The following is a 57,671-nucleotide window of genomic DNA, read 5'->3' as shown; positions in this document are numbered from 1 at the left end:
CGACTACCGTCAGCACCACGCCCAGGAAAACAAGTATCTTAGCCATACTTGCCCGCAAAGCCCTGGACAGCACCTGCCCCTCATTTATAAAACGTGTAAGCTTAAAGATACGGGCCACCCGCAGCAAACGCAGTACCCTGACCACCAACAGATACTGCGACCCAAGTATAAACAGGCTCATGTACGTCGGGATAATCGACAGCAAGTCTACGAGGCCAAAAAAAGAGAAAATGTACCGTGCAGGCTTCGGCGAGCTATACACACGCAGGATGTATTCTATGGTAAATAAAATTGTGAAGATCCATTCTAGCGTTATAAATATTTGCAGGAATTGCCTTCTTAAACTAACAACGCTTTCGAGGGTCACAATCATCACGCTGGCCAGTATAAGCACCAACAAGATCACGTCAAAAAACTTACCGTACTTCGTTTCTGCCTCGAAAATAATCAGGTAAATCTTTTTCCGCAGACTTGCCTCTTTCATTAAAGCCATTCTTAATTAGCCCTCCTACAAGTTAATAACACCTGCAATATAATTAAATCTGCCCAGGGATATTTACACTCAGGAGCGGCAATGGCCGTGGCAGCACCTGCATGCTGTTCAGCACCTGCAGCTGCTCATTAATCTTTTCACGATCACCAGCGTTGTTTACCTCCCCATCTACATCGTTCACCAGCAATAAAGCTTCGTTGTACAGGCATGGTTTCAGGTGCGGGTGTTCGCTTACTTTTACCAACATGCTCCTAAACAAAAACAGTAGGCGAATGATGACCACGTTAGTTCCTTTGCCATATAACCTGATAGGGCTCAGGCTAAGCGTAAGTACATTTTCGAAAGTCTCATGCTTAAACAATACACGCCCTTCTCCCGATTCATCGTACAGTACCTTCTCGTCAGGCAACTGCATCCGAAGTATAAACAGCGCCGTAAGGTAATCAATGGCCTTGATACAGGTGCCGGGGTCGTTTAAGCTTGGGCTAAGTGCTCTTACTGCGCTTTCTGTGATATGCTTAAATCCGAAAAGGTAATTCACATCCGGCCTTTCTTCCCTGTAAAAGTTAAGATGCACAAACAGCTGCTCCGTAAAATCATCTATGGCTTCGATGGGTTTGTTTACCTGCGCAAACGGAATATCCTCTACAAAAAAGCTTCCCAGGGGCTGCTCAAAACAAAGGACTACATCATGTTTACGACACAGCTTCACTACCTCTTCCTCCTCCATACTTTGCAGGTAACCGGTTTTAGGGCTTTTTAAGTCAATCCACACGCCACCCTCAACAGCACTACTTTTACCGCCTTTCTCTTTTGCCTCTTCTATCTCGGCTTTTAATTTCTTTCGGGTTACTTCAAAAATGCTCTCCAGTATACTTTCTATTTGTATAGACAGCGAAATAGAATGAATGAAGTACACAAAGAAGCCCAGGCAAACAATGGTGAAGCACATGGCCAGGAAAATGGAAAAACCGGGCAGCGGAACACTATAATACGATGAATGCACATTCACCATGATGATCAAGGTGTAGATAAGCGTGCCCAGGTACAGGCCCATAACACGTTGATTTGATTTGTAGGAAATAAGCCCAGGAATAACACGAGGCGTGAAATTAGAGCCGGCCTGGTTTAACACCAGCATAACCATTGTGAAACTGAAAACGGTAAGCGAGATTATACCGGTTGTGATGGAGCTTAATATGAGGCGGGCTGTCTCGCTATTGCTTATGATCACAAAAGGGAGATCATCCTTTAACACCTTACTAATGCCAAGCACTTCCAGATATAGCATAACAAGCGCCAGCAATGCAAAAGTCATGGATATAAGCGTGGGATAAAACCCAATGCTGTTAACGATGTAATAGTAGATGAACTTTGCTTTACTGTAGATCTTATTCATAAGCCGGGAGTTGATGTATTTGTATACAAAGCGGCACTCATTAATCGGGCTTCAACCTGACCGGCGCCTGATGTGTGGCTACAGGCGCAATCAGGTGCCGGAGACGACATTATCGACAGCCTATACAATTAACCAGACCCATGGCCCTGCCTGGGCCTCAGCGAGAGCCAATTAAATAAATACTTGTACTTATACAGCGCCCTGTAAGTTTAGCAGCACCAACTATACTATTGCTCAGCTCCTGTCCTAAAGGTTTTGCTTACTAGGGTTTATAAGCCGTGAACGTTTTATCTGTATAAAAGACTACGATCTGCTCGATGGCTTTATCCTGATGTGTGCTGGCAGCTGCTGCTGAATCAGGTATACTTTTATTTTGTACTTTATCATTATCAACGGGTTTGGCAGGTGCTGTAGGTTGTTTATCTGACGGCAGCAACGGCTCTTTTAAAACGTCAGAAACAGGTGCAACTGGCGGCGCTAAGGCTTTTAGCATTTCGCCTTCCCCCAGCAGCATCCAGTTTACACTTACTTCCGGAAAAGCAGCAACTATTTTAGTTATCACTTCTAAGCTAGGTTTGTTTCTTCCGCTGAGGATGTGGCTGATAACTGCCCGTGGCACCTCAACAGTATCTGCAAACTGAGTTGAAGTCAAGCCTTTATATTCCATCAAAACCTTAATTCGCTCAACCATAATTCAGAATACAAGCTATTTACAAATGTATATACAAATGTAAACTTTAAATTGACTATTTAAAATAAGCTGTGTATAAGCAATCTAGGCATACCTGAACTTATACTTCATAATAAAATGCTAAATCACTTATTTCTAGCTATATATTTAAGTATTAAAATTAATTATTTAAACAGTTTACAATTGTATATACATTTGTAAACTGTTTGATATTATACGCATTCACTACTACTGTAAAATCTATAAGCACTTATAATCAATCACTTAAATATAAATATAGCGATAGATCTTTTTTTAACATACTGACAGCATGGCATATAGGTAAAGAAGGGGTTGTGGATAAACTGAGTTATCCACAACCCCTTAATTTGCTGTTCTATAAGCTATTACCTATACTTACTTCTATGGCTTTAGATGCAGAGAATTAGCGTACGATTTAGTACATCAAAATGAATACAAGAGAACGTAGTTGTGGGAGCAAGTTGGGGTTGCTTTGAAATTGCACTATGGCAGGGCTCTGGCACTAAGCTTAATGGCAGAAAGGTATTTTTATGCCTGAGGTTTATACTTGCACATAAAGGATCATGAGCTGCTACTTTACAAGCAGCACTCCATTCATTCGCTCCCAATGGCCGGGGTAGGTGCAAACGTAGCTGTAATATCCAGTTGTTGTGGGGGCATTAAATTCTACTTCAACAGTTTGGCCGGGCAAAGCCAAAGGAGAAGCTGCTATTACAATATCGCTTTCCGGCACATAATTGCCAGGAGCTCCTATCTTCGCTCCTGCCAGGGCAACCAGTTTATACTTATCCGGTTGGGTAATCACTACATTGTGAATCATTGACTGTTCAGAGCCTTCGTTTATGAAGGTTAGTTTTACAAGTGTGCCGGCACTTACTTCAAGTGTATCTAAATCATACTTCATTTCCTCCAGGCTATTGCCCACGGCCTTCAAGGTAACTTCTTCGACAGGATGCAGGGTTGTATCTGCTTCTTCTGCCACTAAAGCACCCGCTGTATCCAACAACGTAGTATCGGCTTGTTCCACGTCAGCTTCTGAATCAGGGGAACATGCCAGTAGCCAGCCACTACAGCTTAAGAGCAATATATAAGATATGTTTTTCATGTCAGGTTAAGGTTCTGTGCATATTTGGCGGCAGACGGCTTTCTGTTTTTTCAAGGCTGGCATCTAAACTTAACAAAGTCCGGATGCCAGCCTTGGGTATAAATTTTAATTATTATGTGTTTATACTTAGGGCTTAACCAAAATACTCCTGCTCCAGTTTTTTATCATGCCCGTAGATATCTTCCCTAAAGTGCACATTGCCGTTTTCGTCGGCCCAGCTGGTAAAGTATACAATATACACCTGCACGCGCTTAGGTAGCGTTATCCACTCTTCTTCGCCGCCGTTTATGGTTTCGCGTATGCGGTTCTCGTTCCACTCCGGCATACCGGCCAGCAAATATTTGGCAAGCTCTACCGGTTTCTCTAACCTCACGCAACCGTGGCTGAAGCTACGCTGGTTCTGGCTGAAAAGAGCGTCTGCCGGTGTATCGTGCAGGTACACATTATACTCGTTCGGAAAAAGAAACTTAAGTGAACCAAGTGAGTTTTTTGGCCCCGGGCGCTGCCTTACCATGTACGGAAAGTTCTTCTCTGTTACGCTGGCCCAGTCAATAGACGAAGGATCAATCTGCTTCGGGTTTTTCTCTTTTGTAACTACCTCCATATTCTGTGAGGCCAGGTAACCGGAGTTACGAAGTATGGATGGCTTTATCTCACGCTCTACAATACTGTTGGGTACATTCCAGTACGGCGCCAGCACCACATATTCAAGTTTATCGCTGAAAATCGGTGTAGAGTGCATGGTTTTACCCACGATCACACGCATGTCCATCACCTGCTTATACTTTCGTTCTGCCTCAGGGTCGTTTTCCGGGTCTTCGTAGATGTACATTTTATACTCCGGGATATTTACCCATATATACTTTTGGTCCAGGCTTTTCGGCACCATGCGCTTTGGGATCCAGCGCCAGCGCTCCATGTTAATCATTATCTGCTCGATGCGGTCCTCAACCGGCACATTTAGCTGCTTAAGGGTGTTTCCTCCTACTTTGCCATCTTCAGCCAAGCCATGCAGCATCTGGAATTTTTTCACCTGGTTTTCCAGGTTCGCATCAAACAAGCGCATGTTCTTATCCGCCTCGTTCAGGGGCTGCTCCGGGTTTAGGCGCTTGCGCAATGCCAGCACAGCGGCAGCCGTGTCTCCTTTTGCAAGCGATTTTTTATTGCCCAGGTCAATTTTGGCCCATCCTCCCTTTGCCTCTAGCTCTCTGTACTTGGCAAGGGCGCTTCTGAGGTTTGCATACCCTGCGTGTAAGGCTTCAAATTCGTAATAAGGGTAAGTGCTGTCTCTCTCCTTTAAAATGGTTTGCAGGGCCTTATGCAGCTTTATTTTATTTTTTTTGACATCCCACTTCACGTTGTTTACAGACTGAGGGTCGATGCGCCCGCGGTAGAAGTCTGAAGCATAGTTAAAGTATGAGGCTGTAAGCCCCAGGTCAATTTTGCGCTGCAACTCCAGCCTGGTCGAGTCCTGCCCGTCTTTTGCCTCATAGGCCTTGAAGAGCGCGTCAAAATCAACTAGTTTGTAGTTTTTGGGCTGCAGGCCTTCCGTAGATGCCTGGTCTATTACCGTTAGAAACTTTTCGGCTTCCGGCACCAGCTCATTATCCCTGAACCAGGCAAGTTTATAGTCCCGTTCACCGTAAAAGAGGTACATCAGGTCTTCATGCTTCTTAAAGGTTGGCTGGTTTTCAAGATAACTTGCCACATACAAGCTGTCGGCTGTAGCCTGGGGTAACTCTTTTTTACTAAATAAGCCTCCCCCTTTAGAGCCGGACTCGCCTTCCGAGTTGTTACAAGCGGTAAAAGAGAAAGCCAGAACTGCTATGAGCAGCACAAGCAGGTTTTGTTTTATTTTACAAGGGTACATAGTATCAATTTTTTTCCTGAGTCGGTAACGCATGCGCAGCGGCTATCTCTTAATCAAAGCACAATACGTTTATTGGTTTTATACAATTACAGAGCCAATATTATCTTTATATAGCTAATCAAGCTATATGTACTTTAAAACAGTACAAAATGTTATGAAAGTAAACTAAAGACGCCGTGCCATACTTACACCTCTTGTTATACGCATAAACCTGCTTTCAAAGCCGAAGACAACAAAGTTACATGTGCTTTACAGGGCCCAAAACTAGGCAGGCAAACACAGGCTCATTTTCAGAATAGCTTAATTTATACCTATCTTAGTACATCAAGACATCCTAAATAACCTATGAGACCATACCAACGTTGCTTACTTGGCTTAAGCATGGCAGGCGCTTTGCAGCTTGCCTCTTGTACATCACAACAGACTACAGACGGCGAAACTATGACTACAGAACAATCAGCTACTGAGAAAATGCCGGCAGATGTTCACAGCTATGCGCAACCCGCAGAGGCTGTGGCAAAACACCTGAACCTGGATATTGAAGTTAATTTTGACCAGAAGATCATCAGCGGCACAGCCTCCTACCTGATCGAAAACCTTACCGGTACTGACAAGATCGTTTTCGACAGCAGAAACCTGCAAATCGAGAAAGTATTTTTGGGTGATGAGATGGCAGAAACAACTTTCCAGCTTGGCGAAGTAAACTCGTTTATGGGCCAGCCACTTACCATCAACATCAAACCAGACACCAAAAAAGTAACTATAAAGTATAAAACCGCCCCAGATGCGGCAGCCCTGCAATGGCTAAACCCACAGCAAACCGCTGGCAAAAAACACCCGTTCCTGTTCACGCAGTCGCAGGCTATACTTGCCCGCACCTGGATTCCGATTCAGGACAGCCCCGGCATACGCATTACCTATAGCGCAAAAGTAAAAGTGCCTCAGGAGTTAATGGCTGTGATGAGCGCTGAAAACCCGATGCAGAAAAACAATACTGGCGTTTATACTTTTGAGATGAAGCAGCCAATCCCTTCTTACCTCATGGCCCTGTCGGTAGGCGACATGGTATTTGAGAAAGTTGGTCCGCAGACAGGTATTTACGCTGAGCCTGCTACCATAAAAGCAGCCGCTTACGAGTTTGCAGAAATGGATAAAATGTTAGTGGCAGCCGAAAAGATCTACGGCAAGTACAGATGGGACCGTTACGACCTGCTGGTGCTGCCTCCGTCTTTCCCTTTTGGTGGCATGGAGAACCCGCGCTTAACTTTTGTTACGCCAACCGTACTGGCCAAAGACAGATCGCTTACCAGCCTGATAGCCCATGAGCTGGCCCATAGCTGGAGCGGAAACCTGGTAACGAATGCCACCTGGAATGACTTCTGGCTGAACGAGGGCTTTACCGTATACTTTGAGCGCCGCATTATGGAAGAGCTGTACGGTAAGGACTACGCCGATATGCTGAACGTGCTCGGTTACCAGGACTTGCAAAACACCATAAACGAACTTGGTGCAGAAAGCGAAGACACACACCTGAAACTTGACCTGGAGGGTCGCGACCCGGATGAAGGCTTAACGGATATTGCCTACGAGAAAGGCAACTTCTTTTTGCGAAACATCGAATCTGCCGTTGGCCGTGAGCGCTTTGACGCTTTTGTGAACAGCTATTTTAACACATTTGCCTTCCAGAGCACCAACACCGACAAGTTCCTGGACTTTTTGCGCAAAGAACTCATAAAAGACGACGATGCCCTGGCAGAGAAAATAAACATTGAAGGCTGGGTATACGGTGCCGGTTTGCCAGAAGGCTTTGTTGCCCCAACCTCTACCCGCTTTACGAAAGTAGAAGATGCCTTTAATGCCTGGAAGGGCGGCAAAGCAGCAGCACAGTTAAACACAAAAGAATGGTCGAGCCACGAGTGGCTGCACTTTATACGCATGCTGCCAGCCAACATGAGCCAGCAACAGATGGCAGAGTTGGACAAAGCCTTTAACTTCACCAAATCAGGTAACTCAGAAGTACTGGCCGCCTGGTTTATACATGCTATCAACAACAAGTATACTACAGCAGACAAAGCCCTGGAAACGTTCCTGACGAACGTAGGCCGACGCAAGTTTTTGGTGCCCATTTACAAAGCCTTGAACGCCACACCAGAAGGAAAGAAAAAAGCGTTGGCAATATATGCGAAGGCAAGACCCAACTACCATGCTGTATCTACAGTTACCCTGGATGAAATGCTGAAATAAGCACCTCATACTGTACAAAGTATAAAGCCCGGCCTATCAAGGTCGGGCTTTATACTTTGCTTTAAAAGCGAAAACTCTGTCACTTTCCTTACCTGCTTGGGTAAGCCAGGCGAAAGTACAGAGTTTTTTCAGTATCGCTTTGAGTGCTTAAAAAGCACTTAGATTATCTTTCGGCTTTAATGTTTACAGCTTGTTCTGCAATTTGGGTAAGAAGCGCATCTGTCTGCTTTTCTTCTTCAAGCGTCATTTCCAGTTGCTTTACCACATCCTGCATTCCTAACTGGTTGGCATAGGTCCGTACTGTACCGTAGGCGGCAATTTCATAATGCTCCACTCTTTGTGCACAAGCTATCAGAGCGGCATCCATCACGCTTTTATCAGCACGCTCGCTCATCATAGACTCGCACTCCTTAATGATACCTTCCATTGCCTTACATTTTTCGCCAGTTGCCTTCTCTCCTACCATCTCAAAAACATTTTCAAGGCGCTGAATCTGCTGTTCCGTTACCTGCAAGTGGTCCTGGAAAGCCATTCTCAACTTATCAGAAGAACAGGCCTCCATCATCTTCGGAAGCGCTTTCGTGATCTGCTGTTCAGCGTTGTAGATATCTTTAAGTTCGTGGATTAATAGGTCTTTTAAATTGTTTAGTTTCATAGCTTGGAAAGGTTACGCGTTAAAAAGTATTCGAAGATTACTTGTGGCTATCTATACGGCCGCATATGGCCGGGGTTATCATAAATGTCATTTTTATTAGGCAACATGGCTTTTATGGAGGTAAAACAGCTTACCTATATAATATTAACAATACACTATAAACAAGCACAGCAATATTTACCGTTTACTGCACCTTCTTAAATCAACGGCTGCATTTAATTTTGAAACGAATTTCGCTGAAAGCTGTACTCTTATCAGAAGCTAGGATGGCACTACAACCAGGTAATTATACTTGTGGTATTGTGTTTAGCAGCATTTAACAGCATATAACCGTGAATACACCTAAAGGAAAACTTATTGCAGTTGGAGGTAACGAAGACAAAGGAAGTTACCCTAATCCTAAGTCTAAGAAAAAATATTATCTCGATTTTTTTGAACTGGGCATCCTGAAGCGCTTTTTAAAAGAAATACCTGTTAGAAAACCCCATATAGCAGTAATTACAACAGCATCCATGATTCCGGAGGAAGTAGGTGACCGCTACAGGAGCGCCTTTGGCATATTAGGATGTGAGAATGTACGATTACTTCACATCAGGAATGAGGAGGATGCCCATTTGCCGGAATACATCCAATGCATCCGGGATTGCGACGGGGTAATGTTCAGCGGCGGCGACCAGTCCAGAATATTGAGGATGTTTGACGGCACCGAGATAGTTGAGATTTTGAAAGAACGCTACCAAAATGAGGAATTTGTGATAGCAGGAACCAGCGCCGGGGCTATGGCCATGTCTAAAGTAATGATAAAAGGCGGCAGCGCACCCGAATCGCTTTTAAAGGGCTCGGTTAAAATTGGTCATGGACTCAATTTAATCGATGATGTGATAATTGATACGCACTTTGTTACACGCGGCCGCTTTGGAAGGCTAATGGAGGCCGTTGTAACGCACCCAAAAACTGTTGGCATCGGATTAGGCGAAGACACCGGGGTGCTGATCACAGAAGGCCACATGATTGAGACAATAGGCTCTAACCTGGTGGTGATTGTGGATAGCCACGATGTGAAGTACACTAACATCAATGAAATAGCAGAAGGCAGGCCTGTATCCATCTCTAACCTGGTAACGCATGTGCTGGCAAAGGGTAATGTATATGACATTAAATCGCGTGAGTTTTTTAAAGATGCCGACGACCTTAAGCCAGCTAAACTTCAGGTAGAAAGAACGTAATACCTCGCATACTTCGCCACAAAAAGCGGGCCTTACCTTATCTTTTAAGGTAGGGCCCGCTTTTTGTAATTACCAGCGCAAAGGCCTAATGCTCTTTATATATTGCGGTAAAGGTTTCTTCATCGTTTACCTTACTTGCCCGGTACATTCCATCGGAGTTAAAAGATAGCACTACCTCGCCGTCCGTATTCACGGCTATCAGGCCACCGTCGCCCCCAATATCCTGCAGCTTCGTTAAAACCACTTCATCGCAGGCTTGTTGTAACGTATAGCCTTTGTACTCCATTAAGCAAGATACATCATAGGCTGCAACAGCGCGTATAAAAAACTCGCCATGGCCGGTGCAGGACACAGCGCAGGTTTTATTATTGGCGTATGTTCCGGCTCCTATTAGTGGTGTGTCGCCTACTCTGCTGTACTTTTTGTTTGTCATGCCGCCGGTAGAGGTTGCCGCTGCCACGTTTCCGTTTACATCCAGGGCAACGGCCCCAACTGTACCAAACTTTTGCTTCTTTTTCTCTGAGTGGTCCAGGGATACTTCCCCGGACTCGCGCGCATCCAGTAGCTGCTGGTAGCGGTAGTCGTCAAAAAAGTATTCGGCGGATGCCAGCTCAATATGCTGGCTTAATGCAAACTCTACTGCCCCCTGCCCTGCCAAGAGCACATACTCCGATTCCTCCTTTACTTTGCGGGCTAGCTTTATAGGGTTTTTAATATGGCGCACACCTGCCACGGCACCGGCTTCCAGTGTTTTGCCGCACATAATGGCTGCATCCATTTCATGTTTCCCATCATTCGTAAATACAGACCCTTTTCCGGCATTAAACAAAGGGGAGTTTTCGAGTTGCATCACAGCCATTTCTGCGGCATCTAAAGCAGAACCACCCTGCTGGAGCACACCGTGCCCGGCCATAATAGCCTGTTCTAGTGCATCTTTAAAGGCTTTTTCCTTTTCCGGTGTAAGCGATGATTTGCTTATTGTGCCCGCACCACCATGAATCGCAATTGCATATTTACCCATAAAATAGTTCCTAAATATTGTACAGGTATAGCTTACGCCACAGAGGGTTTGGCAGTTAAGCAATTAGGGTGCACAGCTACAAAATCGTATGAAATACTCATAAAAAAAGAACCTTTTTAAGCTCAAAATAAGTTATCTTTGTTCTATTGAAATAACCTATTTTAAAAGATTTATTATGTCGTTTGATATCCAAGGTAAACTTTACGAAGCTTTTGAAGAGCAGCAGGTAAGTGATAAATTCAAAAAGCGTGAATTCGTGCTGGAGGTTCCCGATGGCTCTTACACGCAGTATGTAAAGTTTCAGCTAACACAAGATAAGTGCAGCCTGCTAGACCAGTTTAAAAACGGAGATGAAGTAAAAGTTACTTTTAACCTTACAGGTAAGCCTTTCAACAAAAACGGCCAGACTTTATACTTCACCAACCTGCAGGCATGGAGAATGGAACCAGCGGCAAATAACTTCGGTGCTCCGGCAGGCGCAGCTCCGCAGCAGGAGGCCCCTTCTTTCTACAGCAGCGATGCCGACAACGATTTGCCATTCTAATCATAACGAATAGCTTAATTATACTTAAAGCGAGCCCTGTGCTCGCTTTTTTTATGGCCCTACGTATAACAAAAGCCTCCTTTTTGGTTTATTGAAGTATAAAATTGCCACCCAGCATACCGTATACTATTCAAACTCTTAGGTTTATACTATGTTCAGCACACCCTACAACCCTTTAGAAGAGCTTAGGCGAATGATTCTGAGGGGCGAAAATGATACTGTGGATTTTAAGCAGCGCATTACACAACCCGAAAAAATTGCCCGCACGCTTGTATCCTTTGCCAATACCAGGGGTGGCTTTATACTTGTAGGCGTAAAAGACAATGGCTACATATGCGGAGTAGACCCCGACGAAGAACTGCACACGCTGCGCCTGGCCTCGGAATTTTACTGCGACCCGCCTGTTGCCCTGGAGTACGAGGAAATTGAAAGCGAGCACCGCACCGTTCTAAAAGTCACCATACCGGAAAGTAAGCAAAAACCGCACTTTGCAAAGGTTAAGGAAGATGACTGGCGGGGCTATGTGCGGGTAAAAGATACCAGCGTGCAAACAAGCAAAATGGTAAACAAAACCCTGCAGCAGGAGCAACCGGAGACACAATTTGAGCAACTGCCTTTAGAGCGGCACGAAAACACCGTACTGGAATACCTGCAGGCCAACCCGCGCATTACCCTGAAACAGTACATGAAACTGGCAAACCTGTCGCAGCGCAGGGCCTACCGCACCCTGGTAAAGCTGGTTATACATGGCTACCTGCGCCTCCACGATAAAGAGAAGGAAGCGTTTTATACTTTAGCCTGAACATCTTTTCCTGCGCCACAATTAAAGTATGCAGGTTTGTTTTAACGCTTGTATTTTTATCAACAGGCACAGCTGCATACTCAGGTTTTACCGCTTCCCGATCAGGTTTACCTGCTCATAAATTTCTATGTGGCTGAAGTTGCCGTTTACATCATACACTTCCCAATCGCCAGACCAGTAATATTTATCCAGGGTGCTGGTTTGCACAAAGCGGGCTGTGCCTTTGCGTGCCAGCCTACCGTTTTCGTGGTATTTTTCTACTTGTATCTCATTGCTGTTGCGGCTATACTTCTCTTTCATGTAGCGGGTGCCGTTCGGATAATAATACTTCCAGGTGCCTACTTCCCTCCCATGCCTGAACCGGCCGTTCCGAATCACAGTATTGTCAGCCCCAAAGTATACTTTCCAGCGGCCGTGGTATTTCCCGTTTTTATCTGTCCGGTTAATCTTGAAAAAAAGGAAACCTTTACCCGGCTTAGGTGTGGCTTGCACAGGTAGAGAGGCAAAAAAGAAGACTGCGAAAAAGAAGTATAAAATCCGCTCCATACTTGATTTATTGTTTGAAACAAAACATGCAACTGCTAAAGTATAAAAGCTTAAGCAATTCAACTAAATTTTTAGTTATACTTTTTTAAAAGTATAAAGTTTTATAAACCAAGCAGGTACTTGTTCCAACCCAGCGTTTCTCCAAAAAAAGATACTTACAGCGCAAGTATAAGTCAGCCGGCGCGGGCAAATATTCGTAAACAACTATAAACAAGCACCTGTACGTCAGGAGCTGCCCCAGACCAAAAGCACCTTTTTTATATACGGTTTCACCCTAAAACCCATGCCTATGCCCACGCTAAGCAAACCAAAAAAGGCTACCTCCGATGCCGACGCATCGCCGATCAATGGTAGTAAAAAACCAAAGACCACCTCAAAAAAGAATACTGACCCCGACGTTAAGAAAATCTTCGTTTTAGACACCTCCGTTATACTTTACGACCACAGCGCCATCAAAAACTTTCAGGAGCACGATGTGGCCATCCCTATTACGGTACTCGAAGAGCTGGATAATTTTAAAAAAGGCAACGACATCAAAAACTTCGAAGCCCGTGAATTTATCCGGTTTATAGACAAGCTGTCTGCCGAACACAAACTGCAGGAGTGGCTGCCCCTGAACGGTAAAAACAAAGGCAAGTTCAGGGTGCTGATGAACCAAAGCGCCTCGCTGGATGCCGTGGACATTTTCGGAGATAAAAACGACCACCGCATCCTTAACTCTGCCCTGCAGCTGCAGCAGGAAATGCCGGAGCAGAAAGTAGTGCTGGTAACCAAAGACATTAACCTGCGCCTGAAAGCACGTGCCCTTAACCTGATAGCCGAAGATTATGAAACAGGCAAGATACAGGACGTTGCAGGCCTTTACACAGGCAATGATGTTGTGGAGGATGTGCAGGAAAACGTGGTAAACGAGCTGTATGAAAAGGGCGAGTGTGCAGTAGCTAAAGTTTTCACCCAGGCCCCCTCTGATAACCATTTTTACATACTTAAAAGCTTTAAAAGCTCAGTACTGGCCTTCTACAATGCTACAGACAATAAACTTGAGCGCGTAGATAAGTTGAACGCTTTTGGTGTGAAGCCACGCAATGCCGAACAGGCTTTTGCCCTGCACGCATTGTTAAACCCTCAGGTAAAACTGGTGTCGGTGCAAGGTGTGGCAGGAACCGGTAAAACGCTATTGGCACTTGCTTCTGCCATAGAGCAACGCCGCGAGTATAAGCAGATTTACCTGGCGCGCCCTATCGTGCCACTAAGCAACAAGGACATTGGTTACTTGCCCGGCGACATCAAATCAAAACTAAACCCCTACATGGAGCCACTTTGGGATAACCTGAAGTACATCCAGAACCAGTTTGCCGAAACCAGCAAGGAGTACCAGAAGATCAAGGACATGCTGGAACTTGAAAAGCTGGTAATCACCCCGCTTGCTTACATACGTGGCCGCAGTTTGTCTAATATTATCTTTATTGTGGATGAGGCACAGAACCTGACGCCCCACGAGGTAAAAACCATTATATCCAGGGCAGGCGAGAACACGAAGATTATCTTTACAGGTGATATTTACCAGATAGACACACCATACCTGGATTCGCAAAGCAACGGCTTGTCTTACCTGATTGACCGCGCTAAAAACCACCCGCTTTATGCGCACATCACGCTGCAGAAAGGAGAACGCTCTGAACTGGCAAACCTGGCAAACGAATTACTTTAGTCCTATTTGGCTTTAAACAGGAGCGCTCCCCCGGTGTAACGAAACCCGGCGGAGCGTTCCTGTTTTCTGGCAATACCTACAGCTACTTAGCTGAGGCCACTTTCCTTTTAGAAGCCGGCCCGGTAGTATTCTCTTCAAATAAAGATTTCAGCCTGATTAAGCCTCCATCAAGCTCAGCCTGTTTTTTATACTTCTTCCAATACCCCATTAAGCGGGCAACAGGCTCGTCTTTAACTGGTGCAGCATGCTTCCAGCGTATTAGCGTGTTGCCGCCTGTTGCAGGCTCCAGGCTGATGCTGCCCTCTGATACGGTATCCAGGTAACTGTCGGTTTGGGTATAGCTTAACACCTGCGGATTTATACTTTCTGTAAACACTACCTCGCCTGTACCCACCTTGTCGCCGCTCCATTGCATGCGGGCACCTGCACCGGCCAAAGGGCCTCCGTACATCCTGATCATGGTTGGGTCTGCGGCTGTGTTCAGGGCACTCCATTTTTCCCATTGCATCGGGTTTTCGAGGTATTTATAAACCTGCTCCGGTTTGGCCGGAAGCACGATGCTCTGCTCTACCTCTAGCTGCAATGGCATTTGATAAGCTGCAGCAAAAAGCGCAATGGCCAGTAGCACCAGGGCCAGAAATACATTTTTTAGCAGTCTCATGATTTAAATTAAAAAGTGAACAGCGGTTGCACTATCTGTAGTATTTACTGCACCAATTTAAAGGAGTATTTTGGTAGTAAGCAACAGCTGCCACATAAATATTTATCTTTTTTTTATACTTTAGATTTATTGCTGCTTATTTAAACATAGCTTAAAAATTACTGTTATCGTATTGGTTAATATAGAGACTAAAATATATTAGATTTTATGATAAGTGATTGGATTCAAAAAGGGCTTCAATTCTCTCAGAACCCTCTTTTTAAGAAGTTTTTGGGTAAAGCCGGAGTATTGATAGCAAAGCCTGCCAAACTGGCTTTCCTGCTGAGTACTGCTTATACAAAGCTGCTGAACGCCGAAAGCAAAGAAAGTGGCTTTGAGCAGATAAAGGAGCTGATGCAGACTTTTATCAGGCTGGTGAAGGCATACATAAGTGGAGAGTACAGAAATGTAGCTACAAAATCGTTGGTGATCGGGGTGGCCGTTCTGCTTTACCTGGTTACGCCCATCGATATCATACCTGACTTTATACCCGGCCTGGGCCTGCTCGACGACTTAAGCCTGATTGCGTGGTTTGTAGACTCTTTCCAGACGGAGATAAGCAAATTCAGGGCCTGGGAGTCGGACCGTAGTTTTGACCACACCAGAATAGGTACTTTGTAAAGTATAAACTAAACCTATAGCAAAAGGCTGCTTCCTGTTCCGGAAAGCAGCCTTTTTATTTTGTCGCAGCGCAAAGAAAACTTTCCTGGTTGCACCTCCCCTGCTACAGCGGTGTCTGCAATAAAAAAATGCGTAACTTTAAGCACTAAATTTTCTATCAAATTAACTTACCAATGATCAGCAAACGCATATTATCCTTTTTTGCGGCTGCTTGCTTAAGCATAGGTATTACCACGGCCACTCCTCCTGATGAGGGAATGTGGCTGCCTTTGCTTTTAAAGCAGCTTAACGAAACCGAGATGCAGAAGAAGGGCATGAAGCTCTCTGCCGAAGACATTTACAGTATAAACCAGTCTAGCTTAAAAGATGCCATTGTATCGTTTGGCGGCTTCTGTACTGGCGAAATGATTTCTTCGGAAGGCCTTTTGCTTACAAACCACCATTGCGGTTACGGCCAGATACAGCAGCACAGCTCTGTTGAAAACGATTACCTGACCAACGGCTTCTGGGCTAAAACCAAAGCAGAAGAAAAGGCAAACCCAGGCCTTACCGCCACCTTTATTGTGCGCATGGAAGACGTTACCAAACAGATTCTGGAGGGAACGGCCAACACGAAAACAGAAGCAGAGCGTGAGTCTGTTATCCAGCGCAACATGGCTAAGGTGCGCAAAGCATCTACAGCCGGCACACATTACGATGCCGTTATCAAGCCATACTTCTACGGCAACGAGTATTACATGTACATCACCGAAACATTCCGTGATATTCGCCTGGTGGGTGCGCCGCCTTCGTCTATCGGTAAGTTTGGTGGCGACACAGACAACTGGATGTGGCCACGCCATACTGGAGACTTCTCTATCTTCAGGATTTACGCCGGCCCTAACAACGAGCCAGCCGATTACTCTCCGAACAACAAGCCATACAAGCCAAAGCACCACCTGCCAATCTCTTTGAGCGGCGTGCAGGAAAATGACTTTACGCTTGTATTCGGTTTTCCGGGCCGTACCAACGAGTACCTTACCTCGCAGGCAATCGAGGAAATTTACGCGGTATCCAACCCAGCAAAAATCAACATCCGCGAAACCAAGCTCAACATCCTGGATAAGGATATGAAAGCCTCTGACGCGGTACGCATACAGTATGCAGCCAAGTATGCCAGCATCGCCAACTACTGGAAAAAGTGGATTGGTGAGAACCGTGGCATTCGCAAGGCAAATGCCATCGAGAAAAAGCAGCAGCTGGAAAAACAATTTGCCAATTGGGTAGCCGCAGACGCAAACCGTAAAGCAACGTATGGCAACCTGCTTGCTGACTTTGAAAGCAATTACAAAGCCCTGGATGGCATTACCATTACCCGCGACTACATTACCGAAGCAGCCTATGGCGTGGAGATTGTGCGATTTGCAAACACATTTGTGAAGCTACAGCAGCAACTGGAGGCAAATGCACCGCAAACCGAAATAAACGACCAGGTAGCGAAGCTGGAGAAAACCATTGCCGGTTTCTACAAAGACTACAACGCCCCAACCGATAAAAAGGTGTTTGCAGCGCTGCTTGATTTATACTACAAAAACATAGACGCTAAAATGCACCCAACTGCTTTTGCTACGGTGCGCAGCAAGTATAAAGGCGACTTTAACAAGTATGCGGATGAGGTTTTCTCTAAAAGTGTGTTTACGTCTGAGGCAGGTGTAAGAAAAGCATTGGCTGATGTAAAGGCCGGTAAAAAAGATGCCATCAAAAACGATCCGGCTCTGCAACTGGCCAGCAACATTGCTGACTATTACAGCAAAAACATTATGCCTACTTACACGAAGGTAAACGATAACCTGAACCTGCTGTACAGAACTTACATGACCGGTCTGCGCGAAATGCAGAGCGACAAGAATTTTTATCCGGATGCCAACTCTACGCTGCGTGTGGCTTACGGTAAAGTAGAGCCTTACGAGCCGGTGGACGGTGTAAAGTATAAATACTACACTACCCTGGAAGGTATTATAGAGAAAGCTGAGTCTGGTGCCGCTGAAGACTATGCCATACCTGCCCGCCTGAAGGAGCTGTATGAGAAAAAAGACTATGGCCGCTACGGAGTAAACGGACAGTTGCCAGTTGCCTTTATCGCCTCTAACCATACTACAGGCGGTAACTCAGGCTCTCCGGTTATCAATGCTAACGGCCAGTTAATTGGCACAAACTTCGACAGAAACTGGGAAGGCACCATGAGCGACATCGTGTACAACCCGGACCAGGTACGTAACATTTCTGTGGATGTACGCTACATGCTGTTTATAGTGGATAAATTTGCCGGTGCCGGCCACCTGGTAGAGGAAATGACGCTGGTAACAGACGATACTTCAGGGCTGCCACAAGTAGATGCCCGCAGCAAAGCTGCTCCAGCCGAGGCCCAAAACCTTTCTAAAAAAGAGAGACGCAAAGCTGAAAAGGCTGCCAAAAAGAAAGCAAAAGAAGCTGCTGCGCTTAACTAAGCTAAATCCTTATACTTCAGAAGCCCCGCCTAAACTTTAGGTGGGGCTTTTTAATTTAAAGGCTTCTGCTTGGTAAAACTGTAAAACCTATTTTACGAAAGGCAGGCAACTCTTTAATCAAAACAGCTAAATTGTTACACTCAGGTTTTTAGTTTATCTTGTGATACGCTATATAGATGTTTTATTGAATTGATCATTAAAAGTAAACATCTTCGTCTATAGTGCAGATAAACGTCACGATGACGTTTACACAGTAGTTACCAGTAAGTGAAATGAAGAAATTACTAATAGGAATCATTCTCTTCAGTTTAAGCCATTTCGCTTATTCGCAAACTGTTTTGCAGGAACTGAAACAGAATAAGAAAACAAAGAAGGACAAGGAGCTTATACTTGAAGCAAAAGAGTTCTTCAGAGTTGTAAACGACAGCTTAGGTATAGACTTCACAACGGCTGACACTCTTTACTATATTAGGGGTGTAGATATACAAGGAAGAACTGGTCACGGCATTGTTTGGACGAGAAACCATGCGGTAAAATATACAGACTCTAAAGTTTGGGACGGTTATAGAGTCGTAAGATCAAATCCTCAAATTACAGTTGAACCAGACGTTCATCTGGTGCCAGATTTTGGACCTTTAATAAACAAGATTGAGCAAGGCAAAAAGCAAGAAGTTATAAAGTACGTTGATGAAAGTCCTGAAGTATTAAGCGGTATAGCTGGTTGGGACATCATGACTTTCATCAAAAAGGAGAAGAAATACACTATGGACTCGTATCGAGTTAGAGACTTCTCCGACTTTAAGCCTTGGATTAAACAATAGAACACGTTCTGGTAACCACGCCTATAGGTTAGCTACGCCACCCTATAGGCCAGTCCGTTACCAAAATTTGTACAAGGCAATTTAGTAGAAATATCGACTCGCAAAAAGTGCTGACTTTATACGATAGGCCCGGTTTAATAAAAGTTTCTATAAAGATGGCCAGTACCGGGATAGCCTGAACTAAGCGACTACCTTAAGAATTATACCTAACTGAACACCTGCTAAACCACACCCATGAAAAAAGCCTTATGCTATACTCTTGTCCTCCTCAGCCCAGCGCTAGTACAGGCCCAGACAAACACCGATATTCTGCTGCTTGATATAGCTGAGAAAAAGAACCAAATTATACTATCAAACCCGCGAAATATCACCAACCACGCAGGCTACGACAATCAGCCGCACTTCCATAAGTCGCAACCCCTGGTATATTACTCCTCGGCAAGCGCCGCAGGCAACATGGATATCCGCACCTACAACAGCAGCACAAAACAAACCGAATACTTTACAGCCACGCCTGAAAACGAGTTCTCTCCCACCCTTACGCCAGATGGCAAGCATATTTCCTGCATTATACAGCGCGAAAACGGGCAGCAGGACCTAGGCATGTATAACCTCGAAAGCAAAGCAGTTACCGTTCTGATCGATCACCTGACTGTTGGCTACCACGCCTGGATAGATGACAGAAACTTGCTCCTTTTTATACTTGCCGAAGATGGGCACCAATTGCAGCACTACAACCTCGATACAAAACAGCATAAAGTGTTGGCTAAAAGCATCGGCCGCTCGCTGCACAAGATTCCGGGCCAAAACGCCATGAGCTTTATCGATAAAACAGACAGCACACAATGGCTGGTAAAGCGCTACGACGTTAAAACCGGAGCCATTGCAACTATTGCCCCCACCCTGGCACAAAAAGAAGACATTACCTGGACCCACAACGGCACCCTGCTTAGCAGCGACGGCTCAAACATATACAGCCTAAAACCAGGCAAAGACAAAACCTGGAAACCCGTTGCGATGCAAGGCACTTCTTTCGCCCTTAAAAGTATAAGCCGCCTTGCCATTAACCCCACAACCAGGCTATTGGCAGTTGTGGTAAGCGAATAATTTTAAATTTAGTATATTGAGGTATTCTAAAGCGGGAATTTATACTTACTACATCGCTAAATGCACCAAGTATAAACGCTGCTACCGGTTCATAACTTTTACTTGAAAACCTGAACATGACCTTTAACTTCGATATCTCTGTGCTTCGTAAAAGCGCTCTCACGCTGGTTTTGAGTTCTGCTGCTGTAGTTGGCTTTGCCCAATCCCAGGACTATAAACGCGTACACGAAAAAGCTATTCTGGTAGATACACACAACGATGTGCTCATTTCCATTCTCGAAGGCATGGATATCAGCAAGGACTTACGTGGCAAAACCCACTCCGACCTGGCTCGCTTTAAGCAAGGAGGTGTAGATGTGCAGTATTTTTCGGTGTGGAGCGATGAAAAAGGAGACCACAAGTTTGCCCGCCTGCAGATTGACACCCTTAAAGCGGTGATAGCCCGTAACCCGGAGCAGATGGTGCTTGCCACCTCGCATAAAGAAATTATGGCAGCGGTAGAGCAAGGCAAAATGGCGAGCTTAATAGGTGTGGAAGGCGGCCACATGATAGACAATGACCTGAAAAAGCTGGATGCCCTCTACAACTTAGGGGCGCGCTACATGACCCTTACCTGGAACAATTCTATTCCCTGGGCTTCGTCGGCTGCTGATGAGACCTCTGGCAAAATGCCAAAATCAAAAAAGGGTTTAAAGGGCATCGGCAAGCAGGTAGTAAAGCGCATGAACGAGCTGGGCATGATGGTAGACCTGAGCCACGTGGGCGAGAAGACGTTTTGGGATGTGATGGCTATAACTAAAAAGCCCGTGCTGGTGTCGCACAGCTGTGTACACAAGCTAAACCCTGTGCCCCGCAACCTGAAAGACGACCAGATCAAAGCCATTGCCAAAAATGGTGGCGTTATCCAGCTAAATTTCTACTCAGGTTTCCTGGATCCGGAATTTGACAAACGCTTCAAAACTTTCAATCAGAACCACGAAGCAGAACTTGACTCGCTTGTGAAGTTGGGGTGGTCCAGTTCCAACATATCGGAGCTGATGCGCCAGAAGTATACCCAGGAGTTTGAGCAGGTGCGCCCGCCGCTATCCATCCTTTTTGATCATCTGGACCATATCGTTGAATTAGTTGGCGTTGATTACGTGGGCATGGGCTCAGACTTTGATGGCATTTCGTCTACTCCGCAGCAGTTGGATGGCGTTGATGATTACCCTATAGTGACAAAAGAGCTGTTGGCACGCGGATACAGCGTGGAAGATATAAATAAGATATTAGGAGGAAATGTGCTCAGAGTGGTGCAGGCCAACGAAAAAAAGTAAGTTTATACTTTGCTGCCTGTATAATGCTTCGCAGAACTTTAGGAGAAACCCTGAGTATTTAAGGAAAGTTTGATCCTAGAGTTTGTGCGAAGTGCTTTCGAGCATATAATTCAGATACTCATGCCACATCAGCAAAAAGATAATTTCTCGGTGCAGTCAGCCTCTTATGCCGCTTTCAGGCCGCACTACCCGCAGGCGCTTTACGATTTTTTGTTTGCGTTGCCCGGTGCTAAACAAACTGCCTGGGATTGCGGGACCGGAAACGGGCAAGTAGCCGCAGTACTGGCAGAAAAGTATAAACACGTATATGCCACCGACATCAGCGAGGCACAACTGCAAAAAGCTACTCCAAAGCCGAACATTAGCTACTACAAAGCAAGCGCGGAGGCATCGGGTTTGGCAAATCAAAGTATAGATTTAATTACTGTGGCGCAGGCCATCCATTGGTTTGATTTTGACGCTTTCCATCAGGAAGTAAAGCGTGTGGCAAAAACCGGAACGCACCTGGCGATATGGGGGTACGGCCTTATCAGCATTTCTAAAGAAATAAACCCTGCGATCGCACATTTTTACCAGCACGTTACCGGCCCTTATTGGGACCCCGAGCGCAGCCACCTGGACGAGGCCTACCGCACCATTCCCTTCCCGTACCCGGAAATTACATGCCCTGACTTTGAGATTAAAGTAACCTGGAACCGGCAACAACTGATGGGTTATTTAAGCTCCTGGTCTAGTGTGCAGCATTACATCAAAAAGAACGGCTCTTCGCCACTTCCCAAACTTGAAAGTAAACTGCGGCAGCTTTGGCCCGATGGTTTAAGTATAGAAGTTACGTTTCCGGTGTTTATGCGTCTGGGTGTTGTGTAGCATAAAAAAGGGGCGCAATTACTTACGCCCCTTTCAGTTATCTCTAGGTTTATACTTCTACTGCCCTTTGCCACGCATTTGCTTTTCCATGGCATCCCACATCTCCTCCGGAATCTGATCGAAAGCATTAAACTCGCCTGCACCGTAAAGCCATTCCCCTCCGTCAATCGTTACTACCTCTCCGTTCACAAAAGACGCGTAGTCAGAAACCAGATAAGCCGCAAGGTTTGCCAGCTCCTGGTGCTCCCCAAAACGGCCAACCGGGATGCGCTTTACGGGGTCAAGTTTATCGGCCAGTTGTTTAGGGAACAAGCGTGTCCAGGCGCCTTCTGTCGGGAACGGGCCTGGTGCAATGGCATTGGAGCGGATGCCATACTTAGCCCACTCAGAGGCTAGCGAACGCGTCATGGCCAAAACACCAGCCTTAGCGCAAGCCGAAGGCACTACGTAGCCAGAACCCGTCCAGGCGTAGGTGGTTACGATGTTAAGGATGCTTCCCTCCTGCTTCTGCTCGATCCAATGCTTGCCAATGGCCAAAGTAAAGTTATAGCTGCCCTTTAGCACGATGTCGGTCACCACATCAAAGGCTTTATGGCTGAGGCGCTCGGTGGGGCTTACAAAATTGCCTGCGGCGTTGTTTACCAGCACATCTACGCGTCCAAAAGTATCCAGCGTTTTTTGCAGCACTTCCTCTATCTCGTTATACTTGCGCACATCGCAGGCAATAGGCAAAACTTTACCGCCAGTTTCGGCTTCGAGTTCTTTAGCGGTTTGCTCCAGCACATCAAGTTTGCGGCTGCAGATAACGGCATTAGCGCCCAGTTCTAAAAAATATTTAACCATAGAGCGGCCAAGTCCCGTACCACCACCAGTTACGATAATGGTTTTACCTGTAAGCGTGCCCTCTTTCAGCATTGGTTCAGCTTTTATCATAGCTATATCAGATTTGAATTTTTATTATAACGGCCCATCTTTTTGAGGCCTTTTACGAAATATAAGCATATTGATGTAATTTACTTTATAGCGAACGAGCTTTAAACACTAAAGAATACACTTATGAACCTGGAGCAACTAAAACAGGAACTGACAAAAGCTGCAGATGGCCTGGAAATGCTAAGCGAAACCGATGCGGTTTTTGAGTTCTACCATCACCAGAAACCAGCGGAGCCTTTCACAAAAGAAACGGTGGTGGAATGGGATGGCAAGCCAGCCGGCACAGCCGTAGAGGCACTTGAGGTAAGCGATTTTCTGCACCGCATGCAAAACCCGCACCCAGATGCAGCTGAAAAGCAAAAACAAGACGCCGATCGCTTTAAGCAATTGGAGGCAACCCTGAAAACGCATTTAAGAAACGTGAAAGCCTATAAAGTAAGCCAGACTAGTATGCCTGTTTACCTCATCGGGGAAACAGAAAACGGAGATTATGCCGGCTTTAAGACCCTGGTGGTAGAAACATGAAAAAGAGCCGGCCTGCATGTGCAAACCGGCTCTTTTAGAATCAGTTAAAGTATACTTATTGGGTAGGGCCGTTATCCACACGTGCCTCAATAACGCTTTGCACCGAGCTAGACACATTAGACAGCAAATTATACCCCATTTTAGCCTCGATGGCATCTACAGTAGTGCGGTAGGTGCCCCAGTTGGTGTTGATGGTATTGGAGTTTGGGGTATCGATGGCAATAACCCGCGTGCTGCTGGTAACCCTGCCGGCATCCCCGCTACCCACAGGCAGCACCACAATCACCTTCCAGATGCGGTTGGGCACCGTTACTTTGCCGCCGGCAAGCGTTGTTTTATACCCTGCCGAGCCATCGCCGCCGGTTCCATAGCTGCCCATGATCACATAAAGCTCGTTACCCTGGTTAACCAGCGTGCGGCAGTAATTCTCTAAACTAGCCCAGGCTTTCTGGTTGTTGTTTGGTGCCTGCGGAATCATGTTCGACATCAGGAAAGTAGCCGAGTTATCAGTAGTAGTTAAAGTACGATCCGCTGAAGGGCAGTTGTGGCCACGGTCGAAGCCGCTGCCGGTGTAATCTGAGGAGCTTACTTTGTAAAAATTGCTTGGCAGGGCATTATCTGCACGGAAATCATCCTGACGCGGAGCAGAGCCAAGCCATGCGCTGCTTACATGCCAGCTTACCCAATTTGGCGTGCCCCGGTAGCTGTTATACGACATGGCATACTGCGATTTGGTAACCAGGTAATTCGAATAACTTGTACCGGCCCCACTTGGGTTTCCCATCGCCAGGTTGTTGTCTTTGGTAGCGGTAGCATTGGCAACTTCACTAACAGTACCTATTTTCTGAGAATCAATCTCAGGGCTAACATTTTCCTGAGAGCAGGATACGAGCATCCATCCCACCAGGGACAGACACATGATGCGGTGTAAATTTTTTAACATAGACATATAGTGGTTTTAGTATACACCAAATATGCTATGTGTTTTCGACAATTATATTATATAAATGTAAATAAAATTTCGGGGTATCATTTTTAAGCTGCTGCAAACCAGCTGTTTTAAAAGCAAAGTATAAGCTAGCAATTAAAATTATACAGTTTATACTTCATTAAAAGTGATCCTGCCATAGCTTATCTGCAGCAATTATTCCGCTGAGGCACACGCCTACTATTCCTTGGCCGGGGTAAACTGTATCGCCGCATACATAAGCCCCTTTATGGTCGAGGCGGGCATCTTTCATTTGCCAGGGTTTTATACTTTTATACTGCGGGTATCCACCTACTGCCCCAAAGGCGCGATTAGTCCAGAAAGTCCAGGCACCGGGCGTGGCAGACTGTAGCTGAATGATACGTTCCTGTTTTAGTATTCCAGCTTTTTCGAGGTTGAGAAGTATAGCTTGCTCCAGTTCCGCCTTAGCCTTTATGTATAGTTTTGCCGGATGTGCCACATGTGTGCTTACAGAGGCAACTACCTCTCCTGCCTTAGCACGATGCGTATCCTGCTGGTGGCTAAAACTTATGAAGATGCTTTTGCCTCTAGTAACGGGCAGACCTTCTGGCACATGCACCTGGTGATGCAACACATTGGGTATGGCAGGCCCTTTCAGGACAAGGGATAGTGTAAAAGCTCCGTTCAGCTTTTCGGATGGCAACAGGTAGGGCTGCAGGCGTTGCTTTATACTTGCCTCCGAAAAGAGATCTGCTGTGCCGTTCAGGGGGATACCGCTGATGACAAATCTGCTGAAGTAGCTGCCTTTTTGAGTTGTAACTTTATAGCCATTGCGTAACGTGTCTATCCCCTCCACCTGCTGGCCATACTTTATTGCTCCATTATGGCTTTTAATGAATGCTACAACCGGATTTACAAGGTTTATCAAGCCCCCATCAACATAGTAGTTACCGTACAGAGTATAGCAAAGCGCAGTAGCCCCAAAAAGCTCGTTTACTTCGTGGGCATGGTTTTGAGCGGTTATCAGTAGTTGCTCATTTACAAAATCAACGAAATGCTGGTTCTGCAGTAAATCATACTTTTGCAGTACATCCTGCATAGTTCTGAAAGCTGCCGGTAACAAGTTAAGCTGTGCAGCGCGCGTGCGGGTGGCAGCCAACAGCAGATCCTTTAAGTTGGAAAAAGGGAAGCTACGCTGCTTGAGCGATGTACGCCATACTTGCCTGCTAATACGGTAGCAATGCTCCCAGAACTCCCGTTGCTTATACTTTCCAAACACACGCTCTGCCTCTGCAATCCATTCGTGCAGGTTACCAAAGCGCGTTACAGTTTGCCCATTGGGCAAATGCACCTGCATAGGTGGCTCCAGTTGGCGCATGGGTATGGTTAGCTGTAACTCATCGAGCAGGTAGCGCAGGGGCATATGCTCATCCAGACCTACTATTGTGGTGGCGCCTGTCTCAAACCAGTAGCCTTGGCGCTTGTAAGAGGTGGCGCAGCCGCCAGGATACTTAGCCTGCTCTAAAATGCATACGGTAAGGCCGCGCTTTGCCAGCAAAGCAGCTGCCGACAAGGCCCCGAAACCTGACCCAACAAGTATAACATCATAATCCATTCTACCACCTGTAACAATTAGTGTGCGCCTGCAACTGATCACTAAACCAGAAGCAGCTATATTTGTTAAGCTAAAAACATGATAAAGCACACATGGGAGATAAACAGACAGTAAGCGTATTAGGATGCGGGTGGCTCGGGTTGCCCTTGGCCGAACAACTTTCCAGAAACGGGTACATGGTGAAGGGCTCCACCACCTCCCCAGTTAAACTGGAAATAATTCGGCAACAAGGCATTTCTCCATACTTGCTAAACTTAAGCAAAGAGAACCTGCAAACAGAGACTATACATGACTTTCTGGAAGCAGATGTGCTCGTATTAAACATTCCGCCTAAACTTCGATCTGATGGAGGCGAAAGTTATTTGAAGCAAATGCACACGCTCCGGAATTATTTAGCTGACTCCCCTATCAGCCGCATCCTTTTTGTTTCGTCTACCTCTGTGTACCAGGATCTTAACCGCACCGTAACGGAAGAAGACATAAGCTTTACAGACGAACAGGAACCCGGAAACATGCTGTTGCAGGCAGAGCGCCTGTTTATGCAAAGCGAGGAATGGATGACAACCATCGTGCGCTTTGGCGGTCTGGTGGGCGGAGAAAGGCATCCGGGTAAATTCCTGGCTGGCAAGCAGGATCTGCCAAACGGCGACGCCCCGGTAAACATGATCCACCTGGATGACTGCATTGCCATACTTAGCCGCATCATAGAGCAGGAAAAATGGGGAGAAACCTACAATGCCTGCGCCGATGCGCATCCGCTTCGCAAAGATTTTTTCCGGAAGGCGGCAGAGCAGCTGGGTTTAACACCACCCACCTTCCAGGACATGGCTGAAACGCACTTCAAGCTCATCAAAAACCAAAAGCTGAAAGACGACCTTGCCTACGTGTTTCTCCACCCCGACCCTATGCTTTTCTTTTAGTACCTTTGCATCAGATTGCCGATTGTTTGTGGCTAATCGGTTTTAGTTTAATAACCGCTTATCCAGGGCAGCATACAGTAATCTGGCTTCAATAATTTAAGTATGAACATTGTAGTAGTAGGCGGCGGGGCGGCTGGCTTTTTTGGTGCGATAGCATGTGCAGAGGCAAATCCTAAGGCAAAAGTTACCCTCTTAGAGAAATCAAACAAGCTGCTGGCAAAAGTGCGGGTTTCGGGTGGTGGGCGCTGTAACGTTACCCACAATTGTTTTGTGCCTTCGGTGTTTTCGCAGCACTACCCGCGTGGAGCAAAGCAACTGAAAGAAGCTTTTAAAATATTTGGGGCCGCTGAAACAATTGCCTGGTTTAAGCAGCGTGGCGTGCAGCTGAAAGCAGAGGCAGATGGCCGCATGTTTCCGGTAACCGATACCTCTGAAACGATTATAGAATGCCTTGAGCGCGAAGCCAGACGCACAGGCGTAGCAATCAAAACAAGCACAGGCGTAGAGAAGATCGAGCCACAAAGTATAAACGGGCAACCAAGCTTTATACTTTCTCTGAGCAATGCCCAAAGTATAACTGCTGCTAAAGTACTTGTATGCACAGGCGGTAATCCTAAATTGAAGGGCTATGATTGGCTACTGGCATTGGGGCATAAAGTACAGGAGCCGGTGCCATCGCTTTTTACTTTTAACGTACCCAACAATGCGCTGAAAGAACTAATGGGCGTATCGGTGCCAAAAGCAAAAGTGCGTGTTGCGGGGCAAAAGCTGGAGTATGAAGGGCCGCTGCTGATTACGCACTGGGGCTACAGCGGGCCTGCTGTACTTAAACTTTCTGCCTGGGGTGCCCGCCTTTTTCATACATTGGGTTATAACTTTACCGCACTCATCAACTGGATACCAGCATTTACAGAAGAGGCTCTACGCGAGCAGCTACAAAACTACAGGCAAGCGCATCCTAAGAAAATAGTAAGCACTAATCCCCTGTTTGGATTGCCGCAGCGCCTCTGGAAAGCTCTAACCCAGCTAGCCGAAATACCAGATGAGTTACGTTGGGCTGAACTGCCTGCCAAAAACACAAACAAACTGATAGAAGCTTTGCACCGCGCACCCTTCGAGGTAAAGGGTAAAACTACTTTTAAAGAGGAATTTGTTACCTGCGGTGGCATTGAACTGAGCCAGGTGAACATGAAGACGATGGAGAGCCGCCTGCACCCCGGATTATACTTTGCCGGCGAGGTACTGGATATAGACGGCATCACGGGTGGGTTCAATTTCCAGGCCGCCTGGACCACCGGTTACCTGGCTGGGCAAGCCATGGCTTTACCTTCCTCATAATCAGGACTTACCTTTCCGGTTGGCAACCAATTAGACTTAATATGAGTACATCTGCATATTAATGTCAAAAATGTAAAACTATGGAAAGTAATAAAGAAGTATTCTCAACGGTACACCACTTGATAGAGCGTTGCAAAGACGGGGCTAAAGGTTATAAAACAGCCTCTGAAGATGTAGAAGACAAGGACCTGAAAGACCTTTTTAGAAAATACGCCGTTCAGCGCGACAGCATGATTACAGAGCTCCAGGACTTTCTTCACAAAACCGGGCAAACTGATACTGAATCAAGCTCAATTGAGGGTACCATTCACCGTGCCTGGATTGACCTGAAGTCTGCCATATCATCTAAAGACAGAACCCGGGTACTGGAAGAGTGCGAACGTGGCGAGGATTATGCTGTAAGCGCTTACCGCGATGCTTTGAAGGCCAACTTGCCTGCTGAATTAAAGACTATTGTTGAACAGCAGTACAGCGATGTAAAGAATGCACACGATCATATCCGCTCGTTGCGCGATGCAGCTAAAAATGCTTAATGCTGTATAAACTATACCTATTGGAAAGGAGCTTCGGCTCCTTTTTTTATGCCCTATTAAGCGATAGAATTGGTAAAATTAAATATGCAGGAGGAAGTATAGCAGCCCTAAAATGCAATAAGGGTAGAATCCGTCTGATTCTACCCTTATTATATCTAACTGCGTAAACAGTCAGCTTAATCTTCCAACCTTTTTATGATACTCTTTTAACGCCACAGGTAAGAATAGGTTACAGCATCAGGAAAAATATTCAAATTATTTTTTTGAGATGCATGCTGTAGCTATAAAACAAAAAGGCTGACGTTTCAAGTCAGCCTTTTCTAACAATCTTTGAAGCTTTTTATACTTCTAACTTTGTATGGTATTATTTACGCCCAAAACAGGGCAAGGTTACAATCTCGAAAGAAAATTAGAATCTTCTTTTTCTGAAACCGCCACGGTCGCCACCTCTGTCGCCGCCACGATCTCTGTCGCCACCGCGGTCGCCTCTAAAGCCTCCGCGATCACCACCTCTGTCGCCGCCGAAGCCGCCACGGTCTCCACCGCCACGACGATCACGGTCTCTGAACGAACCGCCGCCACCGCCGCTGCTTCTGCGCCTGTCTCCGCCGCCAGAGCGTCCTTCACGTCCTTCAAAACCGAAGTCTTCGCCACCGCCTTCTTTCGGACCTGAGCCCTTCTTCTGCGATTTCTCTACTACGATAGAACGGCCTTCGTACTCTATGCGGTTTACGTTAGCTACAATCTCAGCGGTATACTCCGTAGGCACCTCTACAAAGCTGAATTTATCGTAAAGGTCGATGTCTCCAACCTGGCTTGCAGGGATGCTTGCGTTCTGCGATAACAAGTCGATCAGGTCGCGTGGGTGTACTCTGTCTTTCTTACCAATGGTGATGAACAAACGGTCCATGCCTTCTTTGGTAGCAGAAAGGCTTTTTTCAGCCTCAGCACCTTTTTCTTTCACTTTCTGCTCTTTCAGGCTCATTTTAAGAAGCGCTGCTGCCACGTCAAGCGTAGTATAACCTTCTGTCTCGTTCACAAAACGCTCAATGCGCGCAATGTGCTTCGCCAGATGGCCTTTCTCCAATACCTCCTTCACTTTATCGAAGAAAATATTGGTACGGATCTCGTTCACATCTTCCATAGAAGGAACCTGCTGTAAAACGATCTTCGCCTTTGTAAAGCGCATGATGTCTTTCAGTTTGTACCCGTCTGTGCGGCCGCCAACAAAAGAGAATGCTTTACCAAATTTACCGGCACGACCAGTACGGCCAATACGGTGTACATAAGATTCTTCGTCCTGCGGAAGGTCATAGTTAAATACAGCCTCTACATTTTCAACGTCAAGGCCACGAGCGGCAACATCTGTTGCTACCAGTATCTCCAGGGTACCGTTACGGAACTTGCCCATCACGTTTGAGCGCTGGTTTTGGTTCAGGTCACCGTGCAAAGCATCGGCAAAATAACCGCGTGCCTGTAGGCCAGATACCAGATCATCAACCATACGCTTGGTATTACAGAAGATGATTACCGACTTCAGGTTATACATGTCAAGCAAACGCGAAAGCACTTCTTGCTTCATGTTGTTTCTAACCTCGAAGTAGAACTGGTCGATGTTGCTTACAGTTAGCTCCTGGTGAACTACTTTTACAATAACCGGATCCGTCTGATAACGCTTGGTCATCTCCATGATCGGCTTAGACATTGTGGCCGAGAAGAAAATTGTCTGACGTTCTTCCGGGATGCGCTCTAAAACATACTCGATATCTTCACGGAAGCCCATGTCGAGCATTTCGTCCGCTTCGTCAAGTATGATTTTTTTAACTCTGTCCAATACAAGCGTACCACGGTTGATGTGGTCCATTACACGGCCCGGCGTACCGATCACGATTTGCACACCTTGCTTTAGGGCGCGCAACTGGCGGTCGTAACTCTGGCCACCATAGATAGGAACTACGCTGATGCCTTGCTTATACTTGGCAAGTTTCTGGATCTCGCCAGAAACCTGAATAGCCAACTCACGCGTTGGGCAAAGTATAAGCGCCTGCACGCTTCTGTCGTTCACATCGATGCTCTCGATGGTTGGAATACCGAAGGCAGCCGTTTTACCAGTACCTGTCTGGGCCTGGCCGATAATGTCTTTTCCTTCTAATACAACCGGGATTGCTGCTGTTTGGATGGGAGAGGCTTCTTCGAAACCCATGTCTGCGATTGCTCGCTGAACTTCCGGCGAAAGCGGAAGCTCTTCAAATCTGATTTTATTCATCTAATTACTAATAACTTTTTAATACACATCTGGAGGCAGTCTGCTTATCAACCTATCTCTACGTAGAGAGCGACACGAAAAACTAAAAACAACTAGGTTTTGCCAACGATGGTGTATCCAGTTATACAGTAATCAGACCGTATCCAAATCGGGCGCAAAGGTACGGATAATTATTCGATTAAACTATTTAATTTATAATTGGCACTTCTGACACAGATTCGGTTGCCACTTACACTATAAAAGATGCTGTTTACTCACAAAAGTTAAATGATAGATTTTAGCAATATTAATTTTATATATTTACATTAATAATTAAAAAAAATATTAGAATAGGTAACTATAATTTCTTTCACGCGTTATATCCACCAATTCACCCTTATAAATAATACGTTTACCATATATAGAAAATAATTATGTATTGAAAATGCGATTGCACCGTAGATACACAAAAACAAACCCGACCCTAAACCCACGTTAAACCAACAACCCTTATGACCCAATACAAAATACCCCAAAAAGCCTACCGTTCCAAACTACCTACCGTAACCGTGTGACAGCACTTATTTACCTAAGCTAATGAGAAGCAGGCGTTTAGCCTGTTAGCTGGTTAAATAAATCCTTAAACCCTTTAGTCCTAATTTATTATGTTACACTTTTCCAAAATTTCAACCCAAGGTAAAGAATTCAATTTGATAGCCTCCGGTGCGCTGGCTTTTAAAATTCACAACAAGATTCTGAAAGACGAGTGCTTTCAGCGTGGCACCAAAATCACCCGCAACATGCTGCTAGGCAGCGTGCCTGCCCGTACTGCCAATACACAGCAGAAAAAAGTCTTCTTCGTTATCATCTCTGACCTTGATAAAATGAACATTGAGGAACTTTGCCAAACGGTAAAAGAAGAAAGAGAAAAGGGCAGCTATGCTGTTTGCCAGGTAATCCCGATGTACTACAACGAACCTTCCTTTAAAGCTTTAAAAATGCTTCGCCAGAACTTCGATGAAGTTATGGAGCTAAGCAAATTCAACCTGGGCAGCAGCAAAGCACTTATCAGCCCGGAACAACAGCATTGTATCATTACAGACTACTCTGTATCGATGGCCCGCATCATGTACCATGTGTGTGTTAAGGATTTTGCTGCCAATCAAAAACAAGAAATCAAAGTAGCTGAGCCTGTTTATGCTTAAATAGCTGCAACTGTCTACTTAAAACCAGAAGCGCCTTTCCTGTGCAGGAAAGGCGCTTCTGGTTTTAAACTGTATTGTTTTATACTTTGAAACATACTTCCGGTCCTCCACCGGTTTGCTTCTTATCCTGTACTTTTGCTCTCATCGTTTTAAGGAACGGCGTTGAATAAACAGCATGCCATAGTACTATGCCGATGATACAAAACGCCTTATCTCTGCCCTTCAAAAACTTTTAAAGAATAATTTGTACAGAGCATCCTATTGGCTGTACCTTTAAAGTATAGATTCTGACATATGCCTTCTGTATTCAAGATATACTCTTCTTCTGCCGGTTCTGGCAAAACGTACCACCTTACCAAGGAGTACCTGAAGCTGGCCCTCCATACTTCTGATCCGGATTATTACCGCTCTATACTGGCCATTACGTTTACCAACGATGCTGCCGCTGAGATGAAAGAGCGTATTTTAGCTGCCTTGCGCAACTTTAACGATAACACAATTTCAGAAAAGGAGAAGGCCAAAAGCGAGAACCTGCTGCAAAGTATAACAGAAGACCTACAGCAGGAATATACGGAAGAACAGCTGGATGTGGAGGAGGTACGCCGCCGAGCCGCCAACCTGTTTCGCCAGATCCTCTATAACTACTCCGACTTCAGCGTGAGCACCATCGACAGCTTTGTGAACAAGATCGTGCAGGCCTTTACACGTGAGTTGAACATACCCCACAACTTTGAGGTGGACCTGGATTCGAATTCACTTTTAAGCACGGCTGTTTCGCTGCTGCTGGATAAAGTGAGTGATGCTAAAGACGATTTGTTGTCGCAGACGCTGGAGCAGTATGTGCTGGAAAAAGCCCGCGAAGGCAAAAGCTGGACCCTGCTGGCCGAAGACCTGATGGACTTTGCCAGAAACCTGCTGAACGAGCAGGTATACGAAGCCATCACCGACATACAGCAACTGAGCCTGGAGGACTTTAAACTGGTGCGCCAGGAGCTGTTTGATGCCAAACAAAAAATTGAGGAAGCCGTGCAGGAAGCAGGTAAACAAGGTCTGCAGCTCATCGAAAACGCTGACCTCTCCCCTGCCGATTTTTACCAGGGCAACCGCGGCATCTGGAGCTACTTTAACAAGTGGGCACAGAAAGACATTGACCTGAACTACGGCAATAACTACGCACGCCAAAGTATAGAAGACGATAAGTGGTACGCCGGTAAAGCAAGCGCTTATACTAAAAGCCAGATAGATAGTATAAAGCAGCCTTTAACGGACCTGTATTACCACATCGAAAGTATAAAAGAACAGTTTGCCGAAACGTACACGTTGATTCAGCAGGTAGTGCCGCACCTGTACAAGGTATCGGTGCTGAACGAGCTGGAGAAGTGCCTGCAGGAAATAAAGCTGGACCGTAACACCGTACACATCTCGGAGTTTAACAAGCGTATTATTGATATTGTGCTGCAGGAGCCGGTACCTTTTATTTATGAGCGCCTTGGCGAAAAGTATAATCACATTCTGATTGATGAGTTTCAGGATACCTCGGTGCTGCAATGGAACAACCTGCTGCCCTTAGTAGACAATGCCCTTGCCTCTGGCCATTTTAGTATGGTGGTAGGCGATGCGAAACAGGCAATTTACCGCTGGCGCGGTGGCGAGATGGAGCAGATCCTGCACCTGTACAAGCAAAGCACCAAACACCTCTACGAGAACCGCCGCCATGGTCCGCTAATCAAAGAACGTTACGACTCCGTGGACCAGGCGCTTGAACCGGCAAACCTTAAAACCAATTACCGCAGCCGCTCCGAGATCATCGATTTTAACAACGAACTGTTTTCGTTTATCAGCGAAGGCCATAGGGAGTTTAGTATGTTCACGTCTATTTATGACGAGGATTTTAAGCAGCAAACTCCCGTTGGTAGCCAGAACAACGGCGGCCAGATACAGGTGCTGTTCACCCACGACGATGACCTGAACTACAAGTATGATCTGAACAGCTGCACCCGCACCGAAGACTTTTACGACGGCTATTCGCAGCCCAAGGCCCAGACTTATAACGAAAGCACACTAGACATTGTGCTGCAGCTGGTAACGGAGGCGATGGCGGAAGGCTATGAGCTAAAGGATATGGCCATACTTTGTCGCACCAACATTAAAAGTAAGCTCATTGCCAATTTCCTGAAAGAACGAAAGTATGATATCATCTCACAGGATTCGCTTTCGCTACAATTTGCCGAGGTCATCAACCTGATTATAGCCATGTTCCGGGTATTTAACCGCCCTAATGATTCGCTGGCAAAATCAGAAGCTTTATACCTGGTTTGCAAGGTGGCGCTGGGTGTGATTCCGGATGTGGAGATGACCAAAACCATTGCCGACATCGCTAACGAGAAGGAGAACCAGTCGTTTTTTGACCAGCTGCGCGTGTTTGGCTTTGACGTGCAGGAACGTGAGACTGGCAACCTGTCCATCTATGAGCTTACTGAAAAGCTGATACGCATCTTCAACCTGCTGGGAAAGAACAACGAAAGCGAGTACCTTTTCCGTTTCCTGGACCTGGTGTTGGAGTATAGCCTGAAGCATAGCAACAATCTGAACAACTTTCTGGCATACTGGGATGTGCAAAAAGAAAAACTAAGTATAAACACGCCCAAAGATCGCAACGCCATCACCATTACCAGTATCCACAAATCCAAAGGCCTGGCCTACCCCATTGTTATCATCCCGTTTGCGGATTGGAGCACCGAACCAAAGCGTGGCTCTTTAATGTGGAGCCAGTTACCCGACAATGTGAGCGTAACAGGCAAGTTGCGCAGCGTGGCAGTTAACATAAGTTCTAAACTAGAGAATACTATACTTACAGACCAGTACAGCACCGAGATTGAGAAAACCTTTATCGAAAACCTGAATATGCTGTATGTTGCCCTCACCCGCCCCATTGAAAGGTTATACTTAATAGGCAACGCCAAAGACCTGCTGGAAGAGCGCAAAGCCCCCAAACCGGATGGGCAGGCAAAAAACGTAAGCCACCTGCTGTACCGCTACCTGGTGCACAAGGGCATGTGGGAGTTTGGCAGGCATTGTTACCAACTGGCTAAAGGCAACCCCCGACTCCAGCATTCGGGCACAGAACAAAACAACACTTATACTTTAGAACACCTGGTGGCAACAGACTGGGAAAAACGCCTGAAAATAAAGCAGCACGCCAACAACGTGTTCGACTTTGAGACCCAGACCAAGCAACGCCAGCTAAACCGTAAATTACACTTTGCCCTGGCACGCATTGCCTTTGCTCCGGAACTGGAGCAGGTGTTGCGCCAACTGGTTTATGAAGGCATCATCAGCGAGCGCGATAAACCCGAGCTGCGCGACAAACTGAAAGAAGTACTGAACCATCCGAAACTGACCAGGTATTTTACAAACCAAGTGGTAGTAGAACACGAAAAAGAAGTACTGGATGCGCGTGCCTACCTCTACAAACCTGACCGCATTGTGTTTGACGCAGAAGCTGTTGTGCTGATAGAATTTAAGACGCCTCCGCCAGAACCAGAGCACCGTAATAAACTAGACCACTACGCTGTACGGTTCAGGCAAATGGGTTATGAAAAGGTAACCTGCGTGCTCTATTACTTTGATACCCAACAGGTGCAGGAGTGGAACTACGGAGCCCAGCCGGCACAGCAACTAGGGCTTTTACTCTAGTTTGAAAAATAACTTCATACTTTTATACTTTATCATAGACGGATTTAAGAAGAGGCAACCATGGAACAGCGATTAACACTTATCACCATAGGCGTGAAAAACCTGCAGCGCTCACGCGACTTTTATCTGAACGTGTTCGGCTGGAAGCCTACAGAAAGCAGCACAGAAGGTATTGTATTTTTTCAGCTGAACGGTATTCAACTGGCACTTTTCCCGCAGGAGTCGCTGGCAGACGATGCCGGTGTAGAGCCTGAAGGCAGCGGCTTTAGAAGGTATTCGCTGGCGCACAATGTACGCTCGGAGCAGGAAGTAGACCTATTGGTAGCACAGCTGGAAGAAAAGGGTGCACGTGTTTTAAAGCGACCTGAGAAAGTGTTCTGGGGTGGCTACAGCGGCTACATCGCCGACCCGGATGATAACCTGTGGGAGATTGCCTTTAACCCATACTTGCCTTTGGATGATAACGGTGATACAAAGATTCCGTCGATACATTAAGGTATTAGAATTATTATTAAAAGCTTAGATGGAAAACAACTTTAAAGTAATCATAAAATCAAATGTCATAATAAAGGTGTTATGGATTATAACGCTCATTTTAATATTCCTTGGAGTAATTTCTATGGTGTTAAAGTATCATCTAGGTTTTCCAACTGCCAAAAATTTCGTTCCACAGTTTGGCCTTGAGCATGAGTCCAATTTACCCACTTACTTTTCAGCACTTTTACTTTTAATTTCAGCATTATTAATTTGGATTATATCAAATTATAAGAATAACTTAAATGATAGCTTCACTAGAAACTGGCAAGTATTATCATTTATATTTCTTTATCTATCTATTGATGAGGCAGCAACAGTAAGGAGCTTGTTAAATAATGGTGACATTACTATTAGTGTTACTTTGCTGTGTATCCTAATTCCGTTTCATATCAAATTCTTATTACTTCTTCCTTCTGATACTAGAAATGAATTTTTGAGAGCGGCAACATGCTATGTTTCAGGTGCCCTTGGCTTAGAAATAATTGAGGGTATCTACCTATCAAATACCTATCATGAAGACTTTTTTTATGGCGTATTGTTGGTATCAGAGGAATCACTTGAAATGATAGGAAGTCTACTTTTTATCAAATCACTACTTAAATACCTTTCAAAAGTTACTGAATACGTCAATATTGAGTTACTTCTTGAACAACAAACTGCAAAAGCATAAGCTTTTCTTTTGAATAAAACCACCCACTCAAAACTAGATTACCCACGTGCAAACCTTCCTGGAGCTAACGGCAAAGTATATTTATGAAAAGTACAAAGAGAACATAAGCGACCTATGTATTGTGCTGCCGTCGCGGCGTGCAAGTTTCTTCTTTAAAACAGCGTTGGCACAGGCAGCACCAGAGCCCATCTGGTCGCCGGAGGTGCATGCCATGGAAGATTTTATCCGGAAACTGGCCAAGACAGATGTGGTGGAGCCGATAAACCTGCAGCTGGAGCTGTTCGACCTGATGCGCGAACAGGACCCGCACCTTGATTTCGATCAGTTTGTAACCTGGGCCGGCACATTACTCGACGATTTCAGCCGCATTGATCAGAACCTGGTAGATACCGGAAAACTATTTGATTACCTGAGTGAAGCCAAAGCCCTGGAACGCTGGGACCCAAAATTCCTGGGTAAGGATGTATCTCCTACATTAAAGAAATACTTCAGCCTGTGGGACAATATTGAGAAAACCTACCACAACCTGCAAAAGAGGCTGTTAGAAAACAAGCAGGCCTACACCGGTATGGCCTTCCGGAAAGTAGCCCGCGAAATTGAAAGTATAGCAAAGTCGCCGGAGTGCCAGCAGTTCATCTTTATCGGCCTGAACAGCTTGACAGTATCTGAAGAAAAGATCATTAAAACGTTACTAAAGCACGACAAGGCTGAGGTGTTATTCGATAGCGATGATTTTTACATGGAAGAAAACACGCCCAACCGAGCCGGAAGCTTCCTGAGAAAGTATAAAAGCACCTGGAAACTGCCGGAGTGGCGCTGGCAGCAAAACCTGCTGCTGACGGATGAGAAAGAGATAAACGTAATTGGCGTGGCCAATGCCAGCATGCAGGGCAAACTGGCCGGACAGCTGTTGCAGGAGATCCGTGAGAAAGACAAGCATGCGCAGGTAGCCATTGTACTGCCCGACGAAACCCTGCTCCTGCCGGTGCTGCACTCCATTCCCGACCATATCCCGACCTATAACGTTACCATGGGTCTGAGCTTTAAAGGCACGCCTTTGTTCAACCTGGTAGACCTGCTTTTTGAGGTACACTTATCCGGCGTTACGCAACTGCACGACACCGGCTACAAAGTACACCAGTACCACCACCTGTCGGTTACTAAGCTGCTCACACACCCTTTCATCCGGAGGTACGAACTGCACCTGAACGATGATCCGGAGCAGGCGAAGTACCACGGTATGATACAGCAGGTGCTGGAGAAAATGGTAAAGGAAAACAAGGTGTTGATACGCGCTGAAGAACTGTTGGAGTTAAGTAACCACCACCCGCTGTTTGAAGTGCTGTTCACTAGTTGGCGCGATTGCGATGATATCATCGTGTCGATGTTCAGGCTGATTGAATTGCTGCGCGAAGTATACAGCCACGGCCACAATACTATTGAGACTGAATACCTCTACATATTTTATACTTTAGTAAAGCGCCTCGATACGATTTTTGATTGCCGTGAGCATAAGATTTCGGTGCGTAGCTTTAAAAAGTTTCTGTATGAGCTGATAGGCCAGACACGATTGCCGTTTAGCGGTGAGCCAATTTCAGAAGTACAGATCATGGGTATGCTTGAGACGCGTGCCCTGGACTTTGAGAACCTGATCATACTTTCGGTAAACGAGAACACTTTGCCTGCACCAAAGCGCCACGAATCGCTAATGCCCTACGATGTGCTGCGCCAGTTTGGTTTGCCAACTTATGCCGAAAACGAAGGTTCGATGGCTTACAATTTTTACCGCCTGCTGCAGCGTGCCAAGCGTGTAAATCTGCTGTATGTGCTGCCTTCCGATACCTACGGCTCCGGCGAAAAGAGCCGCTTTATACTTCAGCTGCAGAACGACCTGGCCCTGCGCAACCCGCGCATCACCTTCCGCGACATGACGGCCGCAGTAGAGCAGGAACAGACGCGCAAGTATGAAGAGGATATCCTGATAGAAAAAACGCCTGAAACCATAGCCCAGCTGAAGAAGGAACTGGAACGTGGCCTCTACCCTTCGCACATGAATATGTACATTAACTGTTCGTTGCAATACTACTTTACCCGCATCGCTAAAATGCAGGAGATAGATGAGGTGGAAGAACAGTTAGGAGCCGACCAGTTTGGTACCATTGTGCACCAGGTGCTGGAAGATTTCTTTAAGCCACATGTGCAAAGCGGTGAGCCTATACTTGCCGAACATGTAGAGCAGATGCTGCAGACCTTACCAGCCAAAACAAAGGCTGAGTTTAGCAAAGTAACACAAGGTGCCAAACCAGAGCGCGGCATGAACTACCTGCTCTACAAAGTAGCCGTGGAGGTGCTGGAGAAATACCTGCAAAAGCTGAAGGCCTCTGACGAACTGCCGCTCTACGTGCTGCGCCTCGAAGATACCCTGGATGCCATACTTCCGGTGCAGGTAAACGGCGAAACGCTGCAGGTACGCATAGCCGGCAAAGCAGATAGAATAGACCTGACGGGCCACGAACTGCGCGTGATAGATTATAAAACCGGAAAGGTTGAGCAGAACCAGCTGCGCATTAAACCCGAGGATGTGGAGCTGCACTTTTTAACTGATGCAAAGTATGGCAAGGCCCGCCAGCTATGGCTGTACGAGTACATCCTGCACCGCACCCTGCAGCGCGAACCCGAGGAGATTTTGCGGAACGCACCACATGTGTCGCCGCCAAGTATAGATCCGAAGTCGGGCATTATCTCTTTCCGCAACCTGGACCCGGGAGTGCTCTCTTCGGAGTTTAACTTTATGGAGGCCATAGGACAGGATTTTATACCAGCTTCTGAGCAATTGCTCTCTGACTTTGTGAACAGTATGCTCGACCCGAAAGAGCCTATACAGAAAACAAAGGATCTTGACGTGTGCCAGTGGTGTGCCTATAGAGGCATTTGTGCGAGATAGAGAGGTGATTTAGGAGATTAATATACCGGTAGATAAACAAACAGCATGGCTCAGGAACAACTGCCAATTTATAGGATCGAGGATTTTAAAAGCGGGAAACAGCATGCAAAATTCTTTTACCTGAGCGCTCTATCTGATCACCTGCGAGAACATAAATTTGTTCAGAAGCCGCACAAGCATAGCTTCTTTATTGTAATGTTTGTTACAAATGGCACCGGTACGCATACAATCGATTTCGAAGAGTACCCTGTAAACCCTGGAGCGGTATTTTTTCTTGCACCCGGGCAGGTGCATAGCTGGAAACTTTCTGAGGATGCTGATGGCTTTATACTTTTCTTTACACAAGAATATTACCTGGCGCAAAAGCAACTTTACAGCTTCCCATTTTTTAATACACATGCAGGCAATGTGCCCCTCATGCTTCCTGAAGCAATGCAAAGGCAACTAACACAGGTGGTGCTGCACATGCAGCAAGAGTACCTGCAACAACTGCAGTTTAAAGATGATATACTTCGCGATTACCTCGATATCCTACTGGTTAGACTACAGCGCTTATACATTGCAGCGCGTACTGAGGTAGCATCTGCTGCACCTGTACTACCAGCATTACTGCAGCTGCAGCGCCTTATAGATAAGCATTACAAGGAGCACCAGCCAGTTAGCTTTTATGCAGATAAATTAAACACAACATCCAGGCACCTGAATTAGGTATGTAAAAAATCTCTTGGGAAAACCACCACGCAGCTGATACAGGAAAGGATTATACTTGAAGCGAAAAGACTGCTGATACACTCGCACTTTAGTATAAAACAGGTGGCAGCAGAGGTAGGCTTTTTCGAGATCCCATACTTTTTCCGGTTCTTTAAAAAACACACCAACCTAACGCCGGAGCAGTTCAGGCAGGAGCAAAGTATAAACTGACGTTATTTTTAAAATGAGTACTGCAAGCCCTCAGGTAAAATTGTGCATCATTTCGGATTAAAAGTGCAGCCAAACCCACAAGAGCCCTACTTACCTTTGTTCATACCAAAAGAACAAAGCCATGCCCCTGAAAGGAAATAAACTATATAGCATTTTATATGCAAAGTGCCCCAAATGCCACGAAGGAGATATGTTTGAAAAAGGTACTCTTTACAACTATCGCAGATTTTCCGAGATGAAAGAAAAATGTGAATGTTGTGGGCAGCACTTTGAGCCAGAGCCTGGCTACTACTACGGTGCCATGTTTGTGAGTTACGCCTTCAGTACGGCTATTTTTGTTGCTGTATGGATAGTCCTTTCTTTCTTTGTGGAAGAAGTAACAATCCTGATGATGACTTTTGCGCTAATTGCTGTAGTAGTTGGCTTATTACCAGTTAGCTTCAGGTTGTCCAGATCGATCTGGATCAACATTTTTATGAGTTATCAAGGTAAACCGAAACAAGTAACTGGTAAATAGCACCGGAAAGTATATAGCCGGGGAGAAATGCGCACACATCATCCCCGGGTAAAACTCTATCTTTTATACATTGACACTAGCCATTTGCTCGTCGCGGTACCTGCCGCCAGCTGCCACACCCTTGGGCGCAATATGGTCTATCTGCTGCATCTCCTCCTTCGTCAGCGAAACATCCAGGGCACCTACATTTTCCTCGAGATACTTACGCCGCTTTGTGCCGGGTATTGGCACCAGGTCTTCTCCCTGCGCCAGCAACCAGGCTAATGCTAACTGCGATGGTGTACAGCCTTTCTGCGAAGCCAGTTCCTCAATTTTCTTTACCAGGTCCAGGTTCTTCTGGAAATTATCTCCCTGGAAGCGTGGCGACTGACGTCTGTAATCATCTTCCTCCAAATCCTCAAACTTTTTAAACTGACCGGTTAAAAAACCTCTGCCTAAGGGGCTGTAGGGTACAAAGCCAATCCCGAGCTCACGGCATGCCGGTAAAATCTCATCTTCCACATCGCGGCTCCACAAAGAATATTCTGTCTGCAAAGCGGTAATCGGGTGTACCTTGTTTGCCTTCTGTATAGTTTGCACAGATGCTTCAGAAAGGCCCAGGTAGCGCACCTTGCCTTCTTTCACCAACTCTGCCATAGCGCCCACGGTATCTTCAATCGGAGTATTTTTGTCTACGCGGTGCTGGTAGTATAAATCAATATAGTCTACTCCGAGGCGTTTTAAGCTGGCGTCGCAGGCTTTCTTAACATAGTCTGGCTTCCCGTTTACACCCAGAAAAGATCCGTCTTCACCCCGCACGTTGCCAAACTTAGTTGCAATAATTACTTTATCCCTCCTGTCGCGGATGGCTTTTCCTACCAGTTCTTCGTTAGCGCCTACCCCGTACATATCCGCAGTATCCAGAAAGTTAACACCTAGTTCCAGCGCACGGTGTATGGTGGCAACTGATTCGTTGTCGTTGCGGTTGCTGTAAAAGTCGGACATGCCCATGCAGCCCAAGCCTAAAGCCGATACTTCGAGGCCCTGCTTTCCCAGTTTTCTTTTTTCCATGTGATTTATGCTTAAATAGCAGGCAACTGCTGGTACCTGCTCTTGGTTTATACGTTTATTTTTGCGCTTTAAAATTACTGCCGCACCTTGCTGTAATTAATGGCCAGCAGGTTTTGGATAGTATTACGGTATGCATCTGTGCCCATACTTTGGGCTTTTTTATACCTTCGCAAGTACCTGTACCTTCGTCTGATCATCTAAAAGATGCGATCAAATATAAATATTCATAAGCGCAGATATTTGGTTTATAGTGCATTACCTTTAAAAAGTACGTTAGCACAAAGCAATTGTTGATGCTGGCAAAACACTTGAGGCTGGTTTTAAGTAACCTGCTGTACGATCATGATGAGAATGTAGAGATACCGGTAACAGCAGCTTTAATGTAGATATTTAGTAAATAATGAAGTTTTACAAGTATAAAATCTATTTTTAGAAGCCTGGTATCGTGCTTTCCTTTTATCACTCAGGCATTTTTTGTAATATCGCTGTACTCAAATTCGTTTTCCCAAAAAGTTTATTGCTTTGCGTGTAATTATTTTACCCTTCTTACTATTCCTTTTAACGATCCAGGGCTTTGCACAGACAACCATGCTTCGGGTGGTGGCTAAGCAGGGCGATGGCATTTATACTTTGCTGCGCAGGCATGGGCTCACCCCCTCACATTTGCAACACTTCCTGGAGCTTAACAAAGACAACCTGGGTGAGAACAACAGCCTGTATGTAGGCAGAACCTATGTTTTACCTGCCACTACGGCCATAGAAGCCTCTACTACGGCAGTCTCCACCAGTAAACCTTCCGAAGCATCATCCTCGCGGGTAAAGTATGTGTCGCTGTTTGGTAATAAGTATGAGCGTGTAGAGGTACTTGATCAAAAACTGAAGGGTGCAGTATATTACCTGGTTGGCGGGCACGGCGGACCAGACCCAGGCGCAGTAGGAAAGTATGGACCCTACTCGCTTGCCGAAGACGAATATGCTTACGACGTGACGTTACGCTTAGCACGACGCTTAATGGAACATGGCGCTACCGTTTACACTATTGTGCAGGATAAAGACGACGGCATCCGGGACGAAAGCATCCTTAAAATGGACCGTGACGAAGTGAACTATAACGGGCAGGCAATCTCATTAAGCCAGACGCAACGCCTGCGCCAGCGCGTAAACTCAATCAACAGCTTGTATGGCAAACACAAAGGTGCTTACCAGCGCATGCTTTCGCTGCACATCGACAGCCGAAGCGAACGCAAAAACATTGATGTGTTCTTTTACCACCACGAGAACAGCGCCGACGGCCAGAAATTAGCCGAAAGCATACACCAGACTTTCAATAACAAGTATAACCGCCACCAACCAGAGCGCAGTTATACCGGAACTGTTTCGCACCGCAGTAGCCTGTATGTGGTAAAGTATAGCCACCCGCCTACTGTATTCATCGAACTCGGAAACATCCGCAACAACCTGGACCAGCGCCGTTTTGTAATCCCGAACAACCGGCAGGCGCTTGCCAACTGGATTTGCGAAGGTATCATCAGGGACTACAAGAACAAGTAACCCGCACAGCTAGGCACCAAAGTATACCAGCCAAAGTACCTGCTTGTAGTTGTTGATTTGCCCCTGCCCCACTTTTGCCATACTCAGGCCCCAGTTTAAGTGCCCGTTTACACTAACTGGCAGCTTAAGGTTGCTGGTAAACTACCTCGAAACGGCTAAGGTCAGGTTTATACTTGCGTTTGCGCTTTAACTCGTGCTGGTATACCGCCTGCCCCAGTTTCTTCATAAACGGCAACCCTACAGTATCATACTGGTAATCCTCGGTATTAAAAATCATGGTCTCGTTTACAAGTATAACGGCAGTCAGCATAAACTCCACCTTGTTTTCGAAATCAACAATGTACGCGTTGTCTATTAAAAAACCGTAGGCATCCCCTATTTTATTAAAGCTGCGGATGTGCTTGGGCAATGGCTCTTTTTCGCTGCCAAACAACAGGAACTTGGCATAGCTATCGTGGTACTCGCCGCTGTTGTAAGCCGGATAGTTGCTTTCGCCTGGCAGCAAACCCATGTACTGGTAAAGGAACGCATAATCGCCTGCGGTTAAATTAAAGCGCTGCTGTTGCGGCACCGTCTCCGGAAATAATAGCGACTTAAGTATAGCTTGCTGTGAGGCAATGGTAATAAAGTTCTTGTCAGAAAAATCCATTGGTCCGGACACTAATTTACCATCCTGGTAGTAGCCAACGCCCAGGCTTGTAGTTTTCAGCTTATTGGGGTACGTTTTAGGGTTGTAAACAAGCGGCTGTTTGTAAATAACCTCGCCATCCTTGTAAAATGTAACAGGGTTAGTATACCTGGTGCGTTCTCCGCTGTCTCCTACCGATAGCCGGTGAATTATCCGGGCATCGCTGTATCCTTTCTGGTGCAGGGTTTCATTCAGGGTTTGCTGCCCCACAAACTCATACAGGCGGTTGTAGGCATCGTTATCACTAACAAGGAGTATTTTTTTAATATAATGCCCGACTGATGGGAGTCCGGTTGGTGAAGTAGAGTCGGTGATGGCGCGTGTTTGGCGGGCATAGGCGCTGTCGGTGCGCATAGGTGTGTCGCGGGTAAGGCCGGCAACCTGGAGGTTATTTATTTTTTCGAGTGCCGCCGCCGCTGTTGGCAGCTTTATGCTGCTGGCCGGGTAATAATAGCGGTCCGGGTCTACGCCCAAAGTATAACTCTTAAAACTGGGGAAATTGTTTTTGTCGCGGTCTATTTGCGTGTAGAGCACCTGTACCTGGTACTTGCCTACGTTCAGCAACACATGGTTTAAAAGCGAGTCCTTTTGGTTGTACAGTAACTTTTGCAAAAAAAGGGTATCTCTTTTCTGAGAAAAGACCTCGCCTGCAAAGAGTTGCTGTAAACTTAATAACACGCAAAAAGCATAAGTAAATATCCGCATATAGTACGAAATATGGTATGCTGCTGTTGATCTAACTTACTGATTCTACAAAGTATAGCATTGCTGTTTCAGTTGCAACTGTAACTGGAACAGCACATCCAGAATCAGGAGTATTTCAGGTGCGCAGCGTTTTGCTTCCTACTACCTCAGCGCTTTCTCATCTTCCACTTATACGTGTTCTGAATTGCCATTCTGGCATGGCTGTGCAATGCGCTTTTCACGCTGCCTGTTTGCAAATCAGTAACTAAGTAGGTCTGAAAGCGTTAAAACAAGTATCATATTAATACAATGACACTTAATAACTTATCATTTAAACCTACATGAAGACTATGAAAAAACTAGGTATACTCTCGGCATTTTTATTAATTTTTAGCTTCTCGGCTTCTGCTCAAATTGAGGAAGAAATCAGGGAACGCAGACCTCAGACAACTGCCCCGGTAGCTTCCGATGCTGTTAGAGAAGGCAACTGGATTATCGGTGCCAGCATTGCAGACATTGGCATGAACTTTAAATCAGATTTTTTTACTTTGAATTTAAACCCAAGGGCCGGTTATTTTATAAGTGATAACGCGGCCATCGGTACAGAGGTACAGTTAGGGCTTGATATTTACGATGGAGGCGAGACTTTCCGCTATGGCCTTACTCCTTTTGTGCGCTACTACTTTCCGGAGGGCGCTGCGCCTACCCACCGCTGGTTTGGTGAGGCCGTTGCGGGTATAGGCGGTAGCTCTGAAGAAGACAGCGACGGTGATGCTGTCTTTTCAGGGGTATTTGGACTAAGGGCTGGCTATGCGCACTTTGTTGCACAAAACGTTGCGCTGGAGGCCATACTTGGTTACACAAGAACAAGCGCCGACATATCGGTAGGAAACGGAGCTTCAGGTCTGAATCTGGCACTTGGTTTACAAGTATACTTACCTGCCAGAAACAGGTAAAAGCATAAGGCTTATTATTTAAAAATGCCGCTGTATACATGTACAGCGGCATTTTTTGTTTCTATTTCACGGAAAGTGCTTGTCCTGTGGCTACACCTGCACCTGCAACAATAGAGAACAGAAGCATGTGGTATTGCGACTGCAACTTCGCAAAAAAGCCTTACTTTGCATTTAAAATACCTTTTTTACATGCTAAACATAAAAACTACGTTAGCGGCTGTTTTGCTGCTCTTCGGCTTGCAGGGTTTTGCCCAAACCGAACTGCAGATGCCGCGCAACATCCAAAAGGCTTACGAAAACGGCACCCGCGCCGCCGATGGACGCCCCGGACAGAACTACTGGCAAAATGCAGCAGACTACGACATTAAGCTTAGTTTTAACCCTGCCACCCGCCTGCTCTCGGGTACTGTAAACATTGAGTACAGCAACAACAGCCCCGATACTTTAAAACAAATCTGGTTTAAGCTTTACCCCAACTTTTACAAAAAAGGGGTTGCCCGTGCCCGAAGTATAAACCCCGACGATGTTACTGATGGTGTGCACATACAGCAATTTAGCTTAAACGGCAAGACTGAAGATGTTAGCAAACTTAGAGTTGATGGCACAAACCTGCCAGTAAGTATAAATGCGCTTGCTCCTAAGGCAAAGGCAAGTATAAGCATTACTTACAGCTATACTTTAAACAAAGGCTCGCATAACCGCACCGGACAGGTAGACGAAGGCTCGCACTTTATTGCCTACTTCTTCCCGAGAGTGGCTGTGTACGATGATATTGACGGCTGGAACCGTACGCCTTACAACGGCTCTCAGGAATTTTACAACGACTTCAGCAACTTTAAATTTGAGGTTACGGTGCCGAAAAACCATATAGTATGGGCAACCGGCGACTTAATGAATGTCAAAGAAGTACTGCAGAAAAAGTACGTGAAGCGCCTGGAGCAGGCCGAAAAGAAGGATGCCATCATCACGATCATCGACAGCACCGACCTTGTCCGAAAAGACGTTACCGCACAAAACGCGACGAACACCTGGAAGTATGAAGCTAAAAACGTGATAGATTTTGCCTTTGCCACCAGCGACCGTTATATGTGGAAATCGACTAGTTTGGTGGTAGACCCTAAAACAAAGCGCCGCACCCGTGTGGATGCCGCTTTCCTGCCAAAGCAAAAAGATTTTTATGAAGTAGTGGATTTTGGGCGTAAAACCGTGGAAGCCATGAGCTACAACTTCCCGAAATGGCCATTCCCTTACTCGCACATAACAGTTTTTCAGGGGTTGGCGCAGATGGAGTACCCGATGATGGTAAACGATAACCCCATAGAGGACCGTGCCGAGACGATCATGCTGACAGACCATGAGATTTTTCATGCTATGTTTCCATTTTACATGGGCACCAATGAAACAAAGTATGGCTGGATGGATGAAGGCTGGGCTACCATGGGCGAATGGCTGATCACCCCGATCATCGACCCAAGTATAACAGATGATTATGGCGTAGCACCTTACGGAGCAGTTGCCGGCACCGAGATAGATTTACCGATCTCCACCCTTACCACGCAGCAAAACGGCACTACTATGTTCCTGAACTCATATCCGAAGCCGGCCTTGGGTTATCTGTATGTGCGCGACCTGTTGGGCGAGGAGCAGTTTGAGAAAGCGCTGCACTTCTACATCAGCCAATGGAACGGCAAGCACCCGCAACCTTTCGACTTTTTCAATGCTATCAACACCGCTTCCGGCCGTAACCTAAACTGGTTCTGGCAACGCTGGTTTTTCGATAGCGGCTACCCTGACCTGGCCATCGCAGCAGTAAAAGAGCAGGCTGGGATGTATGATGTAACGGTGGAAGCCCTTGGCAGCAAACCAGTACCCGTTGACCTGGTGATAACCTACACCGATGGCACCACCACGACAATGCACAAGGATGTATCGGTTTGGGAAAAGGGCAATAAAACTACCTCGCTTACTTTTAAGCCTGCCAAACTGGTAAAAAAACTAGAGCTAAAAGGCACTTACACACCAGACAGTAACAAAAGCAACAATACGTATGAAGTAAAGCAGCAGGCAAATTAGCCCTGTTTAGCAAGCACTTTATTTATACTTGGCGCATTGCATAAAAGGCCACCCGGTGTTTAACTGCGGTGGCTTTTTAATTTTTACACAAGCTGCCTTATATTTATACTTTGCATCGTATACTTCATCTCTAAGGTTATACTATGGAAACAACCCTGGCTGCAATCGAAACAGACGAAATCATACTTTACCCGCTCACGCTCGAGCAGATGGAGAACTTCAACGAAAACCCGGAGAAAGTGACGATAAGCCTGGGCGTGCGCGACAACGAGCTGTTTAATCCGAAAGTACTGCAAAACCTTAACGACAAGTATATACTCCCGAGGCTGCGCAATGCCTTACCCGCAGATGCCGTTTTTTGTACCCGCTGGCTGGCTGTCTCAAAAGACATGAACCGTGTAGTTGCAGATTTGCTTATAAAAAAAGGCCCTGACGCTGAAGGCGAGATTGAGATAGGTTATGGGGTATACCCCCGCTACGAAGGCAAAGGCTGGATGACGAAAGTAGTCAAGGCTTTCCTGGAGTGGGCAAATATGCAGCCACGCATTAAAACAGTTATGGCTGAGACTGCTCAAAATAATAAAGCCTCTATCCGTGTGCTCCAGAAAAATGGCTTCACGCTGAGCCGGCAAACCGATAAGTTTTATTATTGGCGCATCAAAACAACTCATCTGCACGAACGGTTTAATTAAATGACTTGAGCGAGGCCTCAAAAGTATAGCTCCACAGTAAAAGCACACCGGCCCTACTACTTCACAAAAAGCCGCTTATCAAACTCAAATGGCTCTGCGCCTATTACCTTTATTTTGCTGAACTCAGGATGGCGGGGATTAACGAGATAGTTGTGGTTGCCTTGAACCGTGGCAGATGGTACTTTAAGTATGAGGTGCTGCCCTTCTATTACAAAGTTGTCGCCAATTTCCTGGGTAACGTTGGCATGCGGAAATGTCTTCCATACTTCCGGCAGGTCTTCCAGTTTTATCTCCTGTATGGCTGCATCATCTGGCAGTTGGATTTGCACCAGGTAATAATCCAGCGGCACGATACCAAGCGGCATGTGCACAGCCACCTCAACGGTGCAAAGCGCGATGGATTCGCTGGTATAAAGCATGGGCGTGCCTTTACTGTTCCAGCGTCCGCCTGCCAGCTCTGCTCCTCTGCCAGATAAATCGTTTCGGAATTTACTTCTGCTGAGGCGGTAAACGATCATGCCAGAACGCCGTGCTCTATACGTGTAAGTTCGTCTTTTAGCAGGCCGATACCGAAGGTGTTATCCAGCAGCTCTTTTGGTTTGATGCCGCCAAGCGCAACGTTCTTTGCTTCCAGCCAAGCATCAAAATTAGCTTTGTCGCCGAACACCTCCACGCCTTTATTATAGACAAGAGTTATTTCCAGTATTTTTTCTGAGTGCAGCGGGTCAAAGGTGCGCTTATCTTTTTTGTAACGCTGAAACGTGCGCTCAGAGAGGTGCAGAAAACCAGACCACTCTGTAGTGCTGAAGGGACTTTTATCGGCTATACTTTGGAAAAGTGCATATTTGATGCCTTCGCGCACCGTGCTTATCAGCATAAATACATCACGGTCATCAATCAGCTTATAGCTAAGTCCTGCTCTAATGTCTAAGGCTTGTCCCATAGTTTCTGTTTGTTATACCCAAATATACGAACTTTGTCATAATAAAAACGCCAATTGTCGCAAATAAGTTTTACGCTGGCATAACCGGATGTAAAAGCACTATTTCTGCAGGCCAAACGTTACAAGCCAAAACCAAAGTAAAAGAGCATGCGAAATTGGATAGTGGCAGTTGGGTTGCTTACAGCAGGCATAAGTGCCTGCAACACTCAAAATGCCATCACAGAAAACCAACAGGTAACACAGCAGCCAGTACTGACCATGGCCGATGTAGTACCGGTAAAAAAACCTAAAACGCCAACACAAAAGGCAAACCAACAGAAATTTCTGAAGGACAACACCAAACGGTTTAAAAGTAAAAAAATGGCAGGCAAATATTATGTACTGCAGGCCCAGCGCAATTTTAACGAGCAAAAACTAGACTCTGCAACTTACCTCTTTGGCCGCGCCTGGCTAATGGATAGCACGAATAACGATATACTTTGGGGCTACGGCAAAGTGTATGGCGAACAAAAAGAACACGACAAAGCATTGTATACCCTTTACCGGGCCCTCGAAAGAGACAAGAACAACCCACAGTTGCTAACCGATGTGGCAACCAGCCACCTGAACCGTTTTTATACAACCAGCAACCCTGAAGACCTGCTGCAAAGCAGGAAATTACTGCAGGAAGCTGTAAAGCTTAACCCAAAGCAAGCCGGCGCCTACTACAAACTGGCCATCAACAGTTACTACCTAAAAGAGTATGAGCAGGCCTGGAGCTACCTGCACAAAAGCCTTGGCGGCAAAAAGAAAGAGGCAGACAAAAACTTTGTAGCAGCCCTGCTGGATAAGCAAAAAGACCCCAAAGGCGTTTATACCCGTGCAATGGTACATTAAGTTTGCTATTAAAGTACCGTTAGCTTAAATTTATAGCGTTGCAGGTATCGTAACACTAACCTACCTTTTTGAAGATGAGAAGAATATTATTTGCCTTTGCTGCGGTGCTGTTTGCCGCCAACTTAAGTTTTGCCCAGGAGCAGCAAACGGAACAAAGCTACCTGGTACTACCCATGTTTGGCAACAAAGCTAAGACCGAGGAGCAACAGAAAAAAGATGAACGGTTTCTGACAAGTTGTGACAAAAGCTTTACTAACCGCCAGGAAGCCAGCCAGTTTTTTATGGAGCGCGGCTGGGATTATTACAACGAAGGACAGGTAGATACAGCTATGTACCGCTTTAACCTCGCCTGGCTGCTTAACCCAAACAATAAAGACACTTATTGGGCATTTGGTTTGATAAGCGCTGCCAAAGGTAGCGACAAAGACGCAATCACGTACTACGAAAAGGCACAAGCCTTAGACCCAAAAAACGCCATGATCCTTTCAGACCTTGCCACTTCTTACCTGTCTATCTACAAAAAGGATAAAAAGAAAAAGAACCTGAAAAAAGCAAATGGTTTTGTAACGGAGGCCTTGGCAGCAGAGCCACAAAACGCTTATGTGCTTTACAATACATCGGTAATTAAGTTCTATGAGAAGAAGTATACCGATGCATGGGACTACCTGCACAAAAGCCGCATGCTAAACATGACCGTGATCGATTACGCCTACATTTCCGAACTGGTTGAGAAAATGCCAGATCCACAAGGCTTCTTCCGGTCATCAGACACAGCTGAAATAGTAAATTAAAAATAAAACAAAGCCCCGGCACAAACCGGGGTTTTTCGTTGCAGGCATTTTAGCAAGTTTCGGGTTGCCAGTTAGCGGGCCTTTTCTGACTTTTAATGCAGCAACAACATACATAGAACATGAACCATTACCAGACTGTAGCCGCCGCCTTGGCGTACATCAGGGCAAATGCGCTTCGCCAGCCCAACCTGGAAGAACTGGCAGGCCATGCCTGCATGAGCCCGTTCCACTTTCAGCGGGTATTTACAGAATGGGCCGGTGTGAGTCCCAAAAAGTTTTTGCAGTACCTCACGCTGCAGCACGCCAAAGCGGTAATGGCTAAAACAGTCAGTCTTGCCGAAGCAGCTGAGTGCTCGTGCTTATCAAGCACCAGCCGCCTGCATGATTTATTTCTAAGTATAGAAGGCATCACACCGGGTACTTTTAAACAATTGGGCCAGCAGTTACAATTAAAGTATAGTATAAACAGCTGCCCGTTCGGCAATTATATCGTTGCCTCTACCCCTAAAGGTATATGCCACCTGCATTTTTTCAGGGACCAGGCTGCCGCCCTGGTAGAACTACGGCAAACATGGCCTAAAGCCGAATTGGTTAATGCTTTGGATGCGCAGCACGAGCAGGTACAGGTCTTTTTCCAGCGCACGCAACAGCAACCCGCAGCTAAAATACGACTACACTTGCAGGGCACTCCATTTCAGCTTAAAGTATGGGAGGCGCTGCTTCGCATACCCGAAGGCTGCCTTACCTCCTATGCCAGCCTGGCGCAGCAAATCGGGCAACCAACCGCCAGCAGGGCTGTGGGTACGGCCATTGGCAGCAACCCGATTGCCTTCCTGATACCTTGCCACCGGGTTATTAAAAGTATAGGAGGCATAGGGGAATACCGCTGGGGCAGCGAACGCAAAATGGCCATGATCGGATGGGAAGCTGCACGAAACCAAGTACAGATTGAACCACAGCCGGAGCAGCTGTCAATGTTCTGAGTTACAGTATAAATAATTCCGTTTTTCCCGGGTCCGCAAGCATATTTTACTATATTTGTTCCTTAGCCTTGTAATCAAATAGCCAAAGTATAATCCCTTATGAAAAAGAATTTACTAAGAGCGTCGGTTTTCCTTTTGGCAGGAAGTATGTCGCTTTCGTCTTGCGTAGTGTCGAAGAAAAAGTACGACGACCTGATGAGCCGCAAGAACACCCTTGAAGTTGAAAAAGCTGACCTTGAAAAGCAGAAACTGAGCCTGGAGCAGCAAAAAGCACTTCTGGAAGAAGAAAAAGCAAGTCTGGAGCAGGCACAAGCTGAACTGGAACAGCAGAAACTGGAGTACCAGCAGAGTTTAGCAAAAGCCTTGAAGGAAGGAAAAACACTAGGCGAAAACCTGAACATGAGCAAATCGCAGATCGAGCGCCTTAACGCCGACCTGAAGGCCCGTGAGCAGCGCCTGGCAGAGCTGCAGCGCATCCTGGATGAAAAAGAAAGAGCCGTAGCCAACCTACGCAATAAAGTAACTAATGCCCTGCTTGGCTTTAACGATAAAGACCTGACCATTGATGTGCGCAACGGCAAAGTATACGTAAGCCTTGCTGAGCAGCTGTTATTTAACTCCGGCTCTACCAAAGTGGACCCTAAGGGAGTAGATGCGCTTCGTAAGTTGGCATCGGTGCTTAAAGAGCAGAAAGATGTAAACGTACTTATTGAAGGCCATACCGATGATGTGCCGATTGCAAGAGGCACAGTAGGCATGCAGGATAACTGGGACCTGAGCGTGCTACGCGCTACTGAGATTACCCGTATCTTAACAACTGCAGGTGTAGACCCAACACGCGTTACCCCTTCCGGCCGATCGCTGTACGTGCCATTGGATGAGGCTAAAACAAAAGAAGCCCGCCAGAAGAACCGCCGTACTGAGATTATACTTACTCCGAAACTGGATGAGCTGTTCCAGATCTTAGAGACAACCTAAGCTCAGAATTTATACTTATACAAAGGCCAGCCCCTAAACAGAGGTTGGCCTTTGTGCTTTAAATACCTTGGCTCAGAAGGTATTCATCAAATCACTATCCCAATAGCAAGGTAACGCCCACTTTTTGAGGAAATTAGTTAATTGAATTGACCAGCCTGAGAAAGCTATACTAAGCCTGCACAGGCTTTGGCAGGAACTTTATTAGTAGCGGAAGAGAAAGCAAGTATAAAAGCCCTCCGATTGGCAAGGCAAGTAGCGCCCAACATGCAACGGCTGCCAGGTTCGCCTTCCATAGCAGGTCTAAGGCCATTAACCAATCTGCCTGGAACATACTTGTCATTTCGTCAAGGGAAAAGCGCAGCTCCTGTAGCCCAAATATAAAAACGCCTAACCTGGCAAAAGGTATAATCAGCAGCAGTTGAAGCGGCTGCATGAGGTAACTTATAAGTATAGTGGCCGCAATGTTCAACCGGAATCGGGCGGCAAGAGCTGTTCCTAAAACGGTGGTAAGCCCAAAGGCAGGCACCACTCCCACTACCGTGCCTAAGGCAACAGTTACGGCAAGTTTATGGGGCGTCATGCCCTGCTTCAGCAGGTTTGCTATCGGGCTTATAAGCCTTTGCCTAAAAAAACTTGAAGTAATTCCTATAACGGACATAGTGTAGTAAGAAGAAGAAGAAAGGCTACTGTTGCTCTTTGTATTTATAAGACTCCGCACAAACAAAAATAGTTGCAGGTAAAAGCATCTGTATAAAAATAAAGTCTGGGAGCTCCTTTTTATACTATAAACCCAGGAAAGTAACCTCCCTTGCAGGTAAATGTTTTACTAAAGCGGTGCTGTTTACGACAACCCGCCTAAAGTAATCCCGAACCATTAAAAAAGGAGCAACCTGATCCATTCCCAGCTTCAGTTATACGAAAGCAGCCGGTATACATCTTATCAGATTATTTTTGAACAGGATTTAAACCATCCTACTTTTTTGAAGTCAATAACATCAACATTAGATATAAACATCTTTAACATTAAATGAAAAGAATACTACCTTTTCTGTTTCTACTGATAGGCACCGTACAAGCCTATGCACAGAGCTTTGCTGTTTACGGCACCGTACAGAGTAGCAGCGATAAAACAGCGCTTCCGGGCGCCAACGTGGTGCTTAAAAAAGCATCGGATGCATCGGTTACAGCAACTGTGACTGATGGCGAAGGCAAATTCAGGTTTGAGCGCGTGGCCAATGGCCAGTATACGATGGAGATTAACTACATCGGCTTTGATAAGTTCTCCAGAACGATACAAGTACAGGGCGCCGCACTAAATGTGGGCCAGTTGCTTTTGCAGGATGGCTCAACTGCACTAAAAGAGGTGCAGGTAGTAGGCCGTGCACCGCTTGGCGAACAAAAAGGCGATACAACGCAGTTTAATGCAAAAGCCTTTAAAACTGCTCCTGATGCAAGTGCCGAGGATCTGGTAACTAAAATGCCCGGCATCACTATTCAGGAAGGCAAAATTCAGGCACAGGGCGAAGACGTAAAACAGGTAATGATTGACGGAAAGCGCTATACCGGCGAGGATGTTAACTCAGCAGTAAGAAATATATCTGCCGACATGATTGAGAGCGTGGAAGTATTTGACGGCCAAAGCGACCGTGCAGCTTTCAGCGGTTTTGATGACGGCAACAAGATCAAGACACTAAACTTCAGAACAAAGAAAGAAGCCCGCATTGGCTACACCGGTAAAGCATCAGTAGGCTACGGAACCGACGACCGCTACATGGTTGGCGCTACAGTAAACTACTTTAACAACAACCGCAGAATCACGGTTACAGGCTTAACGAACAACATTAACATGTTCGACTTCTCTATCGGCGAAACACCTGGCGGGGGCATGCGAGGCCGCAGAATGTGGGGCGGCGGATCTCCGAACGGTATCATTAACACAAACAACTTTAGTGTTAATTACAATGATATGTGGGGCAAGAAAATTGAAGTAGGCGGCAGCTATAACTACACTAACAGCGAAACAGTTAACAACCAGTACCGCTTCCAGGATTATTTTGCAACCGACCTGAACCGTGAGTACCGAGAGAACAGCATTAACAACAACATCTCAGACAGCCACCGTTTCAACTTCCGCTTGCAATACAACATTAACCAGAACAACAGGTTATTGATTACACCAAACATCACGGTGCAAAACAACAACTCGCTGCGTAACAGTACTGCCTTTTTAACTTCCAACGCTGGTAACGAGACAGAGTCAGAAGAGCGTAACGACTCTGAGGTGGCAAGTATAAGCGTAAGCAACAACATCCTGTACTCGCACCGTTTCGGTGATTCAGGCAGAATCTTTACAGCAAACATTAACACACGCTACAACAGCTCTAACGGTGACTTGTTCGAACTAGCTGACCTTACAGATTACATCGACCCTAGCCGCAGCAACTACCGTAACCAGTTTATCTCTTCTGATAAATCAAATACGTCATGGTCTGCAGACCTGAACTATTCGCAGCGCCTGGCAGAGAACTCGCGCCTGCAACTGGAGTACAACATCGGGAACCAGGTAAACGACTCCGACAGAAGGGCCTTCAACTTTGTGGAAGCAGATAATGCACACACAGACTTTACACCACAGCTAAGCAATACCTTCAAGAGCGATTACATTTCTCAAAGCTTTGGCCCAAGCTACCAGTACAGATTTGAGAAAGTAAGATTTCAGGCAGATGTAAAGTACCAGTATGCCACGTTGCAAAGCGAAAATGAGTTTCCGGAAACATATACCCTGAAGCGTAATTTCTCGAATATACTTCCATCTGCTGAGTATGAGTATAAGTTCTCGAACTCAAGCAACCTGAACATCAGCCTGCGCACCAATACCAACACACCATCGGTAGAGCAGCTGCAGGACGTGCTGGATATCTCGAACACCTTACAGCCGCGTATCGGTAACCCGAACCTGGACCAGGATTACCAGAGCCGCTTTAACCTGCGTTTCCGTAACTTTAACCCGGAAACAAATCAGGTGTTCTTTATAGGTATGTTTGGTACTGTTACACAGAATTACATTGCCAACAGCGTGTACAACATCCGCAACGAGAACTACAGAGAAGTGCTTCCTTTCGAGACCACAGACGCCTATAACATACCTGTTGGAGCACGTCTATCTCGTCCAGTTAACTTAGATGGTTATGTAAGTGTGCGCTCGTTCTTTAACTACGGCCAACCGCTTAACTTTATAAGCTCCAACTTTAACGTGAATGGTTCTTTGGGCTACTCCAGAATACCAGGCATGATAGACGGTGAAGAAAATTACGCCAACACTAAAACAGCCGGCTTAGGCGTAAACATCAGCAGCAACATCAGCGAGAAAATAGATTTTACGGTTTCGACATTCGGTAATTACAACATCGTAGACAATACCTTGCAGAGTGCCCGTAACAACAACTATTACACGCAAAACACGAACCTGCGCTACAACTGGATTCTTTGGAAAGGTATAGTATACCGCACCGAGTTGAACCACCAGTACAATTCAGGTTTATCAAACGGTGTAGACAACAGCTACCTGCTTTGGAACATGAGCCTTGGCAAAAAAGTGTTTAAAAACCAGCA

49 protein-coding genes and 1 pseudogene (2 of these 50 cut by a window edge) are annotated in these 57,671 nt (G+C 46.0%); 32 read left to right on the top strand and 18 right to left on the bottom strand.

What is annotated here, in order from left to right:
* From Q1A23_RS08060 to Q1A23_RS08040, 5 genes are all read right to left on the bottom strand, one after another.
* Nucleotides 1-493, bottom strand: the 5' portion of a protein-coding gene (locus Q1A23_RS08060; protein ID WP_299821808.1) for an ion transporter. The gene continues 338 nt to the left of window position 1, outside the view; only the first 493 of its 831 coding nucleotides appear in the window; it begins with the start codon at nt 491-493; its stop codon lies beyond the left edge, outside the window.
* 43 nt (nt 494-536) lie between these two features.
* Nucleotides 537-1,892, bottom strand: a complete 1,356-nt coding sequence (locus Q1A23_RS08055) for a DUF2254 domain-containing protein (protein WP_299821807.1) — start codon at nt 1,890-1,892, stop codon at nt 537-539.
* A gap of 262 nt (nt 1,893-2,154) precedes the next feature.
* Nucleotides 2,155-2,583, bottom strand: coding sequence for a helix-turn-helix transcriptional regulator (locus Q1A23_RS08050; protein WP_299821805.1), 429 nt, complete (start codon nt 2,581-2,583; stop codon nt 2,155-2,157).
* A gap of 592 nt (nt 2,584-3,175) precedes the next feature.
* Nucleotides 3,176-3,709 (bottom strand): plastocyanin/azurin family copper-binding protein, encoded by a 534-nt coding sequence (locus Q1A23_RS08045; RefSeq protein WP_299821803.1) that lies wholly within the window; start codon nt 3,707-3,709, stop codon nt 3,176-3,178.
* A 133-nt stretch (nt 3,710-3,842) separates the two neighbouring features.
* Complete coding sequence (locus Q1A23_RS08040; RefSeq protein WP_299821801.1) at nt 3,843-5,579, bottom strand: L,D-transpeptidase family protein; 1,737 nt, start codon at nt 5,577-5,579, stop codon at nt 3,843-3,845.
* A gap of 345 nt (nt 5,580-5,924) precedes the next feature.
* Here Q1A23_RS08040 and Q1A23_RS08035 point away from each other — a divergent pair, with 345 nt between their 5' ends.
* Nucleotides 5,925-7,823, top strand: a complete 1,899-nt coding sequence (locus Q1A23_RS08035) for a M1 family metallopeptidase (protein ID WP_299821799.1) — start codon at nt 5,925-5,927, stop codon at nt 7,821-7,823.
* A 163-nt stretch (nt 7,824-7,986) separates the two neighbouring features.
* Here Q1A23_RS08035 and Q1A23_RS08030 read toward each other — a convergent pair whose 3' ends face one another.
* Nucleotides 7,987-8,478 carry a ferritin-like domain-containing protein gene (locus Q1A23_RS08030; RefSeq protein WP_299821797.1) on the bottom strand — a complete coding sequence of 164 codons (492 nt, stop codon included), beginning with the start codon at nt 8,476-8,478 and terminating at the stop codon, nt 7,987-7,989.
* 332 nt (nt 8,479-8,810) lie between these two features.
* On the opposite strand from Q1A23_RS08030, the gene Q1A23_RS08025 reads away from it, so the two are divergent.
* Nucleotides 8,811-9,704: a cyanophycinase gene (locus Q1A23_RS08025; RefSeq protein ID WP_299821795.1), complete on the top strand. Its 894-nt coding sequence runs from the start codon at nt 8,811-8,813 to the stop codon at nt 9,702-9,704.
* 85 nt (nt 9,705-9,789) lie between these two features.
* Here Q1A23_RS08025 and Q1A23_RS08020 read toward each other — a convergent pair whose 3' ends face one another.
* Entirely contained in the window at nt 9,790-10,725 is a 936-nt protein-coding gene (locus Q1A23_RS08020) for an isoaspartyl peptidase/L-asparaginase (RefSeq protein WP_299821793.1), read from the bottom strand.
* Between the two features lie 175 nt (nt 10,726-10,900).
* On the opposite strand from Q1A23_RS08020, the gene Q1A23_RS08015 reads away from it, so the two are divergent.
* Both Q1A23_RS08015 and Q1A23_RS08010 read left to right on the top strand, forming a co-directional pair.
* A complete protein-coding gene (locus Q1A23_RS08015; protein ID WP_299821791.1) occupies nt 10,901-11,269 on the top strand; it encodes a DUF3127 domain-containing protein in 369 nt (122 codons plus the stop codon).
* A 151-nt stretch (nt 11,270-11,420) separates the two neighbouring features.
* Nucleotides 11,421-12,071 (top strand): ATP-binding protein, encoded by a 651-nt coding sequence (locus Q1A23_RS08010; protein ID WP_299821790.1) that lies wholly within the window; start codon nt 11,421-11,423, stop codon nt 12,069-12,071.
* An 87-nt stretch (nt 12,072-12,158) separates the two neighbouring features.
* Here Q1A23_RS08010 and Q1A23_RS08005 read toward each other — a convergent pair whose 3' ends face one another.
* Nucleotides 12,159-12,617: a hypothetical protein gene (locus Q1A23_RS08005; RefSeq protein ID WP_299821788.1), complete on the bottom strand. Its 459-nt coding sequence runs from the start codon at nt 12,615-12,617 to the stop codon at nt 12,159-12,161.
* A gap of 289 nt (nt 12,618-12,906) precedes the next feature.
* On the opposite strand from Q1A23_RS08005, the gene Q1A23_RS08000 reads away from it, so the two are divergent.
* On the top strand, nt 12,907-14,328 hold the full coding sequence (locus Q1A23_RS08000) for a PhoH family protein (RefSeq protein ID WP_299821786.1): 1,422 nt from the start codon (nt 12,907-12,909) through the stop codon (nt 14,326-14,328).
* Nucleotides 14,329-14,410: 82 nt separating this feature from the next.
* Here Q1A23_RS08000 and Q1A23_RS07995 read toward each other — a convergent pair whose 3' ends face one another.
* Nucleotides 14,411-14,989 carry an SRPBCC family protein gene (locus tag Q1A23_RS07995; RefSeq protein ID WP_299821784.1) on the bottom strand — a complete coding sequence of 193 codons (579 nt, stop codon included), beginning with the start codon at nt 14,987-14,989 and terminating at the stop codon, nt 14,411-14,413.
* A 207-nt stretch (nt 14,990-15,196) separates the two neighbouring features.
* Here Q1A23_RS07995 and Q1A23_RS07990 point away from each other — a divergent pair, with 207 nt between their 5' ends.
* The 6 genes from Q1A23_RS07990 (at nt 15,197) to Q1A23_RS07965 (ending at nt 22,246) form a co-directional block, all read left to right on the top strand.
* Nucleotides 15,197-15,649, top strand: coding sequence for a DUF1232 domain-containing protein (locus Q1A23_RS07990; protein ID WP_299821782.1), 453 nt, complete (start codon nt 15,197-15,199; stop codon nt 15,647-15,649).
* 173 nt (nt 15,650-15,822) lie between these two features.
* A complete protein-coding gene (locus tag Q1A23_RS07985; protein WP_299821780.1) occupies nt 15,823-18,135 on the top strand; it encodes a S46 family peptidase in 2,313 nt (770 codons plus the stop codon).
* A 272-nt stretch (nt 18,136-18,407) separates the two neighbouring features.
* On the top strand, nt 18,408-18,956 hold the full coding sequence (locus Q1A23_RS07980) for a hypothetical protein (RefSeq protein ID WP_299821778.1): 549 nt from the start codon (nt 18,408-18,410) through the stop codon (nt 18,954-18,956).
* A gap of 234 nt (nt 18,957-19,190) precedes the next feature.
* A complete protein-coding gene (locus tag Q1A23_RS07975; protein ID WP_299821776.1) occupies nt 19,191-20,063 on the top strand; it encodes a hypothetical protein in 873 nt (290 codons plus the stop codon).
* Nucleotides 20,064-20,179: 116 nt separating this feature from the next.
* Nucleotides 20,180-21,379, top strand: coding sequence for a dipeptidase (locus Q1A23_RS07970; protein WP_299821774.1), 1,200 nt, complete (start codon nt 20,180-20,182; stop codon nt 21,377-21,379).
* A 120-nt stretch (nt 21,380-21,499) separates the two neighbouring features.
* Complete coding sequence (locus Q1A23_RS07965) at nt 21,500-22,246, top strand: class I SAM-dependent methyltransferase (RefSeq protein WP_299821772.1); 747 nt, start codon at nt 21,500-21,502, stop codon at nt 22,244-22,246.
* 57 nt (nt 22,247-22,303) lie between these two features.
* Here Q1A23_RS07965 and Q1A23_RS07960 read toward each other — a convergent pair whose 3' ends face one another.
* Nucleotides 22,304-23,179 (bottom strand): SDR family oxidoreductase, encoded by an 876-nt coding sequence (locus Q1A23_RS07960; protein WP_299821770.1) that lies wholly within the window; start codon nt 23,177-23,179, stop codon nt 22,304-22,306.
* 123 nt (nt 23,180-23,302) lie between these two features.
* Here Q1A23_RS07960 and Q1A23_RS07955 point away from each other — a divergent pair, with 123 nt between their 5' ends.
* Nucleotides 23,303-23,704, top strand: coding sequence for a nuclease A inhibitor family protein (locus Q1A23_RS07955; protein WP_299821768.1), 402 nt, complete (start codon nt 23,303-23,305; stop codon nt 23,702-23,704).
* A gap of 55 nt (nt 23,705-23,759) precedes the next feature.
* Here the strand turns inward: Q1A23_RS07955 and Q1A23_RS07950 are convergent, their stop codons facing one another.
* Both Q1A23_RS07950 and Q1A23_RS07945 read right to left on the bottom strand, forming a co-directional pair.
* Nucleotides 23,760-24,647, bottom strand: a complete 888-nt coding sequence (locus Q1A23_RS07950; protein WP_299821767.1) for a DNA/RNA non-specific endonuclease — start codon at nt 24,645-24,647, stop codon at nt 23,760-23,762.
* Between the two features lie 166 nt (nt 24,648-24,813).
* Complete coding sequence (locus Q1A23_RS07945; RefSeq protein ID WP_299821765.1) at nt 24,814-26,268, bottom strand: NAD(P)/FAD-dependent oxidoreductase; 1,455 nt, start codon at nt 26,266-26,268, stop codon at nt 24,814-24,816.
* Nucleotides 26,269-26,360: 92 nt separating this feature from the next.
* Here Q1A23_RS07945 and Q1A23_RS07940 point away from each other — a divergent pair, with 92 nt between their 5' ends.
* The 3 genes from Q1A23_RS07940 to Q1A23_RS07930 all read left to right on the top strand — a co-directional run bounded on the left by Q1A23_RS07940 (nt 26,361) and on the right by Q1A23_RS07930 (nt 29,059).
* The gene (locus tag Q1A23_RS07940) at nt 26,361-27,188 is read left to right on the top strand and encodes an SDR family oxidoreductase (RefSeq protein WP_299821764.1); all 828 of its coding nucleotides are present in this window, start codon (nt 26,361-26,363) and stop codon (nt 27,186-27,188) included.
* A 102-nt stretch (nt 27,189-27,290) separates the two neighbouring features.
* Nucleotides 27,291-28,526, top strand: coding sequence for an NAD(P)/FAD-dependent oxidoreductase (locus Q1A23_RS07935; RefSeq protein WP_299821762.1), 1,236 nt, complete (start codon nt 27,291-27,293; stop codon nt 28,524-28,526).
* A gap of 80 nt (nt 28,527-28,606) precedes the next feature.
* A complete protein-coding gene (locus Q1A23_RS07930; RefSeq protein ID WP_299821760.1) occupies nt 28,607-29,059 on the top strand; it encodes a PA2169 family four-helix-bundle protein in 453 nt (150 codons plus the stop codon).
* A 409-nt stretch (nt 29,060-29,468) separates the two neighbouring features.
* On the opposite strand, the gene Q1A23_RS07925 is transcribed toward Q1A23_RS07930, so the two are convergent.
* Nucleotides 29,469-31,325, bottom strand: coding sequence for a DEAD/DEAH box helicase (locus Q1A23_RS07925; protein WP_299821758.1), 1,857 nt, complete (start codon nt 31,323-31,325; stop codon nt 29,469-29,471).
* Nucleotides 31,326-31,969: 644 nt separating this feature from the next.
* Here Q1A23_RS07925 and Q1A23_RS07920 point away from each other — a divergent pair.
* The 8 genes and pseudogenes from Q1A23_RS07920 to Q1A23_RS07885 all read left to right on the top strand — a co-directional run bounded on the left by Q1A23_RS07920 (nt 31,970) and on the right by Q1A23_RS07885 (nt 41,794).
* Nucleotides 31,970-32,509 carry a hypothetical protein gene (locus Q1A23_RS07920; RefSeq protein WP_299821756.1) on the top strand — a complete coding sequence of 180 codons (540 nt, stop codon included), beginning with the start codon at nt 31,970-31,972 and terminating at the stop codon, nt 32,507-32,509.
* A 294-nt stretch (nt 32,510-32,803) separates the two neighbouring features.
* Nucleotides 32,804-36,205 (top strand): UvrD-helicase domain-containing protein, encoded by a 3,402-nt coding sequence (locus tag Q1A23_RS07915; protein ID WP_299821754.1) that lies wholly within the window; start codon nt 32,804-32,806, stop codon nt 36,203-36,205.
* Nucleotides 36,206-36,265: 60 nt separating this feature from the next.
* Nucleotides 36,266-36,700 carry a VOC family protein gene (locus Q1A23_RS07910; RefSeq protein ID WP_299821751.1) on the top strand — a complete coding sequence of 145 codons (435 nt, stop codon included), beginning with the start codon at nt 36,266-36,268 and terminating at the stop codon, nt 36,698-36,700.
* Between the two features lie 28 nt (nt 36,701-36,728).
* Nucleotides 36,729-37,412 carry a hypothetical protein gene (locus Q1A23_RS07905; RefSeq protein WP_299821750.1) on the top strand — a complete coding sequence of 228 codons (684 nt, stop codon included), beginning with the start codon at nt 36,729-36,731 and terminating at the stop codon, nt 37,410-37,412.
* Between the two features lie 46 nt (nt 37,413-37,458).
* Nucleotides 37,459-40,356: a PD-(D/E)XK nuclease family protein gene (locus Q1A23_RS07900; RefSeq protein ID WP_299821748.1), complete on the top strand. Its 2,898-nt coding sequence runs from the start codon at nt 37,459-37,461 to the stop codon at nt 40,354-40,356.
* Nucleotides 40,357-40,401: 45 nt separating this feature from the next.
* Nucleotides 40,402-41,064, top strand: coding sequence for an AraC family ligand binding domain-containing protein (locus Q1A23_RS07895; RefSeq protein ID WP_299821746.1), 663 nt, complete (start codon nt 40,402-40,404; stop codon nt 41,062-41,064).
* 15 nt (nt 41,065-41,079) lie between these two features.
* Nucleotides 41,080-41,277, top strand: a pseudogene (locus Q1A23_RS07890) (helix-turn-helix domain-containing protein); the annotation flags it as partial.
* Between the two features lie 190 nt (nt 41,278-41,467).
* Nucleotides 41,468-41,794: a DUF983 domain-containing protein gene (locus tag Q1A23_RS07885; protein WP_299822298.1), complete on the top strand. Its 327-nt coding sequence runs from the start codon at nt 41,468-41,470 to the stop codon at nt 41,792-41,794.
* 63 nt (nt 41,795-41,857) lie between these two features.
* Here the strand turns inward: Q1A23_RS07885 and Q1A23_RS07880 are convergent, their stop codons facing one another.
* Complete coding sequence (locus Q1A23_RS07880) at nt 41,858-42,844, bottom strand: aldo/keto reductase (RefSeq protein WP_299821744.1); 987 nt, start codon at nt 42,842-42,844, stop codon at nt 41,858-41,860.
* 522 nt (nt 42,845-43,366) lie between these two features.
* Between Q1A23_RS07880 and Q1A23_RS07875 the strand changes: the two genes are divergently transcribed.
* Nucleotides 43,367-44,395 carry an N-acetylmuramoyl-L-alanine amidase gene (locus Q1A23_RS07875; RefSeq protein WP_299821742.1) on the top strand — a complete coding sequence of 343 codons (1,029 nt, stop codon included), beginning with the start codon at nt 43,367-43,369 and terminating at the stop codon, nt 44,393-44,395.
* Between the two features lie 124 nt (nt 44,396-44,519).
* On the opposite strand, the gene Q1A23_RS07870 is transcribed toward Q1A23_RS07875, so the two are convergent.
* Nucleotides 44,520-45,695 carry a serine hydrolase gene (locus tag Q1A23_RS07870; RefSeq protein WP_299821740.1) on the bottom strand — a complete coding sequence of 392 codons (1,176 nt, stop codon included), beginning with the start codon at nt 45,693-45,695 and terminating at the stop codon, nt 44,520-44,522.
* Nucleotides 45,696-46,117: 422 nt separating this feature from the next.
* Between Q1A23_RS07870 and Q1A23_RS07865 the strand changes: the two genes are divergently transcribed.
* From Q1A23_RS07865 to Q1A23_RS07855, 3 genes are all read left to right on the top strand, one after another.
* Nucleotides 46,118-46,723 carry a hypothetical protein gene (locus Q1A23_RS07865; RefSeq protein WP_299821739.1) on the top strand — a complete coding sequence of 202 codons (606 nt, stop codon included), beginning with the start codon at nt 46,118-46,120 and terminating at the stop codon, nt 46,721-46,723.
* A gap of 189 nt (nt 46,724-46,912) precedes the next feature.
* The gene (locus Q1A23_RS07860) at nt 46,913-48,796 is read left to right on the top strand and encodes a M1 family metallopeptidase (RefSeq protein WP_299821738.1); all 1,884 of its coding nucleotides are present in this window, start codon (nt 46,913-46,915) and stop codon (nt 48,794-48,796) included.
* A gap of 143 nt (nt 48,797-48,939) precedes the next feature.
* Entirely contained in the window at nt 48,940-49,488 is a 549-nt protein-coding gene (locus tag Q1A23_RS07855; protein ID WP_299821737.1) for a GNAT family N-acetyltransferase, read from the top strand.
* Nucleotides 49,489-49,544: 56 nt separating this feature from the next.
* On the opposite strand, the gene Q1A23_RS07850 is transcribed toward Q1A23_RS07855, so the two are convergent.
* Both Q1A23_RS07850 and Q1A23_RS07845 read right to left on the bottom strand, forming a co-directional pair.
* Nucleotides 49,545-50,006, bottom strand: coding sequence for an RES family NAD+ phosphorylase (locus tag Q1A23_RS07850; RefSeq protein WP_299821736.1), 462 nt, complete (start codon nt 50,004-50,006; stop codon nt 49,545-49,547).
* A complete protein-coding gene (locus Q1A23_RS07845; protein WP_299821735.1) occupies nt 50,003-50,431 on the bottom strand; it encodes an antitoxin Xre-like helix-turn-helix domain-containing protein in 429 nt (142 codons plus the stop codon). Before Q1A23_RS07845 ends, Q1A23_RS07850 begins: the two co-directional genes overlap by 4 nt.
* A gap of 147 nt (nt 50,432-50,578) precedes the next feature.
* Between Q1A23_RS07845 and Q1A23_RS07840 the strand changes: the two genes are divergently transcribed.
* From Q1A23_RS07840 to Q1A23_RS07825, 4 genes are all read left to right on the top strand, one after another.
* Nucleotides 50,579-51,307, top strand: coding sequence for a hypothetical protein (locus tag Q1A23_RS07840; RefSeq protein ID WP_299821733.1), 729 nt, complete (start codon nt 50,579-50,581; stop codon nt 51,305-51,307).
* 74 nt (nt 51,308-51,381) lie between these two features.
* On the top strand, nt 51,382-52,098 hold the full coding sequence (locus Q1A23_RS07835) for a hypothetical protein (RefSeq protein ID WP_299821732.1): 717 nt from the start codon (nt 51,382-51,384) through the stop codon (nt 52,096-52,098).
* 119 nt (nt 52,099-52,217) lie between these two features.
* The gene (locus Q1A23_RS07830; protein ID WP_299821731.1) at nt 52,218-53,081 is read left to right on the top strand and encodes a methylated-DNA--[protein]-cysteine S-methyltransferase; all 864 of its coding nucleotides are present in this window, start codon (nt 52,218-52,220) and stop codon (nt 53,079-53,081) included.
* Between the two features lie 99 nt (nt 53,082-53,180).
* On the top strand, nt 53,181-54,059 hold the full coding sequence (locus Q1A23_RS07825) for an OmpA family protein (protein WP_299821730.1): 879 nt from the start codon (nt 53,181-53,183) through the stop codon (nt 54,057-54,059).
* 169 nt (nt 54,060-54,228) lie between these two features.
* Here Q1A23_RS07825 and Q1A23_RS07820 read toward each other — a convergent pair whose 3' ends face one another.
* Nucleotides 54,229-54,717, bottom strand: coding sequence for a DUF2062 domain-containing protein (locus Q1A23_RS07820; protein ID WP_299821729.1), 489 nt, complete (start codon nt 54,715-54,717; stop codon nt 54,229-54,231).
* Nucleotides 54,718-55,086: 369 nt separating this feature from the next.
* Here Q1A23_RS07820 and Q1A23_RS07815 point away from each other — a divergent pair, with 369 nt between their 5' ends.
* Nucleotides 55,087-57,671, top strand: partial view of an outer membrane beta-barrel protein gene (locus Q1A23_RS07815; protein ID WP_299821728.1) — the 5' portion only. Its footprint extends 214 nt past the window's final position; the window shows 2,585 of its 2,799 coding nt (coding positions 1-2,585); its start codon is at nt 55,087-55,089; its stop codon lies beyond the right edge, outside the window.

The organism is uncultured Pontibacter sp. (assembly GCF_947492645.1).
Lineage (GTDB): Bacteria > Bacteroidota > Bacteroidia > Cytophagales > Hymenobacteraceae > Pontibacter.
The sequence above is the reverse complement of the archived record's forward strand: the minus strand, read 5'-3'. Positions and strand labels throughout refer to the sequence as shown.

Coding starts and splice junctions, on each gene's coding strand:
- Q1A23_RS07920 (WP_299821756.1), top strand. CDS start 31,970: ATGTTACACTTTTCCAAAATTTCAACCCAAGGTAAAGAATTCAATTTG.
- Q1A23_RS08050 (WP_299821805.1), bottom strand. CDS start 2,583: ATGGTTGAGCGAATTAAGGTTTTGATGGAATATAAAGGCTTGACTTCA.
- Q1A23_RS08030 (WP_299821797.1), bottom strand. CDS start 8,478: ATGAAACTAAACAATTTAAAAGACCTATTAATCCACGAACTTAAAGAT.
- Q1A23_RS07980 (WP_299821778.1), top strand. CDS start 18,408: ATGAAGAAATTACTAATAGGAATCATTCTCTTCAGTTTAAGCCATTTC.
- Q1A23_RS07905 (WP_299821750.1), top strand. CDS start 36,729: ATGGAAAACAACTTTAAAGTAATCATAAAATCAAATGTCATAATAAAG.
- Q1A23_RS07820 (WP_299821729.1), bottom strand. CDS start 54,717: ATGTCCGTTATAGGAATTACTTCAAGTTTTTTTAGGCAAAGGCTTATA.
- Q1A23_RS07895 (WP_299821746.1), top strand. CDS start 40,402: ATGGCTCAGGAACAACTGCCAATTTATAGGATCGAGGATTTTAAAAGC.
- Q1A23_RS08005 (WP_299821788.1), bottom strand. CDS start 12,617: ATGGAGCGGATTTTATACTTCTTTTTCGCAGTCTTCTTTTTTGCCTCT.
- Q1A23_RS07950 (WP_299821767.1), bottom strand. CDS start 24,647: ATGTTAAAAAATTTACACCGCATCATGTGTCTGTCCCTGGTGGGATGG.
- Q1A23_RS07925 (WP_299821758.1), bottom strand. CDS start 31,325: ATGAATAAAATCAGATTTGAAGAGCTTCCGCTTTCGCCGGAAGTTCAG.
- Q1A23_RS07915 (WP_299821754.1), top strand. CDS start 32,804: ATGCCTTCTGTATTCAAGATATACTCTTCTTCTGCCGGTTCTGGCAAA.
- Q1A23_RS07910 (WP_299821751.1), top strand. CDS start 36,266: ATGGAACAGCGATTAACACTTATCACCATAGGCGTGAAAAACCTGCAG.
- Q1A23_RS08020 (WP_299821793.1), bottom strand. CDS start 10,725: ATGGGTAAATATGCAATTGCGATTCATGGTGGTGCGGGCACAATAAGC.
- Q1A23_RS08040 (WP_299821801.1), bottom strand. CDS start 5,579: ATGTACCCTTGTAAAATAAAACAAAACCTGCTTGTGCTGCTCATAGCA.
- Q1A23_RS08055 (WP_299821807.1), bottom strand. CDS start 1,892: ATGAATAAGATCTACAGTAAAGCAAAGTTCATCTACTATTACATCGTT.
- Q1A23_RS07970 (WP_299821774.1), top strand. CDS start 20,180: ATGACCTTTAACTTCGATATCTCTGTGCTTCGTAAAAGCGCTCTCACG.
- Q1A23_RS07860 (WP_299821738.1), top strand. CDS start 46,913: ATGCTAAACATAAAAACTACGTTAGCGGCTGTTTTGCTGCTCTTCGGC.
- Q1A23_RS07955 (WP_299821768.1), top strand. CDS start 23,303: ATGAACCTGGAGCAACTAAAACAGGAACTGACAAAAGCTGCAGATGGC.
- Q1A23_RS07985 (WP_299821780.1), top strand. CDS start 15,823: ATGATCAGCAAACGCATATTATCCTTTTTTGCGGCTGCTTGCTTAAGC.
- Q1A23_RS07855 (WP_299821737.1), top strand. CDS start 48,940: ATGGAAACAACCCTGGCTGCAATCGAAACAGACGAAATCATACTTTAC.
- Q1A23_RS07825 (WP_299821730.1), top strand. CDS start 53,181: ATGAAAAAGAATTTACTAAGAGCGTCGGTTTTCCTTTTGGCAGGAAGT.
- Q1A23_RS08015 (WP_299821791.1), top strand. CDS start 10,901: ATGTCGTTTGATATCCAAGGTAAACTTTACGAAGCTTTTGAAGAGCAG.
- Q1A23_RS07945 (WP_299821765.1), bottom strand. CDS start 26,268: ATGGATTATGATGTTATACTTGTTGGGTCAGGTTTCGGGGCCTTGTCG.
- Q1A23_RS07880 (WP_299821744.1), bottom strand. CDS start 42,844: ATGGAAAAAAGAAAACTGGGAAAGCAGGGCCTCGAAGTATCGGCTTTA.
- Q1A23_RS07835 (WP_299821732.1), top strand. CDS start 51,382: ATGAGAAGAATATTATTTGCCTTTGCTGCGGTGCTGTTTGCCGCCAAC.
- Q1A23_RS07965 (WP_299821772.1), top strand. CDS start 21,500: ATGCCACATCAGCAAAAAGATAATTTCTCGGTGCAGTCAGCCTCTTAT.
- Q1A23_RS07960 (WP_299821770.1), bottom strand. CDS start 23,179: ATGATAAAAGCTGAACCAATGCTGAAAGAGGGCACGCTTACAGGTAAA.
- Q1A23_RS08010 (WP_299821790.1), top strand. CDS start 11,421: ATGTTCAGCACACCCTACAACCCTTTAGAAGAGCTTAGGCGAATGATT.
- Q1A23_RS07940 (WP_299821764.1), top strand. CDS start 26,361: ATGGGAGATAAACAGACAGTAAGCGTATTAGGATGCGGGTGGCTCGGG.
- Q1A23_RS08045 (WP_299821803.1), bottom strand. CDS start 3,709: ATGAAAAACATATCTTATATATTGCTCTTAAGCTGTAGTGGCTGGCTA.
- Q1A23_RS07840 (WP_299821733.1), top strand. CDS start 50,579: ATGCGAAATTGGATAGTGGCAGTTGGGTTGCTTACAGCAGGCATAAGT.
- Q1A23_RS07990 (WP_299821782.1), top strand. CDS start 15,197: ATGATAAGTGATTGGATTCAAAAAGGGCTTCAATTCTCTCAGAACCCT.
- Q1A23_RS07975 (WP_299821776.1), top strand. CDS start 19,191: ATGAAAAAAGCCTTATGCTATACTCTTGTCCTCCTCAGCCCAGCGCTA.
- Q1A23_RS07865 (WP_299821739.1), top strand. CDS start 46,118: ATGAAAAAACTAGGTATACTCTCGGCATTTTTATTAATTTTTAGCTTC.
- Q1A23_RS08035 (WP_299821799.1), top strand. CDS start 5,925: ATGAGACCATACCAACGTTGCTTACTTGGCTTAAGCATGGCAGGCGCT.
- Q1A23_RS07930 (WP_299821760.1), top strand. CDS start 28,607: ATGGAAAGTAATAAAGAAGTATTCTCAACGGTACACCACTTGATAGAG.
- Q1A23_RS07885 (WP_299822298.1), top strand. CDS start 41,468: ATGTTTGAAAAAGGTACTCTTTACAACTATCGCAGATTTTCCGAGATG.
- Q1A23_RS07935 (WP_299821762.1), top strand. CDS start 27,291: ATGAACATTGTAGTAGTAGGCGGCGGGGCGGCTGGCTTTTTTGGTGCG.
- Q1A23_RS07830 (WP_299821731.1), top strand. CDS start 52,218: ATGAACCATTACCAGACTGTAGCCGCCGCCTTGGCGTACATCAGGGCA.
- Q1A23_RS07850 (WP_299821736.1), bottom strand. CDS start 50,006: ATGATCGTTTACCGCCTCAGCAGAAGTAAATTCCGAAACGATTTATCT.
- Q1A23_RS07995 (WP_299821784.1), bottom strand. CDS start 14,989: ATGAGACTGCTAAAAAATGTATTTCTGGCCCTGGTGCTACTGGCCATT.
- Q1A23_RS08000 (WP_299821786.1), top strand. CDS start 12,907: ATGCCCACGCTAAGCAAACCAAAAAAGGCTACCTCCGATGCCGACGCA.
- Q1A23_RS07845 (WP_299821735.1), bottom strand. CDS start 50,431: ATGGGACAAGCCTTAGACATTAGAGCAGGACTTAGCTATAAGCTGATT.